Origin of the sequence: Comamonas sp. MYb69, assembly GCF_037479315.1 — a bacterium.
In the GTDB taxonomy this organism is placed as follows: Bacteria; Pseudomonadota; Gammaproteobacteria; order Burkholderiales; family Burkholderiaceae_C; genus Comamonas.
Map to the genome: position 1 here is coordinate 1 of NZ_JBBGZG010000015.1, position 57,462 is coordinate 57,462.

Here is a 57,462-nt window from a genome sequence, read left to right on the forward strand (position 1 = left end):
GCCCGCCCCGGTTCCGCCGCCTCCGCCCCCCGCGCCCGCCCCGGCCGTGACCACGCCCAAGCCCGTGGCGGCCGTGCAGGATGACGACGACCGCGAGTCCGAGATTGCCCTGCGCAAGAAAAAGGAGCAGGAAGCCAAGCAGCGCGAGCAAAAGGAGCGTGAGCTGGCCCAGCGCAAGGAAGCCGAGCGCAAGAAGCAAGCCGAGCAGGACAAGAAGGACCGCCTGGAAGAGGAGCGCCAGGAACGCCTGCAAAAGGAAAAGGACGCCCGCGAAAAGGCCGAGAAGGCGGAGAAGGACCGCAAGGAAGCCGACCGCAAGAAGCAGGCCGAGCAGGACAAGAAGGACCGCCTGCAAAAGGAAAAGGACGCCCGGGAAAAAGCCGAGAAGGACAAGGCCGAGCGCGAGAAGGCCGAGAAAGCCAAGGCAGAAGCCGACGCCAAGGCCAAGGCCGCTGCAGATGCGAAAGCCAAAGCAGCAGCGGACGCCAAGGCCAAGGCCGCCGCAGATGCGAAAGCCAAGGCAGCAGCAGATGCCAAGGCCGCCGAAGCCCAGCGCCAGGCCAATATCGCCCGCATGGCAGGTATGGCAGGCGCAGCAGGTGCGGCCGGCAGCAGCCAGGGTGGCACGCCATCGGGCAGCGCCTCTGGCCAAGGTGGCCCATCGGCCGGCTATGGCGGCAAGGTCGCTGCCAAGGTGCGCCCCAACATCACCTTCCCTGATGACATCCAGGGCAACCCGCGTGCCGAGCTGGAAGTGCGCGCTGCCCCCGATGGCACCATCGTGGGCGTGCGCGTCACCAAGTCCAGCGGCAACAAGGCCTGGGACGATGCCGTCGTCCGTGCAATGCACAAGACCGAAACCTTGCCGCGCGATACCGATGGCCGGGTGCCGTCGAGCCTGGCGATTGGCTTCCGCCCCAAGGACTGACGACCTGTTCGTCTTCCCCAAAAAAATGCCCTCGGCCACCTGGCCGAGGGCATTTGTCTTTCCAAGGGCAGTGTACTGTTACTGCTGTTGCGGACGCCGGCCTCAGCTCACCATATAGCCGCCATCAACCGGCAGCACCACGCCCGTCATAAAGCTGGCAGCCGGCGTGCAGAGGAACACGGCCGCCTGCGCCACATCCTGCGGTGTGCCCCAGCGCCCCAGCGGCGTGCGTGCCAGGATAGGGCCCGAGCGGGCCGGGTCATCCTGCAGCGCCTGGGTCAGCGGCGTCGCAATCCAGCCCGGGGCAATCGCGTTCACCCGGATGTCATCGGCCGCATAGGCAATGGCAAGCGACTTGGTCAGCTGGCCAATGCCACCCTTGCTGGCCGCATAGCCGGGCACCAGGCCACCACCAAAGAAGGTCAGCATCGATGCGGTGTTGACAATGCAGCCGCGCCGGGCGCGCAGCTTGTCGCGCGTGGCCGTGCAGACCCGCATGGTGCCCGTCAGGTTCACCTCCAGCACGCGCTGGAAGACCTCCACATCGTGCTCCAGCCCGCGCTTGATGATGCCCGCGCAGTTGAAGACGATGTCGAGCTCGTCCAGATCGGCAAGCGCCCCATCCAGATCCGCCTGGCGCGTCACATCGGCCTGGCGCACCTCCACCCCGGCGTCCAGCGTGCCATCGCCCTCGCCCAGGCCCAGCGCAATCACGCGCGCGCCCAGCGCCGCCAAATGGTTGGCAATCACGGCGCCAATGCCTTGGGTGGCACCGGCGACCAGGGCGGTCTTGCCTGTCAACAGGTCTTTCTGGTAGGTCGTAGTCATCACTCGCATCTCTCGCATTGCTTGCTTATCACCCGCTTGGGGCTCAGTTCTTCATGTCCAGCAGTTTGATCAGGTCGGCGAAATAGGTCGCATCCTTCATCATCTGGTTGCGGAAACCCTGGTCGTCGGCATAGACAAAGCCCAGGTTCTGTTTGGCCAGCACTTCCTGGAAGGCCGGCTCATCGACGGTCTTCTTGGCGGCGGCCTTGAGGTAGTTCAGCACATCGGTGGGCAGCTTCTTGGGGCCGGCAATGCCGCGCCAGGTGCCAATGCTCAGGTCGATGCCCTTTTCCTTCAGGGTGGGCACCTTGTCGAAGTTCTTCACGCGCTGGTCCGCCATCACGGTCAGCATCTTGAGCTTGCCCGCCTGCAGCTGCTGGGCCACTTCGGCCGGGCTCACCGCCACCGCATCGACGTGGCCGCCCATCAGCGCCAGCACGGCTGGGCCCGCACCCTGGAACGGAATATGGTTGAACTGGATGCCCGTCTTGTCGCCCAGCGCCGTGGCGGCAAAGTGCCAGATCGAGCCATTGCCGGCATTGCCCACGCCCATCTTGCCGGGGTCCTTCTTGGAGGCAGCGAGGAACTCTTCGATCGTGTTCCAGGGCGCATCAGCGCGCACCGTGATCGCGGCCGGGTCGGCGTTGAACTGGATGATGGGCTGCACATCGTCGTACGAGAACTTGGCCAGGCCCATGGGCTTGAGGGTCACCAGTTCCACCGTCACCACGGCCAGCTTGTAGCCGTCAGGCTTGGCATTGATCATGTCCGTCCAGCCAATGGCGCCGCTGGCACCGGGCTTGTTGATCACCACCACGCTTTGCGGAATGTGCTTGCGCGCCGCCTCACCAAAGGCACGGGCCACGCCGTCGGTGCCGCCACCGGGCTGGAAGGGCACGATCAGCTCGATCTGGCGTGCCGGAAAGTCCGCCGCCACCGCCCAGCCGCTCATGCCCATCAGCACAGCGCTGGCACCGGCGGCGACAAAGCCCATGGCGCCGCGGCGCGTTTTATTCATGTTCATACCGTCTCCTGCTTTTTACTTTGTCGTGCAGTTTCAATAGGTCGCACGTCCACCGGATACATCAAACACCGCCCCAGTGCTGAACGAGCAGGCATCAGACGCCAGCCACAGCACCTGGGCCGCAATCTCCTCGGGCTCGCCCAGGCGCCCCATCGGGCTCTTGGCAATCATCGTGGCCACATGCGCGGGGGCCATCTGCTCCAGAATCGGTGTGCGCACCGCCGCCGGCGCCACCGCATTGACCAGCACGCCGCTGCCGGCCAGCTCCTTGCCCAGCGACTTGGTCAGCGCCAGCACCCCGGCCTTGGCCGCGCTGTAGGCCGACGCATTGGGCGTTCCCTCCTTGCCTGCGAGCGAGGCGATGTTCACCACCCGGCCATAGCCCTGGGCACGCAGCACCGGCACCACCGCCTTGCAGACGTGGTAGACACCGACCAGGTTGATATCGATCACCCGTTTCCAGACGGCATCGTCAAAGGCATCGAGCGCCATCGTGGGCCCGGTGATACCGGCGCTGTTGATCAGCATGTCAACCCGGCCCAGGCGGGCCAAGGTATGCGCCAGCGCCGCCTGGATGCTGGCCGGCTCGGTCACATCGACCGGGCAGAACAGCGCATCACCTGCATCTGCGGCAGAAGGCGGCTGCAGATCCCAGACCGCCACCTGGGCACCGGCTTGCTGCAAGGCCTGCACCAGGCTGGCACCAATGCCGCTTGCGCCGCCCGTCACCACGGCCACCCGGCCGCCCAATTGGTAGCTGCAATCGGCCATATCAGCGGATGAACTGGTTGGTGTAATCGGCACCCAGGCCCACGGCCTCGAAGTGCTTGCGGCACATGTCGATCTTGGTGAACACGTCCTCAAAGCCCATGCCCTTGCCCCAGGGGTCGGTGTAGTACATGACACCGTTGACCTGGAAGTAGGTGATCATTTCCTCGCAGTCTTCGGGCACATACAAGGTGTGGGTCTCGCCTGGGGGCTCAAACACATAGCTGCCTTCCTTGGCCCACCAGTCGTGCTCCAGGTATTTCCAGCGCCCCTTGAGCACAAAGCCATGCACCGCCTGCGGGTGGCGGTGGCGGCTGAGCACGCCGGACTTGCGCACCTTGAGCAGGTTCATCCAGTAACCCTGGCTGGCATTGAGGCAAAGGGGGCGAAACCAGACGTTCTCGGCCTGCGGCACCCACAGCCGCTCATCGGTGGGGATGGCGCTTTCCACCACGATCTCGGGCAGCGCATCGGGCGGGTTCGGATACTGGTAAGGCATCAACGGAGTCTGGTCAGGGCTATCTACAGGCATTTATCCACCATATGGACTAAAGTTCACAATATGGATAATTGTAGAGAACGCCGAAAGACCCGCAGCCCAGACAAACCCCAAGCCTTGGGCGGCACAGACATATTGGCGACAGGGACCGGGCTGCGGCAGCGGCCCAACGGGCACAAAAAAACCCGGCTGCTGGCCGGGTTTCAGTGTGCGGATGCGCGTGGATGTCCGCGATCAGGAATCCACCCAATTGACCATGCCGCTAAAGGCCGTCACCAGCACGATGATGCCGAACACAATGCGGTACCAGGCAAAGGGCACAAAGCTGTTGGAGGCGATGTAGCGCAGCAGCCAGCGCACGCAGAGCCAGGCGCTGATGAACGAGAAGATGAGCCCCGTCGCAAACATGGGCAGGTCCGCCATCGACAGCAGTGCCCGCTCCTTGTAGAGGCTGTAGACGCCAGCGCCGATCAAGGTGGGGATCGCGAGGAAGAACGAAAAATCGGTGGCCGCCTGGCGCGACAGGCCCATCAGCATGCCGCCGATGATGGTCGAGCCGCTGCGGCTGGTGCCCGGAATCATCGCCAGGCACTGCACCAGGCCGACCTTGAGTGCATCGAGCGGCGTCATCTCATCGACCGTCTGCACCCGCACATGGGCGGACTGGCGCTTTTCCGCCCAGAGGATGACAAAGCCGCCCAGGATAAAGGTGGTGGCCACGACGATGGGCGTGAACAAATGCGCCTTGATGTACTTGCCAAACAACAGGCCCAGCACCACGGCGGGCAAAAAGCCGATAAAGACATTGAGCGCAAAGCGCTGTGCCTGGCGGCTCGATGGCAGGGCCACGACGGTGGTACGGATCTTTTGCCAGTACACCAGGATCACCGCAAAGATGGCGCCAGTCTGGATCGCGATGTCGAACACCTTGGCCTTGGCATCGTCAAAGCCCAGCAGGCTGCCGGCCAAAATCAAATGCCCTGTCGAGGAGATCGGCAAGAACTCCGTCAGCCCCTCCACCACGCCCATGATGGCGGCTTTGATCAACAGCAAGGTGTCCACAACAGTCTTTCAAAAAATCGGTCTGCCCGATTATCCAGCGGCCCAACACGCGCCACGGGTCTGGCCCGCCAGCGCGCACGAAAATTTACACAATGCAGCGCCCTCGCCTGCGCAGCCGCTATGGCGCCGGCAGCGCCACCACCTGCACGGCGCCCCCGGCATCCACCAAAGGCTCGTAATGCGCCAGCACGGCGTAGCGCCCCTGCGCGGCCAGGTGCGGCGCCAGGGTTTGCAAGCCCTCGCGCAAAAAAGCCAGCGCCGGCTTGTCCAGCCCCGAGGTGGGCTCATCGAGCAGCACCAGCCGGGCGCCACTGGCCAGGCCCAGCGCAATGACCAGCTTGCGCAGGCTGCCGGTCGACAGCGCCAGCAAAGGTTTGGCGCTGTGCGCGGTCAGATCCAAGCCCGCCTGCCACTGCACAAACAGGGCCTCGTCCCAGCCCGGGCAGTCGCGGCGCATCTGGGCGATCCAGTCTGCGACCACCGTGGTGCCTGGCGGCATCGTGGCGGGCAGGCGTGGCTCGTGCCAGAACACGCTCCCTGCGCTCTTGAGCGCCTGCGGCGTCTGGCCATCGATAAGCAGGCTGCCCCCGCAGGCCTGCAGCTGCCCGGCCAGCAATTGCAGGGCCGTGGTCTTGCCTGCGCTCAGGCCATCGACCAGTTGCACCAGGCCAGGCGCGGCCTGCCATTGCCAGCCGGCCAGCAGCGGGGCCGCTTGCGGGTAGGAGAAATCCAGCGCATTCCATTCCAGGCTCATAGGGGTATCCGGCTTGCTTGCTTAACTCCTAAAAACATAGCATAAAATCGCGCAATATCGATGAAAACCCCGCACATGCTCGACTATTTGGACTTTGACACCAGCGATGACGGCGAAGGCCTTACCAGCCTCGATGCGATGGCCTATGCCAAGGCCGCCCAGTGGCCAGCGCTGGCAGCCGAAGTCACGCAGCTGCTGGCCTGGTGCAGCGATACCTTTGGCGCCCCCGGCCCGCTGGAAGATGGCCACCGCTGGGATCTGGATTTGCAGCTGCAAAGCGACGCCGGTGACGCGCTGGCCTTGCACTGGGACGCACGGCAGCGCCAGCTATTGGCGCCCCAGGCAGCGCAGCAGACCGCGCTGCAGCTGAGCCTGACCCTCAGCGGCCCCGACCCCTTGGCCCAGCAGCTGACCGAGCAGTTTCTGGGCGATAGCGACTGAGCTTTCGCCCTCTAAGCAGCCAGCATCAGGTCCAGGTTCTGCACCGCCGCGCCCGATGCGCCTTTGCCCAGGTTGTCAAAAATAGCCGCCAGCAGCACCTGGCCCTGCGCCTCGTTGTGGAAGACGCTCAGCTGCATGGCATTCGTGCCGTTGAGCAGCTGCGGATCCAGGTGTGTAAGCGCTCTGGCCTCGTCCAGCGACAAAACCTGCACATCGGGCGCCTGCGCATAGTGGCGTGCCAGGCAGGCCTGCAACGCAGCGGCATCCACACCGGGCGGCAGCATGCGCAATGCCAGCGGCACCGTCAGCACAATGCCCTGGCGATAGGCACCATAGGCCGGCACAAACAGCGGGCGCGCGTCCAGACCTGCGTGCAACTGCATCTCCGGCGCATGCTTGTGCGCCAGCTCCAGGCCGTAGATCTGGAAGGCTGGCGGCTTGGCACCCCCCACGCCCTCATGCGCCTCGACCCCTGCGCGTCCGCGCCCGGAGTAGCCCGATACCGCATGCACGCTGAGCGGGTAGCTGGCAGGCAGCAGCCCGGCCTGCACCAGGGGCAGCAGCAAGCCGATGGCCCCCGTCGGGTAGCAGCCGGGGTTGCTGACCCGGCGGGCCTTGGCAATGCGCTCGGCCTGCGCTGCCGACATCTCCGCAAAGCCATAGACCCAATCGGCCTGCGTGCGGTGCGCAGAACTGGCATCGATCACCCGCACCGCAGGATTGACGATGGCCTGCACCGCCTCGCGCGCTGCGGCGTCGGGCAGGCAGAGGATGGCGATATCGCAGGCATTGATGGCTTCGGCCCGGCGCTGGGCGTCCTTGCGCTCAGCAGCTGGCAGGGTCACGACGCGGATATCGCTGCGCCCGCGCAGCCGCTCATGGATTTGCAAACCGGTGGTGCCCTGGTCGCCGTCGATAAAAACAAGAGGAGTGCGCATATGCAGATGACTTCCGAGAATGCGGGCGCTGGCCCATGGATGAAGCCGCTATGTTCCTCCGGGCCCTAAAATAATGAAAGTTGAATTTCACAAACCAGACATTCAGCTTTTCTGAATTTGGAGCCGCGATGCGAGAAATCAGCCTGGACCGTTTACGCACCCTGGTGGCGATTGCCGACCAGGGCTCGTTCATCCGCGCGGCGCACAGCCTGCACCTGGCAGCGCCCACGGTCAGCCTGCATATTTCCGAGCTGGAGGAGCGCATTGGCGCGCCGCTGCTGTCGCGCAAGCGCGGCCATGTCCGGCCCTCTGCGATTGGGGAGGTGCTGGTCGCACGCGCCCGCCGCCTGCTGGACGAGGCCGAGCTGGCCTTGAGCGACATCCAGCGCCAGGTGCAAGGGCTGGAAGGGCGTGTGCGGCTGGGCGCATCGACCGGGGTGATCGCGCATCTGTTGCCCCAGGCATTGGCGGTGCTGCGCGATCAGCATCCGGGCATCGACGTTCAGATCAGCGTCCAGACCTCGGAGGAGACGCTGGCGCGCCTGGTGGATAGCCGCTTGGACATCGGTGTCACCGCCCTGCCCCAGCCCGCCGTCGCAGGCCTGGTGATCAAGCCCTGGCGCCGCGATCCCGTGATGGCCTTTGTGCCTGCCGACTGGACCTGCCCGGCCCGCCTCACACCGCAGTGGCTCGCCGGGCAGCCGCTCATCCTCAACGATGCCAGCACACGCCTGTCACGCCAGACCAGCGAGTGGTTTGCCGCGGGCGGTCACCACCCGGTGCCGCGCATTGCGCTGAACTACAACGATGCCATCAAGAGCCTGGTGGCCGCAGGCTATGGCGCCACCTTGCTGCCGCACGAAGCCACCGCACCACCGCCAGATGCCCGCATCGCCATGCGCCCGCTGCGCCCTGCGCTGTGGCGCCGGCTAGGCATTGCCCACCGCGCCGGCTATGTGGAGCCGTCTACCCAGCATGTGCTGGATGTGCTGTGGGGCCTGCGCCTGGTGTGAGTGCCGCTACCGCAGGCCCATCGCCCTGCTGCTGGCCTCTAAAACAGCCACCAGCCGCACAAGGCTGCGCCCACCACCACCCATAGCGCGGAGAGCCGGGCAAACACCAAGAGGCCGAATGCGGCCAGCGCCAGGCCAAAATCCAGCCGTGAATGGATGGCGCTGGTCCACACCGGGTCATACAGCGCAGCCAGCAGCACGCCGACCAGCGAGGCATTGATGCCCGCCATCACCCGCTGCACGCCGGCCCCCTGGCGCAGCGATTCCCAGTGCGGCAGCGCAGCGGCCACCAGCAACAGGCCGGGCAGAAACACCGCCAGCAACAAGGCCAGGCCGGCCCACCAGCCGCCCCATGGCGCGGGCATGGCCGCGCCCAGGTAGGCGGCAAACGTGAACAGCGGGCCCGGCACGGCTTGGGCGGCGCCGTAGCCTGCCAGCAGCATGTCGTTGGACACCAGCCCGCCCGGCACCAAGCTGGCCTGCAACAACGGCAGCACCACATGGCCGCCGCCAAACACCAGCGCACCGGCCTGGTAGACCTGGCTGGCCATCGCCAGCAAGCTGCCCCCATACGCGGCTATCAGCCAGGGGCTCAGCCCCAGCAACACGGCGTAGACCAGCAGCAAGCAGCTTCCCATGCGCTTGCTGACGCCATAGTGCTGGTGCTGTGCCGCAGGCAGCGGACCCAGCTTCAGCGCCCAGCGGCCCAGTACCGCACCCAGCACGATGGCTGCCAGCTGCCCATAGGTGGAAGGCACGGCCAGCACCAGCAAGGCGGCGGCGATGGCCCATGCCCCACGCAACCGGTCCGGGCACAACGCCCGCGCCATGCCCCATACGGCCTGCGCCACCACCGCGACGGCCACGACCTTGAGGCCATGCACGGCGCCCGATGCGGCCAGCCCTGCCCATTGCGACAGGCCCAGCGCCAACAGCATCAGCGCCAGGGCCGATGGCAAGGTAAAACCCAGCCAGGCTGCCAAGGCCCCCCACCAGCCCGCCCGGCCCAGGCCCAAGGCCATGCCCACCTGGCTGCTGGCCGGGCCGGGCAGAAACTGGCACAGTGCCACCAGATCCGCGTAGGCGCGCTCATCGATCCAGCGCCGGCGCAGCACAAACTCGGTATGAAAATAGCCCAGATGCGCGACTGGCCCGCCAAACGAGGTCAGGCCCAGCTTTAAAAAAGCGGCCAGCACTTCCAGCGCAGAGCCCTTGGCGGGGGCGGCATCTGCTTGCGGTGAAGGGCAAGGCTCTGGGCGGGGGTGGGCGTTCATAGGGAGGCACAGTCGCGGTGGTTGGCCAGCAGCATAAGCGGGCTCGCTGGCATTGCCAAGACCGCCATGGATCAACCTGCTTGCGCAGGCCTTGGCAGCAAGCGCATGCGGCCCGCATTCATCAGCCCCATGCCGGCAATCGCCGCAGCACCACCCACCAGCAAGGAAGCCGTCAGCGGCTCGGCCAGCCACAGGCTGGACAGCAGCATGCCAAACAAGGGCACGAGCGACATATAGGCAGCCGCAGCACCGGCGCCCAGCTCCTGCACGCCCCGCAAGTACCAGGCATAGGCCAGTGCAGTAGCACCCAGCGCGAGCGCCATCAGGCTGTACCAGGCATGGGCCGGCGCATGCACCAGGCCGGCCCAGGCGGCCGGACCCTCGACCAGCAGGCTGGCTGCCAGCAGCAACAGTGCACCAAGGCTGGCGGTCGCGGCCGTCGTGGTAAGGGGATCGATGCGGGCCAGCACCAGCCGTCCCAGCAAGGTGTAGCCCACCCAACAGGCCGCGCAGCCCAGCAGCAACCACACTCCGCCCCCCGCAGCGCCGCCCAGGCCCCAGGCCCAGTGACCGCCGCTCAGCGCATACAGCGATCCGCCCACGGCCAGCGCAAGGCCCAGGCAGATGGGCAGGTTCATGCGCTCGCGAAACAGCAGCACCGCAAACAGCATGGTCAGCACCGGGTTGAGCGCCACCACCATCGCCGCCTGGCCTGCGGGCACGGTTTGGAGCGCCAGCAAAAAGAACAGCGAGTAGCCCAGCACGCCCAGGGCCGATGCGGCCGCCAGGCCCAGCCACTGGCGCCCCGCCAGGCTGCGCAAACGCCCCATGCGCCCGGTGCGCGCAAGCCACAGCAGCAGCACGGCACTGGCCAGCAAAAAGCGCAGGCTGGCCGCTGCCAGCGGTGGCATGGCTTGCGCCACAACGCGGCCCCAGGGCCAGGACGCGCCCCAGAGCGCTGCCATGCCAATAAGACCCAGATGGGTGGAGTATTTTGCGGAGTTCATGCGCTGCTACTATCCGCTAATCACTATCAATGGTCGAATGAGCAAATGCTCATAGCCATCCCAGCTTATCCGCGCCATGACCTTCACCCAGCTCGAAGTTTTTGCCACCCTGGCCAAGGTGGGCAGTTTTTCCCGTGCGGCGGCGGTGCTTGGCATCTCGCAAAGCGGCGTCAGCCATGCGATCAAGCAGCTGGAAACTGCCCTGGGCGTGGGCCTGTTCAGCCGCAACGGGGCAGCGGTCAGCTTGACCGAGGTGGGCAGCCGCCTGCTGGTGCGCGCCCAGGACATGCTGCAGCAGCAAGAAGCGCTGCGGCAGGAAGCCCAAGCCGCGCGCGGCATTGCAAGCGGGCGCCTGCAGATCGCCTCGTTTGGCACAACCTCCTCGCTGCGCCTGCTGCCCCAGCTGCTGGCCGCATTTCGCCAGGCCCATCCACTGGTCGAGGTGCATATCGAAGAAGCGGTGGACAGCGTGGTGCTGCAGTGGCTGCTGGAGCGCCGCGTGGAGCTGGGCTTTGTCGTCTTGCCCGACGAGCGCTTTGACACCGTGCCGCTGATCGAGGACGAGCTGGTGGCCGTGCTGCCCGCAGCCCATCCACTGGCCCAGAAGACCAGCATCAGCGCGCTGGATTTTCATGGCCAGCCATTTATTCGCACCTCGGCGGGCTCCGGCCCCCGGGTGGACGCGTTTTTGGCGGAGAAAGGCGCCGTGCCCAACACCTTGTACCGGTTTGAGCAGCTCAGCTCGATGATGGGCTTTGTCGCCCAAGGCGATGCACTGACGATTGCCGCGCGCCTGGCACTGCCCGCGCCCCCAGCCGGCGTCACCTACCGCCCGCTCATGCCGCGCAACCACCGGCACATCGCGCTGGCGGGACTGCGCTTTGACCGCTTATCGCCCGCAGCGGCAGCCTTCGTCGAGACCGCGCGAAAAGCCCGCAGGCGCCTGGTGCTGGAATAAATCGCCTGGATGCCAGAAGCTGGCCGGATTTATTCTCCGCTCAGCGCAATCACCACGGCCGAGGGCTCCACCGTTACCTGCACCGCAGAGCGGGCACGCAGCGAGGATGCCTCGCGGCTAAAGCCCACCAGCTGCACGCCGGACTGCAGGCGCACGGCCAGCTCCTGCACCGTGCCGCCGCGCGTGGCCCGTGTGACCGCACCCTGCCAGCCGTTGCTGCCCGGCGCCAGCGCGGCAGCGGCCGATGCCGCTTGCACCGTGACAGCGGTGGCCTTGCACATGGCGAGCACCGGCAGGCCCTGGCGCAGGCCCAAGAGCTGCGCGCTCTCATCGGTGATATGGGAATGCAATACAAACTGCGCGCCAGCATCGGCCCCCTGCAATTGCACCTGCACCAAGGGGCCGCTGCGGCTGAGTTGGGCCACGACACAGGGCCATTGGTTGCGCATGCTGGTCATCACCTGCAATCGCGCCAGGGTGGTGGCCACTGAGATGCCTGCTTGCCCGGCACTGCGTGCCTGGGGGTCTGCAGCCGTTGGCAGCTGGCGCGCATGCTCGAGCTGCACATGCAATTGCTCGCGCGCATGGCCCATGGCGTCGGCCGCCTCCAATAGCAGCAGTGCATCGGCCGTGAGCTGCGCGCCCCCGCCGCCCTTGCCGCCCACGCTGCGCTGCACCAGCTCCACCCCTGCCAGGTTGGACAAGGTATCCAGGGCCTGCCAGGCCGCCTTGTAGCTGATGCCCACACGGCGCGCGGCCTCGGAGATGGAGCCGCAATCCTGGATATGGCGCAGCACATCCATGCGGCGGTCAGAGCGCTTCTCGGCGAGCGCGGCAGCGAGCGATGCTTGGGGGATCATGGCGCGAATCTTCGCATGGTTTAGCGCCTCGGTACCCATAGCGTGCCTTCAGAAAAGCACTGCCCAGAATATCGCGCCAACATGGTGGCCTTTGACCCCCATCATTTGTTGCCTCTCGACAATCTCGTTACACTCGCGCTATTCATTAACAGAATAGCGATTTGATAACTGCCATGACCCAACGCCGCTTCGCCCCCCTCGCCCTGACCCTGTTTGCAGCCTTCGCTGCCAGTGCCCATGCGGGCGAAGTCTCGGTGGCCGTGGCCGCCAACTTCACCGCGCCGATGCAAAAGATTGCCGCCGAGTTCGAAAAGGACAGCGGCCACAAGGCCGTGCTGTCCTTTGGTGCCACCGGCAAGTTCTATGCCCAGATCAACAACGGCGCGCCCTTTGGCATTTTGCTGGCCGCCGATGACACGACGCCGGCCAAGCTGGCCCAGGAAGGCAAGGGCGTGGCCGCCAGCCGCTTCACCTACGCCATCGGCCAGCTGGTGCTGTGGAGCAAGCAAGCGGGCTATGTGGACGACAAGGGCGCCGTGCTCAAGACCGGTGATTACCGCCACATCGCCATCGCCAACCCCAAGCTGGCCCCCTACGGCCTGGCCGCGATGGAAACGCTGAAGAACCTGGGCCTGACCGACCAGGTGACCCCGAAGATCGTGCAAGGCGAGAACATCGGCCAGACCTACCAGTTTGCAGCCAGCGGCAATGCCCAGCTGGGCTTTGTGGCGCTGTCGCAGGTGATGGAAGACGGCAAGCTGCGCGAAGGCTCTGCCTGGATTGTTCCATCGGCCATGCATGAGCCCATCCGCCAGGACGCCATTGTGCTCGACAGCGCCAAGGACAATGCCGCCGCCACCGCCTTGATGGACTACCTCAAGGGAGACAAGGCGCGTGCCATCATCAGGTCCTACGGCTACGCGTTCTAAGGCGCGGCGGGCCACCGATCTGGCGGGTCTGATCCCGCCGGTCTCTGCTCGGCCATTGACATCAGCGCGTTGGTCCGGCCAAACACTGCCCTTGCCGGGCAGGCGCTGCGCGTGCACCATGTGCGCAGCCGCCGCTTCCTTTTTCCCACCTTGCCACGACCCCGCCTGCCGTGAGTACCTCCATTCTCAGCCCCGACGATTGGGCCGCCATCTGGCTGACGCTTGAGCTCGCCAGCGTCACGACTGCCCTGCTGCTGGTGCTGGCCACGCCGCTGGCCTGGTGGCTGGCGCATACGCCATCACGCTGGCGCGGCCCCATCGGCGCGGTGGTGACCCTGCCGCTGGTGCTGCCGCCCACCGTGATCGGCTTTTACCTGCTGGTCACGATGGGGCCCAATGGCCCGATGGGCCACCTCACCAACGCACTGGGCCTGGGCTATCTGCCCTTTACCTTTGCCGGGCTGGTGGTGGGCTCGCTGGTCTATTCGCTGCCCTTTGCGGTGCAGCCGCTGCAGCGGGCCTTTGAAGGCCTGGGCCGCCGCCCGCTGGAAGTAGCGGCCACCCTGGGCGCCAGCCGTATCGACAGCTTCTTCAGCGTGGCGCTGCCGCTGGCGCGCCCGGGCTTTATCACCGCTGCGGTGCTGACCTTCGCCCACACGGTGGGCGAGTTCGGCATCGTGCTGATGCTGGGCGGCAATATCCCCAGCAAGACCCGCGTGGTCTCGGTGCAGATCTACGACCATGTCGAAGCCATGGAGTATGCCCAGGCGCACTGGCTGGCCGGCGGCATGGTGGTGTTTGCCTTTGTGGTGCTGGTGGCCTTGCAGTGGCTGCAGCCCCGCGACAAGAACAATGCGAGTCCCCTATGACGCAAGCCCAGAACGCCCACGACGGCATTCACGCGCGCCTGCAGCTTGAGCGCGCGTCGTTCCAGCTGCAAGTCGATCTGCAGATGCCCGGCCAGGGCGTCACCGCGCTGTTTGGCCCCTCGGGCTGCGGCAAGACCAGCTGCCTGCGCTCCATTGCCGGGCTGGAGCGCGCCCTGGGCCAGGTTACGGTCAATGGCGAGCGCTGGCAGGACGATGACAGCGGCCACTGGCTGCCCACGCACCAAAGGGCGCTGGGTTATGTGTTTCAGGAAGCGAGCCTGTTCCCGCACCTGAGCGCCCATGACAACATCCGCTACGGCCTGCGCCGCACCCCGGCGGCGCGCCAGCGCGTGCAGATCGAGCGCCTGGTCGAACTGCTGGGCATTGGCCCGCTGCTGCCGCGCAAGCCCGCGACCTTGTCGGGCGGCGAACGCCAGCGCGTGGCCATTGCCCGTGCACTGGCCACCAGCCCACGCGTGCTGCTGATGGATGAGCCGCTGGCCGCGCTGGATGCCGAGCGCAAGGCCGAGGTGCTGCCCTACCTGGACCAGCTCAGCGATCAGCTCAAGCTGCCGATCCTGTACGTCGGCCACTCGATCGACGAAGTGGGCCGTCTGGCCGACCAGGTGGTGCTGCTGCAAACCGGCCGTGTCGTGGCCCAGGGGCCGGTGGCCGACATGCTGACCGCGCTGAATGCCCCGCTGGCCCAGGCCCTGCCCGATGCCCAGCAAGCCAGCCTGCTCGAAGGCCAGGTCTGCGGCCACGACCTGCAAGACCACCTGTGGTCACTGCAAATCGGCACCCACCCACAGCTGCAGCTGCATTGGACCCAGGCCGATGCGCATTACCGGCAAGGCGAGCGGGTGCGCCTGCGGGTGCTGGCGCGCGATGTCAGCCTCTCGCTGATGCCCCAGACGGGCAGCTCCATCCTCAACAGCCTGCCAGCGGTGGTGACTGCCCTGCAGGCCAGCAGCCCGGGCCAGGTGCTGGTGCAGCTGCGCCTGGCGCCAGGCACTGGAGATGACATGCCCCATCTGCTGGCCCTGGTGTCTGCCCGCTCGGCGCGCCTTTTGCAGCTGGCGCCCGGCCTGCGGGTGCATGCGCAGCTCAAGGGCGTCGCCGTGCTGCGCTGACGGCCCTGGCCCACTTGGGGTGCCTGGGGCCTGGCCCCAGCAACAAAAAAGCCCGGACGCATCCGGGCTTTGTCGTGTCTGGTGGGGCCGATTAAGGGGCCAGCACCACTTCCACGCGGCGGGCTTGGGCATTGTTGCCAGCGTTCTCCACCGCTTCAGGCTTCTTCAGCTCCAGCTTGTCTTCGGTCACGCCCAGGGCCAGCAGCGCATCGCGCACGGCAAAGGCGCGTTGCTTGGCCAGCTCGGCGTTCTTGTCGGCGTCGCCGGTGGCATCGGTGTAACCCGAGATCACGGCACGTTGGCCGGCCTTGACGCCAGCGATCACGTCGACCAGCGCTTCGTTGGCACCCTGGGCCAGCTCGGCCTTGGCGGTGGCAAAGTAGAACTTGACCACGCCGTTTTCGATCACCACGGCAGCGGCGTCGTCTGCCACCACGGCAGCGCCGCCAGCAGCAGCGCCAGTGGCGGAAGCGCCAGCAGCATTGCCAGCCTCAGCCGCAGCGGCTGCACGGGCGGCGGCCACGGCCGGGTCCGTACCACCCAGCACGGCGCCACCCTTGGTGCCGGTCTGCGCGGTCAACACGCCCGCTTGGCCAGACTTAGCGCCATGCAGGCCCTTGTAGGCGCCAAACCAGATCACGCCCAACACCACCAGGGTGATCAGGGCAAATACCAGGCCCAAGGCAAAGCGCTCATCACCGTCATTATTTTGCGAAGAACTCACAGTCAGACTCCAGGCACCCGTGGTGCATTAAAAAAGAAATTGTTGTGGCTGCATGCCGTGGCCGCGCAGGCCCTGCACACCCCCATGGCAGATACGCGCGAGATTGTACCTTGCAGCACTGGCGCCGCGCAGCGAACCGCCCCCCATTCGTGCAGCCAAACCGGCCCGCAAAGCGGCCACCAACCAGGTAGTAACCCGGTATCCGGCGCTCGAAAATAGATAGCAGGTAATCGCGCCACCATGCCCTTTAACTAGTGATTACCCTTGAGTTGGCGGCTTTCTCTGAAATATTTTTTCATCCTTGCGCCTGTTCGCAACATCGGCAAGCTAATTTGTATGGGGAAGCGCGTAGTTATTCGTAAAATCAGTGCTTTTCGAAAATGTGCATTTGCTTACCAGCAATGAGCACGTGTGACAGGACTAGCCAACCATTGGAGACACCATGCAGGCTTTACTCGCCCTATCCAGGGCTATCGACAGGCTCAATGCCTTCGTCGGCAAATACTCAATCTGGCTCATCTTTGCCGCCACCTTCATCAGCGCCGCCAACGCCATCGTCCGCAAGGCCTTCGACGCCAGCTCCAACGCCTTCCTGGAAGTGCAGTGGTACCTGTTCGCCTGGTCCTTCTTGCTGGCCGCCGGCTACACCTTGCTGCACCGTGAGCATGTGCGCATCGACGTCATCAACTCGCGCCTGTCCAAGACCAAGCAGGTCTGGATCGACATCATCGGCTTTGCGCTGTTCCTCACTCCGCTGTGCGTCACGATTCTGTGGCTGAGCATGCCGGTGGTGATCCAGATGTACCAGTCTGGCGAAATGTCGGGCAATCCGGGCGGCCTGATCCGCTGGCCGGTATGGGCCGCCATCCCCGTGGGCATCACCTTGCTGATGCTCCAGGGCCTGTCCGAGCTGGTCAAGCGCATCGCGTTCTTGACGGGCGACGGCCCTGACCCGATGGGCAAGCTCAGCGACAAGAGCGCTGAGGAAGAGCTGGCCGAAGCACTGCGTGCCGAAGCTGAAATCAAGCAGGCCCAGGCGGCTGCAGCAGTCCAGGCTGCTGCGCGCCAGCCTTGAAGGTAGCACGAGGATCTCACCATGGAATTTATCGCTACCAACTACGCCCCGATCATGTTCGCGGGCCTGATCGTCTTTCTGCTGCTTGGTTTTCCCGTGGCGTTCAGCCTGGGCGCTGCCGGCCTGATGTTCGGCTTTATCGGCATTGAGCTCAATGTGTTTCCCTCGTCGGTGATGGCCTGGTTGCCCCAGCGCCTGATCGGCATCATGGCCAATGACACCTTGCTGGCCGTGCCCTTCTTCACCTTGATGGGCTTGATACTGGAGCGCAGCGGCATGGCCGAGGACTTGCTCGACACGGTGGGCCAGGTCTTTGGCCCGATCCGTGGCGGTCTGGCGCTCGCCGTGATCTTTGTCGGCGCGCTGCTGGCCGCTACCACCGGTGTGGTGGCCGCATCGGTCATCTCCATGGGCCTGATCTCGCTGCCCATCATGCTGCGCTACGGCTATGACCGGCGCCTGGCATCGGGCGTGATTGCCGCATCGGGCACCCTGGCCCAGATCATTCCGCCATCGCTGGTGCTGATCCTGATGGCCGACCAGCTGGGCAAGAGCGTGGGCGATATGTACAAGGGCGCCTTCATCCCCGGCTTCATGCTGATGGGACTGTATGTGCTGTGGGTCGCCTTCCTGGCCATCTTCAAGCCCAAGCTGGTGCCAGCGCTGCCCGTTGAAGCCCGTATCTACCGCGAAGCCAATGGCAATGCCGGCTACACCTCGCTGATCGTGGTAATGGGCCTGTCGACGATTGTCGCGATCTTCCTGGCCAACCACATGGCCGACATCCACACCTGGTGGGAAGGCAAGCTGGTCACCGATGTGGCCACCGACGAGAAGATTGTCACGGCCATGTGCGGCGGCACCTTCATTGCCTTTGTCATCGCCTCGATCAACCGCGTCTTCAAGCTGGGGCTGCTGTCCAAGCTGGCCGAGCGCGTGACCTTTGTGCTGATCCCGCCGCTGCTGCTGATCTTCCTGGTGCTGGGCACCATCTTCCTGGGCATTGCCACCCCCACCGAAGGCGGCGCCATGGGTGCCATGGCCGCGCTCGTCATGGGCTTTGCCCGCAAACGCCTGAACATGAACCTGCTCAAGCAGGCGCTGGGCTCGACCACCAAGCTCGCCAGCTTTGTGATGTTCATCATGATTGGCGCGACCACCTTCAGCCTGGTGTTCCAGGCCGCAGACGGCCCCAAGTGGGTGGAGCACCTGCTGACCAGCCTGCCAGGCGGCCAGACCGGCTTCCTGATCGTGGTCAACATCATGATCTTCTTCCTGGCCTTCTTCCTGGATTACTTCGAGCTGTCGTTCATCGTCGTGCCGCTGCTGGGCCCTGTCGCTGACAAGATGGGCATCGACCTGATCTGGTTCGGTGTGCTGCTGGCAGTCAACATGCAGACCTCGTTCATGCACCCGCCGTTCGGTTTTGCGCTGTTCTTCCTGCGGTCCGTGGCGCCTGACAAGCAGTATGTGGACCGGGTCACGCACAAGGTCATCGAGCCGGTAACCACGATGCAGATCTACAAGGGTGCCGTGCCGTTTGTGCTGATCCAGCTGGTGATGGTCAGTGTGCTGATCGCCTTCCCGGGCATCGTTACGGGAGCTTTGGAAAAACCGGCGGTCGTCGACATGCAAAAGGTCAATGAGCAGATGATGAACCAACTGGGCAACGCAGACGGGGGCTACGGGGACAACCCCTTTGCCACCCCCGATGCGCCCGCAGATGCAGGCGCAGCGCCGGGTACCGATGCAGGCGCAATGCCCGCTCCTGCCGCAGAAGGCTATGGCTCGGACGACCCGGCCAAGGCCTTGCAGGACTCGCTGGGCACTGCCCCTGCAGAAAGCAAATAAGGGGCGCCCAAGCGCTTCCCACCCAAACCCTGGCTTGCCAGGGTTTTTTTATGGCTGCCCGCCGCTGGGCGCCACAACGCCCAGTGCGCCGGTAGCCCGGCGAACCGGCAGCACGGCACTCCGGCTGCATCCCGCCATGAATGAGAGCGAAGTACCCAAGCCGCATGCCGATGCACGCACGCAGCCTGTATGGACGCAAAAAAGCCGCAGCAAGCTGCGGCTCCTGGTTTGTGCGGCCAAGCCCCAATGGCCTGGCGCATCTTCCCAATCAGGGCAGTTTGACCTGGGCCATGTACTGGTTGAAAGGGTACTCGGAGAAGCGGTTCCACAGGATCTGGTCCTTCTGGAAGGCGCGCATGTCCTGGTGAATCTTCTTGAACTCGGGCGACTTGGCCTCGTGCTCGGCAAAGGTTTCCATCGAGGCCTTGAAGCCGGCGTCCATCAGTTCCTTGGAGAAAGGCTTGAGCTGGGTCTTGTTGGCCACCAAGTTCTTCAGCGCGATGGGGTTGAGCACCTGGTACTTGGCGGTCATGTCGGCTGCGGCCACACGGGTGGCGGCGTCCAGGATGGCCTTGTTCTCGGGCGACAGCGCGTTGTACTTCTTGATGTTGATGAAGAACTCCAGATCGGCCGAGCCTTCCCACCAACCGGGGTAGTAGTAGAACGGAGCGACCTTGTTGAAGCCCAGCTTTTCATCGTCGTAGGGACCAACGAATTCCACCGCGTCCAGCGTGCCCTTTTCCAGCGCCTGGTACACGTCGCCCGCTGGCATGTTCTGCGCGACCACGCCCAGCTTGGCCATGGCCTCACCGAACACACCGCCGCCCATGCGCATCTTGAGGCCCTTCAAGTCGGCCACGGTCTTGATTTCCTTGCGGTACCAGCCGCCCATCTGGGTGGTGGTGTTACCGGCCGATGCGGTCTTGAAGTTGTACTTCTCAAAGAAGGCATCGAGCAGCTTGCGGCCGTTGCCATGGTCCTTCCAACCTGCCATCTGCAGGGTGGTCAGGCCAAAGGGCACCGCGCAGCTGAATGCGAAGATCGGGTCCTTGCCGGTGAAGTAGTAGGCCGCGGTCTGGGCCATGTCGATGGTGTCGCCCTGCAGCGCATCGACCACGCCGAAAGCGGGCATCAGCTCGCCAGCGGGGTGGACCGAGATTTCAAACTTGCCGCCGGACATGGCCTTGACGGCCGCAGACAGCTTTTCAGCGCTGCCGAAGATGGTGTCAAGCGACTTGGGGAAGCTCGAGGCCAGGCGCCAGCGCACTGCAGCCTGTGCATGCACGGCCGGTGCCACTCCTGCGGCCAGAACGCCAGCGATACCGGCATTTTTGATAAGCGAACGACGATCCATTCGTGTCTCCAATTATTTGTTGAAAGTAAAGGTAGCTATCCTGCCATAGGCGCGAGCCGCTTTTAGCTTTGCAAATTGTAGAAATGGTTGCAGAAGTGACTTCAGCGGGTTTTCCCCAGAGTTTTGCAAAGGATTCTGTCCGCATTGCGCCACAGGCGGCGCAGGCCACAAAAAAGCCCGGTACGCAATGACCGGGCTTGTCGGGAGAACCAGGCGCGTGCCCGGCGGCCGATCAGGCTGCTGCGCTCTGGCCGGGCGCCGCCTCTTGCAGCGCAAAACGCTCGCGGATGCTGCGCTCGATGCCGCTGGCATCCAGGCCCTGCATGGCCATCAGTTTGACCGGGTCACCATGCTCGATAAAGGCATCGGGCAGGCCCAGCTGCAGCACCGGCACATCGATGTGCAGCTGCTGCAGCGCTTCGAGCACCGCGCTGCCCGCGCCACCCATCAGGCAGCCGTCTTCGACAGTGACCAGCGCCTCATGGCTTTGCGCCACTTGCTCGAGCAGCGCGGTATCGAGCGGCTTGGCCCAGCGCATGTTCACCACCGTGGCATTGAGCGCCTCACCGGCCTGCAAGGCCGGGTAGAGCAGGCTGCCAAAGGCCAGGATGGCGATGCGCGGGCGGCCCGCCACCGCAGGCTGCGCCTGGCGGCGGATCTCGCCCTTGCCAAAGGGCAGGCCTTCCAGCGATTCGAGTGGCGCGACACCGGCACCGGCACCACGCGGGTAGCGCACGGTCACCGGGTGGTTCTGCGCAAAGGCGGTGCTCAGCAGCTGTCGGCATTCGCGCTCATCGGCCGGGCAGGCCACGCTCATGTTCGGAATGGCACGGGTAAAGGCGATGTCGTAGTTACCGGCATGGGTGGCGCCATCGGCACCGACCAGGCCGGCGCGGTCGAGCGCAAACACCACGGGCAGGTTTTGCAGCGCCACATCGTGGATCAGCTGGTCATAGCCGCGCTGCAGGAAGGTGGAATAGATGGCGACCACGGGCTTGAGCCCTTCGCAGGCCAGGCCAGCGGCGAAGGTCACGCTGTGCTGCTCGGCAATGCCGACATCGAAGTAGCGTTTGGGAAAGCGCTTTTCAAACTCGACCATGCCCGAGCCTTCGCGCATCGCCGGGGTGATCGCGACCAGGCGCTCGTCCTGGGCGGCCATGTCACACAGCCAGTGGCCAAACACCTGGGTGAAGGTGGGCTTGGGTGGCGTGGCGGGCTTGACCAGGCCAATGGCCGGGTCGAACTTGCCCGGGCCATGGTAGGCAACGGGATCGGCCTCGGCCAGCTTGTAGCCCTGGCCTTTTTTGGTGACCACGTGCAAAAACTGCGGGCCCTTGAGCTGGCGGATGTTTTCCAGGGTGGGGATCAGCGAATCGAGGTCATGGCCATCGATGGGGCCGATGTAGTTGAAGCCGAAGTTCTCGAACAGGGTGGCGGGCACTACCATGCCCTTGGCCTGCTGCTCCAGGCGCTTGGCCAGCTCCAGGAGCGGTGGCACCTGCTTGAGCATGCTCTTGCCCACGCCCCGCGCCTTGGCGTAGAACTGGCCGCTCATCAGCTGCGCCAGGTAGCGGTTGAGCGCGCCCACCGGCGGGCTGATGCTCATGTCGTTGTCGTTCAGGATCACCAGCAGATTGGCGTCGCTCACCCCGGCGTTGTTCAGCGCTTCGAAGGCCATGCCGGCCGTCATGGCGCCATCGCCAATGATGGCCACGGCCTGGCGGTCGCTGCCCTGCAGCTTGAAAGCCTCGGCCATGCCCAGCGCCGCCGAGATGCTGGTCGATGAGTGGGCGGTGCCAAAGGCGTCGTATTCGCTCTCGCTGCGCAGCGGGAAGCCCGAGATCCCGCCCCACTGGCGCAGGCCCTGCATGCGGTCGCGCCGGCCCGTCAGAATCTTGTGCGGGTAGGTCTGATGGCCCACGTCCCAGACAAAGCGGTCATGCGGCGTTTCATAGACGGCGTGCAGCGCAATGGTCAGCTCCACCGTGCCCAGGTTGGAGCTGAGGTGCCCGCCGGTCTTGGACACGCTCTCGAGCACGAACTCCCGCAGCTCACGCGCCAGGGTCTTGAGCTCGGCGCGCGACATCTTGCGCAGATCCGCCGGGTCGTTGACGGTGGCTAGCAGGGGAAAGGTCTTCGTGGACATACTATGGTTTGGTCACTTGCTACGCATACCTCGGAAGCATCCGCGCAGTTCTTTTTACTGGAAAGGCAAGGGGCTATGTTAGCGCCTTGAGGCTGGTTAAGCCGCCACAAGGCGCATTTGGCCTACTCAATGGCTGCGGCGCACCACCATGTCGGCCAGGGCAGCGAGCGCAGCGGTCTGCGGCAAACCGCTGCCCGCCAGCGCCTGCTGGGCCTCGGCCAGCAGCTCATGGGCATAGTCGCGCGCGGGCTGCAGGCCCATCAGCGATACATAGGTGGGCTTGTCGTTGTCGGCGTCCTTGCCGGCGGTCTTGCCCAGGGTGGCAGAGTCGGCCACCACATCGAGCACATCATCGATCACCTGGAAGGCCAGCCCCAGGGCGGCGCCGTACTGCTGCAGCGCTGCCAGCGCTGCGCCCTGGATGCCGGCGCAGGTGGCGCCCATCTCGACGCTGGCCTGCAGCAGCGCGCCGGTCTTGAGCTTGTGCATCTGCTGGAGCTGCTCACGCGTGAGCTGCTTGCCGACACTGGCCAGGTCGATCGCCTGGCCACCGGCCATGCCGTTGTAGCCCGCTGCCCATGCCAATTGGCGGCACAGGCGCGCCTGCACCGCATCCGAGATGGCACTGCCCTCGGGCACCAGGATCTCGAACGCCAGCGCCTGCAGCGCGTCGCCCGCGAGCAAGGCCTGGGCCTGGCCAAACTGCACATGGACCGTGGGTTTGCCACGGCGCAGCACATCGTTGTCCATGCAGGGCATATCGTCATGCACCAGCGAATAGGCGTGGATCAGCTCCACCGCGCAGCCGGCGCGCAAAGCAGCCTCTGCCTGGGCGGCATCCAGCTTGCCCACGGCCTGGGCAGCGGCCAGCACGAGCAGCGGGCGCAGGCGCTTGCCGCCATCGAGCACGGCGTAGCGCATGGGCTCGCCCAGGTTGGCGGGGGCATCGGCGGCAATCCACAGCGTGAGGGCGTCTTCGACGCGGGCGAGTTCCTGGCTGCACCAAAGGGCAAAATTATCGTGCGCTGAAGTCATGGTTAGCACTTATTCCTCGCTGGTCCAGGGCTTGAGCTGGCCCTCATCCAGTACTTTGATCTGGTCCTGCACCGCCTCGAGCTTGCCCCGGCAAAATGCCAGCAGCACGGCGCCGCGCTGGTAAGCGGCCAGCATGTCGCCCAAAGGCAGCTGACCCGACTCGATGCGTGTAACCAGGCCTTCGAGCTCCTGCAGCGCGCTTTCGTAGTTATCGGGTTCGGGCAGGTCCGGCGTGGCAGACGTCTTGGAGGCGGTGGCCTTGGGCATGGGCAAAGGGGGCAGACAGCGTGCCCAGGTGCATGGATGTAAAGGCTCGATTTTAGGCGCAGGACAAGCGGCTGCGGACGCAGCGACCGCCGCGCACCGCCCAGCCCACTGCTGGCCCGGGCCAATTCCCACAAAAGATCCCGGCGATCTATCGTGAAATATGAGGCTGCAGCTATCAATTTGATAATATTGGCCCCCTGTCGATGCCATGGTGGATCGGTGACAAGCTGTGTCACCTTCAGCCAATTCACGCATGGACAGAACGGGAATAACCCCACTGGGTATAATCCCATTTTTCGCGAAACCGGCCATCCTTTGTTGTTGCTGCCGGTTTTATTTTTTTCTCCGCGTGCGCACGCGCACCCTCCCTGTGGGGAGTCTTTAGGTCAGGTCACCCATGTCTGATTTAAGTCTTCAACTGCAGCAGGCCGCAAGCCAACTTCCAGTTTCAAGCTACTTTGATCAAGCGCTTTTCGAGCGCGAGATGCAAACCATCTTCCAGCACGGTCCCAAATATGTGGGCCACCAGCTGGCGATTCCCGAGATTGGCGACTACTACGCCCTTCCCCATGAGAAGGAGGGGCGGGCCCTGGTGCGCAATGCCGCAGGCCAGGCCGAGCTGATCTCCAACGTCTGCCGCCACCGCCAGGCGGTGATGCTCAAGGGCCGGGGCTCGCTCAACCACCAGCAAAAAGGCAGCGCCGGCGGCAATATCGTCTGCCCGCTGCACCGCTGGACCTACAGCCCCAGCGGCGAGCTGCTGGGCGCGCCGCACTTTGCCCAGGACCCCTGTCTCAACCTGAACAACTACAAGTTGCAGGAGTGGAACGGCCTCCTCTTTGAGGACAACGGCCGCAACATCCAGGCCGATCTGGCCAATATGGGTCCGGCCGCTGCCTTGAGCTTTGATGGCTTTGTGCTCAACCATGTCGAGATGCATGAGTGCAACTACAACTGGAAGACCTTTATCGAGGTCTACCTGGAGGACTACCACGTCGGCCCCTTCCACCCCGGACTGGGCAATTTCGTCACCTGCGACGATCTGAAGTGGGAGTTCGCCAAGGAGTACTCGGTGCAGACGGTCGGCGTGGCGCCCACCTTTGCCAAGCCAGGCTCGGACATCTACAAGACCTGGCACGAGGTGCTGCTGAACTTCCGAGGCGGCAAGATGCCCGAGCATGGCGCCATCTGGCTGACCTACTACCCCCATATCATGGTGGAGTGGTACCCGCATGTGCTGACGGTCTCGACCCTGCACCCCATGGGACCGGACAAGACCATGAACGTGGTGGAGTTCTACTACCCCGAGGAAATCAGCGCCTTCGAGCCCGAGTTTGTGCAGGCCCAGCGCGCCGCCTATATGGAGACGGCCATCGAGGACGACGAGATCGCCGAGCGCATGGATGCCGGCCGCAAGGCCTTGTATGAGCGCGGCGACAACGAAGTGGGCCCCTACCAGAGTCCAATGGAAGACGGCATGCAGCACTTCCACGAGTGGTATCGGGGTATGATGCAGGCCGCTGTTCCAGACAAGTGATCTGCCACAGCCAGGCACTCCCAACTATTTAGACCCTCAGATAGCTGCTAGCGCACTGCGATAGCAGCTTTTTTCATTAAAGATCTCCCATGCAAGCCCTTTGGATGGTGGCCGCTGCGTTCATGTTTGCACTCATGGGCGTGTGCATCAAGTTCGCCTCTGTGTATTTCAATGCGGCCGAGATCGTGTTCTACCGCGGCCTCATCAGCATGGCGCTGATCTGGTGGCTCACCCGGCGCCAGAATATCTCCCTGACCACCCGCTACCCCAAGATGCATGCCTGGCGCAGCTGCATCGGCGTCACCTCGATGGGCATGTGGTTCTATGCGATCGGCAAGCTGCCGCTGGCCACCGCGATGACCTTGAACTACATGAGCAGCCTCTGGGTGGCAGCCTTTGTCGTGGGCAGTGCGCTGCTTACCTGGCGCCCCAAGGGCGAAGGCGACCAGCCGGCGCTGAACATTCCGCTGGTGCTGACGGTGATCAGCGGCTTTTGCGGCGTCATTCTGATGCTGCGCCCCAATATCGAGGCCGACCAGATGTTCGCCGGCCTGGTGGGCCTGATGTCCGGCCTGATCTCGGCCTTTGCCTATATGCAGGTGGTGGCCTTGTCGCGCATGGGCGAGCCCGAGCAGCGCGTGGTCTTCTACTTTGCCGTGGGCTCGGCCATTGCTGGCGGCCTGGCGACCTTGTTTGTCGGCACCTCCAGCTTCCCCGGCTGGCCGGCGCTGTGGCTGATCCCCGTCGGCATTCTGGCCGCTGGTGCCCAGCTGGCGATGACGCGTGCCTACGGCTCGGCCACCACGCGCCGCGCCACCCTGGTCGTCGCCAATCTGCAGTACTCGGGCATTGTGTTTGCGGGCCTCTTTAGCATCGTCGTCTTTGGCGACCAGATTCCGGCGATTGGCTGGATGGGCATGGCCTTGATCGTGGGCAGCGGCATCGTCGCCACGGTGCTGCGCAAGCGCTGACCCGGGCCTGCCGCTACTGGCGGGGTTAGGCGGCACCCGTTGCCTGCAGCGGGCGCGGCGCTGCCACATAATGTTTGCAAGATTTTTCTTGGAGCACCTGCCATGGCCACCACACCCCTCACCGCTGCCTATACCACCCTGATCACCGTTGCCCAATTGCAGGCGCTGCAGCAGTCCAGCCCCCAGCAGGTGATGGTGTTTGACTGCAGCTTTGACCTGAACCAGCCGGCCGCCGGTGCCGAGCAGTTCGCGCAGAGCCATATCGCAGGCGCCGTCTACGCCAACCTCGACAAGGACCTGAGCGCCCCGCACGGCGCCCTCAGCCACGGCCAGACGATTGCCGCCACCGACCTGGGCGAGCCGGCCTCGGGCGGCCGCCATCCACTGCCCAGCCGCGAGCGCTTTGCGGTGTGGCTGTCGCAAGTGGGCTTTCGCAATGACATGCAGGCCGTCGTCTATGACCGCAATGGTGTGAACTATGCCGGCCGCCTGTGGTGGATGCTCAAGTGGGCCGGCCATGATGCCGTCGCCGTGCTCGACGGCGGCTTGCAGGCCTGGCAGGCCGCAGGCGGCGCGGTGGAGGCGGGCGAAGCAGTCAGCCATTTCCAAAGCAACTTCGAGCTGCGCCCTGCGCTGCGCACGCTCAAGACCGCCGCCCAGGTACAGCAAGCCCTGGGTACGCCGCAAACCATCATCGACGCGCGTGCACCCGCGCGTTACCGTGGTGAGGTCGAACCGCTGGACCCGGTGGCCGGCCATATCCCTGGCGCGCTCAACCGGCCCTTTACGACCAATATCGCTGCGGATGGCCGCTTCAAGCCCGCCGCCGAGCTGCGCGCCGAGTTTGATGCGCTGCTGGCCGGGCACGACCCGCAGACGGTGGTGCACCAGTGCGGTAGCGGCGTCAGCGCCCTGCCCAATCTGATCGCGATGGAAATCGCCGGCTATGCGCCCACGGCGCTGTTTGCCGGTAGCTGGAGCGAGTGGTGCAGCGACCCATCGCGCCCCGTCGAACGAGGCTGATGGGCCACTGCTAAATGCCGGGTCAGACCGCCCTCCAGCTGGCGGTAAGTTCCGGTTGGTGCCGCCTTACTGGCTGCCCCAGACGTAGTAGGCCACGCCTTCGAACAGGAACTGCGGATAGGTCGCCACGACAAAGTCACGCTCGGACGGGTTGGTGGTATAGAAGTGCGCGCCAGTGAGCGTATTGTAGAAACGGTACATCGGCACCGAGCCGTCGCCTTGGGCCTGGCGTGCATACCATGCAGTGCCTTCCACGCTGAACTGCGGGTAGTTCGCAATCACGAAGGCGCGCTCGTCGGCATTGATCGTGTAGAAGTGCGAGCCCGAGTTGTTGTTGTAGAAGCGGTAGACGGCATTGGGCGCTGCAGCCGTTTGCGTGGACGCATAAAAGCCAATATTTTCATATTGGTAGTTCGGGTTGCCCTGGATCACCGCATCGCGCTCCTGCGCGCTGGCCGTGAAGAAATGCGTGCCGTTTTGCGTGTTGTAGAAGCGGTAGACCGGCATGCGGCCCGCGACCGGGGTTTGCGTGCCGCCCGCATCCACCAGCCATTTGCGCAGGGCCGGCATCACGCTGTTCAAGCTGGGGTAGAAGCTGTAGGCGCCGGCGCCGCCCGCACGGCAGCTGACCTCTGAGCCGGCGGTCAACACGCCTGTCACTGCGCCATTGCTGAACAGCGGCGAGCCGCTGCTACCCTGCTGGGTGAGCCCCATGGACCATGCGACATAGTAGTACTTGCCGGTGCTCGGAGCAGACATGCAGGAAACATTCTCCCCATTGATCGTGCATTCAGCGCGGGCGGACATGACGCCCATGCTGATTTTCTGCAAACCGCCATCCGGGTGGTGTATGCCGACGACCGGTGTGTTGTCCGGCACGATACCGCTGTTCCAGCCCAGGAACATGGCACCTGGGGGCGGCGTATCGTTGAGCTGGAGCAGGGTCACATCCGGGTTGGCATTGGTGTACAGCAGCCGCGAGCCATTGCGCAGGTTGACGCTGCTGGGCGACAGACTGTTGCTAGAGCAGCGGGTGGATGTATAGAACCAGTCGGTCTCCAGCGCAGAAGCGTTGGTCTGGGTGGAGATGCAGTGCGCAGCCGTCAAAAAGTAGGGGGTGCCAGAGCCCTGGGCATCATTGAGCAGGCTGCCCGTACACAGGCCATAGTAGTAGCGACCATCGGGCAGGCGCTCGGTCACATATGCCATGCGGGCCACACCCTTGCGTTCGGCTTGCAGCTGCGTAAAACAATTGACATCCAAATGGCAATCCACTGGGTTGCCAACAGGCATGGCCTTGGCGTCCTCTTGCGCCGCGTCCGATTCCTCCGTGCCCAGCGGCAGCGACAGGTTCTCATAGATATGCATCACTTGCGGCAGCGACACCTTGAGCTGGTCGGGCGCTGTGCCCGGTGGCAGCTCGATCTCCAAGGTCACCTGCTCGCCGGAGCTGCTGGGCGTCCACCAGGTGCGGCCCGCTTCGCTGTTGTCGCCAGCATCCAAGTTCGCCTGCAGAATCTGCATGACGCGCTGGCCCGCGATCTCAAACACCGCAGCGGGCTGGTGATCGGTATAGAGGCGCAACATAGCGCTACCGGGCAACTGGTCGACCAGCAAGCCCAAGCGCAAACCTTCGGCGCCACCGGAGCGTACGCTCAATGCCGCCACGGCACCACCCTTGGCCGATGCTTTCCATTGCAACAACTGCGCAGTCTGTGCCGGCGAAGCGGCTTGCTGCACTGCGCGTGATGCGCCAATGATCTGTACGGGCATCGCTGGGGCCGATTTCAGGCCGACCCATTCGCCCAGGTCAATCGCTACCGGCTGTACGGCCAAGCCCACGGCCATGCTCTTGGTAGGCACAAACTCCTGGGGCACTCCGACCGGCTGCTCCTTGGCGGGAACTTCGAAAACCTGGTCGGTTGCAGCCGCTCCCGCGACGCCCGCCATTACCCCCCAGGTGACCAGACTGACCAACCCTATTTTTGCCATCCATCGCATGCGTGCTACCCCTCCAAATCTGTCAACACAAAACCAGGCATTCTAAGATTAATTTTATAAATCGAAGATGGAAATTCTGTGTCAATCTTTGCAATCAACGCATCTGTGGGGATCACGCATCAATGCCCTGCCGACTTCGAAAACAGATTGATCACCAGCACCCCGGCAATAATCAGCCCCATGCCTGCCATGGCGCCGGCATCGAGCTTTTGCCCATGCAGGGCCCAGGCGATCAGCGAGATCGCCACGATCCCCACACCCGACCAGATGGCATAGGCAATGCCGGTGGGTATGGTTTTCAAGGTCTGCGCCAGCAGGTAGAACGACAGCACATAGCCCAGGCCGCAAATCAGGCTGGGCACCAGCCGGGTAAAGCCCTCGGACGACTTCATCGCCGTGGTGGCCATCACTTCCAGCGCAATCGCGCCGCCCAGGTAGACATAGGCATTCATCACCATTCCTTCTTTCCTTCTTTGATTTGCAGCTGTGCGTCAAAGCTCCACAGCTGCAGGTATTGGCATCCAACGCAGATAACCCACCTGCCCCGCAAAAATAACAAAGGCCCCGGCTTGGCGCCAGGGCCTTATCACTTGGGCGGGCCCTTGCCAAAGGCAGCGAGCCCAGCCCACATCCGGAACACCTCAACCGGTATTGCGCAGCGCCGCCGCAATGCCGTTGATGGAGATATGGATACCGGTCTTGACCCGCTCATTGTCCTCGCCATTGCGCCAGCGGCGGATCAGCTCCACCTGCAGATGGTGCAGGGGATCGATATAGGGGAAGCGGTGGCGGATCGAGCGCTCCAGCGCCGGGTTGTTGGCCAGGCGATTGGCCTCTCCGGTGATCAGCGCCAGCGCCTCGGCCGTGCTTTTCCATTCGGCCTCGATCGCCTGGAACACGCGCTTGCGCAAGCGGGTGTCTGCCACCAGCTCGCTGTAGCGCAGCGCCAGCGCCATATCGCTCTTGGCCAGCACCATGTCCATATTGGACAGCAGGGTGCGGAAAAATGGCCACTGGCGGTACATCTTCTGCAGCAAGGCCCATTGCAGCTTGGCGGTCTTGCCCTCCTGGCTGACAAAGGCCTGCACGGCCGAACCAAAGCCATACCAGCCCGGCAGGGTCAGGCGGCACTGGCCCCAGCTAAAGCCCCAGGGAATGGCACGCAAATCCTCGATGCGCTGGCTGGCCTTGCGCGATGCGGGGCGCGAGCCGATGTTGAGCTCGGCAATCTCGCGGATCGGGGTGGAGCTGAAGAAATAGCTCTCAAAGCCCTTGGTGCCGTAGACCAGGTCGCGGTATGCGGCCATGCTGGCAGCCGACAGGTCAGCGGCCGCCTCCAAAAACGCCTGGCTGGCGGGCTTGGTGGGCTGCAGCAATGTGGCTTCCAAGGTGGCGGCCACCAGCGTTTCCAGATTGCGCCGGCCGATCTCGGGGTTGGCGTACTTGGAGGCAATCACCTCGCCCTGCTCGGTCAGGCGGATCTGGCCGCGCACGGTGCCTGGTGGCTGGGCCAAAATTGCTTGGTAGCTCGGGCCGCCGCCCCGCCCCACGGTGCCGCCCCGGCCATGGAACAGGCGCAGTTGCACGGGGTTGGGCTGGCTCAGCTCGTCAAACAACGCGACGAGCGCCAGCTCGGCCTGGTACAGCTCCCAGTTGCTGGTGAAGATGCCGCCATCCTTGTTGCTGTCGCTGTAGCCCAGCATGATGTCCTGCTCGGCGCCGCTGCGCTGGATCAGCGCCGCAATATGGGGCAGCGCATAGTACTCGCGCATGATGGTCGCCGCATGGCGCAGGTCATCGATGGTCTCGAACAGCGGGCTCACGATCAAGGTTGCGCGCGACTGACCGTCGTTGATGCGGCCGCTGAGCAAGCCCACTTCCTTTTGCAGCAGCAGCACTTCGAGCAGGTCGCTGACCGATTCGGTGTGGCTGATGATGTAGTGGCGGATCGCGTCCTGGCCATAGAGCTGCACCGACAGGCGCGCGCGCTCGAAAATCGCCATCTCGCTTTGGCAGCGCTCGCTGTAGCTGGCGCCCACCACGCGCAAGGGGCGCGCATCGCTCAGCAATTGCAGCAACAGCTCGCGCTTGGCCGCCTCGCTCAGCTGGCTGTAATCGGCCTGCAGGCCGGCCGTGGCCAGCAGCTCGCTGATCACAGCCTCATGCTGGTCCGAGCTTTGGCGCAGATCGACGGTGGCCAGGTGAAAGCCAAACACCTGCACGGCGCGGATCAGCGGTGACAGGCGCTGCTCGACCAGCGCGCGGCCATGGTTGTCGCGCAGCGAGTCTTCAATAACGCGCAGATCGGCCAGAAACTCGTCACTGGTGGCATAGGGGTTCTGCGGCGCCACCGCATGGCGGGCCGCTTCACCACCGCTCAGGTTCTTCAAGGTCGCGGCTAGGCGCGCATACACGCCAATCAGCGCGCGGCGGTAGGGCTCGTCCTCGCGGTGCTGGCTGGTATCGGGCGAGCGCGCCGCCAGCGCCTGCAAGGCGGCGGTATTGCCGGCCAGGCGCTGGGACATCGACAGCTCGCCGCCCAGGTAGTGCACCTCGGTCAGGTAGTGGCGCAGCACCAGGTCGGACTGGCGGCGCAGTGCTTCCTGCAGGCTCTTGGCGGTGACATTGGGGTTGCCGTCGCGGTCACCGCCAATCCACTGGCCCATGCGCAAGAAGGTGGCCAGGTCGCGCTCGCCCAGTTCGCGCTCGAGCGCAGCGTAGAGCTTGGGGATCTCGGTCAGGAACGTCGCCTGGTAGTAGCTCAGCGCGTTGTCAATCTCGTCCTCGACCGTCAGCTTGGAGTAGCGCAGCAGGCGCGTCTGCCACAGCTGGGTGACCTGGGCACTCAGCTGCAGCTCGTTGTCGGCCAGCTGGCGCGGGGTCAGCGTGTCCTTGCTGCTGTTGAAGAGCTGGGCACGCTGGGCGATATCGTCGCGCGCCACCAGCAAGGCGGCAATCGCACGCTCGGCATCCAGAATGCTCTTGCGCTGTACCTCGGTCGGGTGGGCGGTGAGCACCGGCGAGATCAGGCTGTGCGCCAGCGTCTGCGAGACCGCCTTGACGGGGATACCGGCCCAGCGCAGCCGCGCCAGCGCGACCTCGATGCTGCCCTCCTGGGTATTGCCTGCTCGCTCATGGATCTCGCGGCGGCGGATATGGTGGCGGTCTTCGGCCAGGTTGGCCAGGTGCGAGAAGTAGGTGAAGGCACGGATCACGCTGACCGTCTGGTCGCCCGACAGGCCCTTGAGCAGCGACTTGAGCGATTTCTCTGCGTCCTGGTCGTCATTGCGGCGGTAGGCCACCGACAGCTGGCGCACCTGCTCGATCAGATCGAACGCGGCCTGGCCCTCCTGCTCGCGAATCACATCGCCCAGAATCCGGCCCAGAAGCCGGATGTCATCCATCAAAGGCTGGTCCTTGTCCGCGCGGCGCGTGACGGCCTGGGGAGCGGCAGGGCTGCTCGCCTTGGGTTTGCGCGCCGGGGTCTTGGCGACTGCAGGGGTGTCTTTTTTGCTGGCAGTGGTCATGGGCGAAGAAGCATAGGGCTGAAAGATCCACGCCGCCCAAAGTCGCACTGCGCCAAAGAGCGGCGCTGCACATGCTAGCATCAGCCGCCTGTTGTGAACCGCTTGTTGACCACGTAAGGTGTCCGGCCGCCGAGAAAGAGGAGACCGGGCCTGGCGTGGTCCCCCATCCCATGAGCTCCTTGTCCCTGACCATCGCCACGCGCGAAAGCCAGCTTGCCCTGTGGCAGGCTGAACATGTGCAACATATCCTGCAGCGCCTGGGCCACCAGGTCAGCCTGCTGGGGATGACCACCTTGGGCGACCAGATTCTGGACCGCACGCTGTCCAAGGTGGGCGGCAAGGGCCTGTTTGTCAAAGAGCTGGAAACGGCGCTGGAGACCGGCCGCGCCGACCTGGCCGTGCACTCGCTCAAGGATGTGCCGATGGAGCTGCCACCGGGTTTTGCGCTGGCAGCCGTGCTCGAACGCGAGGACCCGCGCGATGCCTGGGTCTCCAACCACTACGCCAGCCTGCAGGACCTGCCCCAGGGCGCGGTGGTCGGCACCTCCAGCCTGCGCCGCCAGGTGCTGCTGCGTGCGCTGCGCCCTAACCTCGATATCCAGCCACTGCGCGGCAATGTCAACACCCGTTTGCGCAAGCTCGACGAAGGCCAGTACGACGGCATTGTGCTGGCCGCTGCCGGCCTCAAGCGCCTGGCACTGGATGCGCGCATCCGCCATGCTTTCGACACCGACACCATGCTGCCCGCTGCCGGCCAGGGCGCGCTAGGCATTGAGGTGCGCAGCGACCGCCAGGACCTGTTGGAGCTGTTTGCCGGCCTGGCCGATCCGCGCACCTGGCAGACCGTGACGGCCGAGCGCGCCGTCAGCCGCTGCATGGGCGGCAGCTGCTCGATGCCGCTGGCCGCGCACGGTGAATGGCAGGACGACCAGCTCTGGCTGCGCGCCGCCTGGGGCGACGAAGCCAACCCAAACGCGCCCCTGGTGTCTGCGCAGGCCCGCGCGGCCGTCACCGACCTGGCCAGCGCCGATGCACTGGGCCAGCAGGTGGCAGCGCTGCTGCAGCAAGCGGGCGCGCAGGTGCGCCGCTGAGCACCCGGCCGCCGTCCGCCATGGCCCTGCCCCATCACCGCACCATCATCACCCGCCCGCAGCCCGAGGCGGACGACTGGGTCGCCCAGCTGCGCCAGCGCGGGCTGCGGGCCGATGCGCTGCCGCTGATCGATATTGTTCCAGCCGACAGCCCCGCCCACCAGGCGGCGCGGCTGCAGGCGCGCCAGCATTGGCAGCGCTATGGCGCGCTGATGCTGGTCAGCACCAATGCGGCGCGCTTTTTTCTGGACCCGGCCCTGGTGCAGGCGCTGGCCCAACAGCAGCGCAGTGCGCCCCATACCCGGCTGTGGTGCCCGGGCCCAGGCACGGCACGCGCAGCCCAAGCGCTGGGCGTGCCCATCGATTTGATCGACCAACCTGCCACCGATGCCCCGCAGTTCGACTCCGAATCGCTGTGGACCGAGGTCGGCGCCCAGGCTGCAGCGATGGCGGCATCGGGCCAGCGCGTGCTGGTGGTGCGCGGCGCCAGCGCCGGCAGCGCGATCGACCAGTTGGTGTCCGGCTCAGGCCGTGAATGGCTGGCGCGCCAGTTGCAAGCGGCCGGCGTGGGCGTGGATTTTGTCGGTGTCTACGAGCGCCGTGCACCCGCCTGGACGCCAGCGCAACTGGCGTTGGCAGCGCAGGCGCTGACCGATGGCAGCATCTGGCTGTTCAGCAGCTCCGAGGCGGTGATGCATTTAAGCAACAGATTCAGTGCCGCCGCATTGGCGCCTGCCCAGGCGCTCAGCACCCATGCACGCATCGCGCAGGCGACCCGCGCGGCAGGATTTGTCCACATTCAGCAGTGCCGGCCTTCGCTGGAAGACGTGGTGGCGTCGTTAGAATCTGCCCTATGACGCTGCCCGAGCACGCACCGAACCCCACGTCCCCCCACCCGGCCACCGCCTCCCACCAGGCCCACCCTGCGGGCAGCCGCATGCCGCAAGCCTGGGTCTGGACGTCGCTGGCGCTGGGCATTGCCGCCACCATTGCGATCATCAGCGCGGCCATGCTTTGGCAGCGGCTCAACAACATCCAGCAGCAGCTGGCGCTGCAAAGCGCCGACTCGCGCGGCCAGGCCGTGGAAGCGCGCACCCTCGCCCGCCAGGCCGAAGATGTCTCGCGCGACACCGCCTCGCGCATGTCGGTGATGGAGGCCCGCGTGGGTGAAGTCGCGCTGCAACGCGGCCAGCTCGAAGAGCTGGTGCAAAGCCTCTCGCGCAACCGCGATGACACCATGGTCGGCGATATCGAAAGCGCCGTGCGCTTTGCGATGCAGCAAAGCCAGCTGAGCGGCAGCCCCGACCCGCTGGTCAGCGCCCTCAAGATTGCACAGCAGCGCGTGACCGTCTCGGCCCAGCCGCGCCTGGCGCCGCTGCAACGCGCCATTGCCCGCGATCTGGACCGCATCGCCGCGAGCAAATCGCTGGACACCGCCGGCCTGCTGGCCCGCATGGATGACCTGCTGCGCCAGATCGATGATCTGCCGCTGCAAAACGATGTGCTCGACAAGAACGCCCGCCGCACGGCGCCCGCCCGCAACCGGGGCAACCAGTCCGCCGCACCGGCCGCAGCGAGCGCCCCTGCCGAGGCCGCAACGGACGACAGTGCCAGCCCCAGCTGGTGGCTGTCGGCGCTGTCCACCGCCTGGGGCGTGGTGCATGAGGAGGCCCGCAGCCTCGTGCGCGTGCGCCGCATCGACTACCCCGATGCGGTGCTGCTCTCGCCCACGCAGGCCTTTTTTGTGCGCGAGAACCTCAAGCTGCGCATCCTGAACGCCCGCATGGCCTTGCTGGGCCGCCAGATGAATGCCTCGCGCAATGACCTGGCTGCTGCGGCTGACGCCGTGCACAAGTATTTCGATATCTCCTCGCGCCGAGGCCAGCGGGCCGCCCAGCAGCTCAACCAGCTGCAGCAGGCCATGCAGGATGTGGAAGTGCCACGCGCCAATGACACCCTGGCCGCATTGGCCACGGCGGCGGCAGGACGTTAAGCGATGAGAGCCGCACTTTGGTTGATCGGTCTGTTTGCCGTGGCCGTGGCCGCCGCGCTGTTTGCCGGCAGCAACCAGGGCAGCGTGACCCTGCACTGGCCGCCCTACCGCATCGATTTCTCGCTGAACATGGTGGTCGTGCTGCTGCTGCTGGCCTTTGTGCTGGTCTACGGCGCGCTGCGCGGCGTCAGCGCCATGTTCGAGCTGCCGCGCCAGGCCAAGCGCTGGCGCATCCAGCAAAAAGAGCGCGCCATGCATGGCGCAGCGCTGGATGCCGTGACCCAGCTGCAAGCAGGCCGCTTTGTGCGCGCCCGCAAGGCAGCGCTGTCGGCACTGGCCCAGGAGCAGGCCTTGCAGGACAGCGGCGCCGCCATCCCCAACGGCCTGCAGCTGCGCGTGCTGGGCCATGTGCTGGCCGCCGAGAGCTCGCATGCGCTGCAGGACCAGGCCCAGCGCGACCAGCACTGGGAGCTGGCGATGCAGGAAGCGGCCACGCCCCAGGCCAAGAACCTGCCCGAACTGGCTGAAGGCACCCAGCTGCGCGCGGCCCAGTGGGCGCTCGATGACCACAATGCCCACAGCGCGATCGAGCAACTCGCGCGCCTGCCCCAGGGTGCGGCGCGCCGCACCCTGGCGCTGCGCCTCAAGCTCAAGGCCGCGCGCCAGCTGCGCCAGGCCTTGACCGCGCTGGATACCGCCCGCCTGCTGGCCAAGCACCGTGCGTTTTCGGCCGCTGCGGCGCAGAGCATCATCAAGGGCCTGGCGACCGAGCTGATCAACGACGCCCACGACCCCGAGCAGCTGATGCAGGCCTGGCGCAACCTGGATGCGGCCGAGCGCAACCTGCCCGAAGTGGGCATCCATGCGGCGCGGCGCCTGCAGCAGCTGGGCGGCAACCCGCAGCAGATGCGCGAGTGGCTGCTGCCCGCCTGGGAGCGCTACACCACCAGCAACAACGGCCTGCCCAGCCTGCAGGCCGAACGGCTGGTGCGTGTGCTCGAAGACAGCATGGGCGCGCTCGACGCCAGCTGGCTGGCCCGCATCGAGGCGGCCCAGCAGCGCCGCCCCCATGACCCCTACCTGCAGTACCTGGCCGGCTGCGCCTGCCTGCAGCGCCAGCTCTGGGGCAAGGCCCAGCAGTGGCTGCAGCAGGCTGCCCCTTCGCTGCAAGAGGAATCGCTGCGCCGCCGCGCCTGGCAGCACCTGGCCCGGCAGGCCGAGTACCAGGGCGATGCTGCTGCGGCCGCCCAGGCCTGGAAGCAGGCAGCCCTCGCCGGCGAGCAAGCCTGAGGCAGGCCCGGTCAGGCCCCGTTGCGCCCCGTATGGGGCGCCGCTGCCCCAGCACGGTATACAAGGCGATACAAAGTCCCGGCCCCCCGCTGTTGTATGCGTACCAGTGCGCAGCGCGGGTTTGCGCCTGCTCGGCATATGCTTATGTGCATTGGTTCTGGAACTCGCCACCAGGCTATCGATCAATTCAATTAATTTGAACTTCGCCATCAATCAGGCTGAACTTCTACCGGTTGATCCGCTCCTACACTCGCTTCAAACAATACCGCTGGGCCTACCGCTGCAGCGTTTTTTATGGCTACCACGACGAATAACACCCGCTACACCGGCACGGCGATCGCACTGCACTGGATTTTGGCCCTGGCCCTGATTGGCATCTTTGCCTTCGGCCTGTACATGACCAGCCTGCCCTTCTCCCCCACCCGCCTCAAGTACTTCAACTGGCACAAATGGGCCGGTATGACGATCTTGATTTTGTCGGCCGTGCGCATCCTGTGGCGCTTCACCCACCGCCCGCCGGCGCTGCCCGAGGCCACCGCCCGCGCGATGCCCGCCTGGCAGCATGTGGCCCACCACGGCGTGCACCACCTGATGTATGCACTGTTCTTCGCGGTGCCGCTCGTGGGCTGGATCTACAGCTCGGCAGCGGGCTTTCCCATCGTGCTGTTTGGCGTGATCCCGCTGCCCGATCTGGTGAGCAAGAGCCCCGAGCTGGCGGAAGCCCTCAAGCCCTGGCATGCCTACCTCGCCTACACCTTGGCTGCGCTGGTGGTCATGCATGTGGCCGCACTGCTCAAGCACCAGCTGATCGACCGCGATGGCCTGCTCTCGCGCATGCTGCCCGGCCGCGCCTCTTGATTCGTACTGTTTTGCACCGTTTTTTTACTGGAGTCTGATCTGATGTCCAAGCTCTCCCCCTTCGCCCTGTTCGCTGCCGCCCTGACCGCAGCTGCCTTTGCCGCCCCCGTGATGGCCCAGCAAGCACTGGTGCCCGCGCAAAGCGCCGTCAACTTCGAAGCCAAGCAGATGGGCGTGCCAATCAAGGGCCACTTCCAGAAGTTCGATGCCAAGATCGCCTTCGACACCGCCAAGCCCGAAGCCAGCAAGATCCATTTCTCGGTCGATACCGGCAGCGCCACGATGGGCGTCAAGGAAACCGATGCCGAGCTGCCCAAGGCAGAATGGTTCAACGTCGCCAAGTTCCCACAAGCCACGTTTGACTCCACCGCCGTCAAGGCGCTGGGCGGCGGCAAGTACCAGGTCGATGGCACCTTGACGATCAAGGGCAACGTTCAGAAGGTCAGCCTGCCTGTCACCCTGACCCAGTCGGGCACGACCACCACCGCAGCGGGCACCCTGCCCTTGAAGCGCCTGACCTATGCCATCGGTGATGGCGACTGGAAGGACACCTCGATGGTGGCCGACGAAGTGCAGGTGCAGTTCAAGCTGGCCCTGACCGGTGTGGGCAAGATTTAAGCCACGTTTTTCCCTGTTCTCAGCTCTTTAACCCCTTTTTTTAGGAGATTCCTGATGCGCACTTCCCTGTTGGCTCTGGCCGCTGCTTCCCTGTTCGCCGGTGCCGTGCACGCGGCTCCAGCCACCTACGCGATCGACCCGACGCACACCTTTGCGACCTTCGAGATCGACCACAACGGCGCCAGCACCAACCGTGCACGCTTTGACAAAAAAGAAGGCACCCTGACCCTGGACCGCGCTGGCAAGACCGGCTCGGTGGACATCAGCATCGACACCGCATCGGTCAACTCCGGCACGCCCGCTTTTGACAAGCACCTGCAAAGCAAGGACATCTTCAACGTGGCCGAGCACCCCAAGGCCCGTTTCCAGTCCACCAAGTTCGTGTTTGACGGCGACAAGCTCGCCTCCGTCGAAGGCAACATGACCTTGCTGGGCAAGACCCAGCCCGTGACCTTCAAGGCCAGCAAGTTCAGCTGCTACCCCAACAAGATGCTGCAGGACCGCGAAGTCTGCGGTGGCGATTTCGAAACCACCTTTGACCGCACCGCCTTCGGCCTGGACTACGGTGTGAACTATGGCGCTGCCAAGAATGTGCGCCTGGTCGTGCAGATCGAAGCTGTGAAGCAGTAACCCAGCCGATACCCACGCTGAAATCCTCCGCACAGGAGTGCAGACTGCCAGTGGCCGATTGACGGCCCCTGGCAGTTTTTTTATGGCCAGTGCAAAGGGCTTGTGCTGCTGCCAACGGCAGCACAAGCCCACGCGGGCCGGTCATGGCCGCAGGCGGGCTAAAATCAGCCTATTCTTTCCAAGCTATCCAACGGCATCTCGATCTGTGGTGCCGTTTTCCATTGATCACACCATGAGCGACACCAACAGCCAACCGATCTCCCAACCAGGTCTCGATAGCCTGTCCAAGTCTTTTGAGCCTGCGGCCATCGAGGCCCATTGGGGCCCGGAATGGGAAAAGCGCGGCTACGGCAACGCCGGTTATCGCGGCACCGGTGCGCCCAATGCGGAATCGGTTGCGGCGCAGCACAACTTCTCCATCCAGCTGCCGCCCCCCAATGTGACCGGCACCTTGCACATGGGCCATGCGTTCAACCAGACGATCATGGACTCGCTCACCCGCTACCACCGCATGAAGGGCTACAACACGGCCTGGATTCCGGGCACCGACCACGCTGGCATCGCCACCCAGATCGTCGTGGAGCGCCAGCTGCAAGCCGCCGGCCAAAGCCGCTATGACCTGGGCCGCGAGAACTTTGTCGCCAAGGTCTGGGAGTGGAAGGAGCAATCGGGCAACACCATCACCACGCAGATGCGCCGCATGGGCGATACGGTGGACTGGAGCCGCGAGTACTTCACGATGGACGACAAGCTCTCCAAGGTGGTGACCGAGACCTTCGTCAAGCTCTACCAGCAAGGCCTGATCTACCGTGGCAAGCGCCTGGTCAACTGGGACCCGGTGCTGCAATCGGCCGTGTCCGACCTGGAAGTGGAAAACCAGGAAAAGGACGGGTCGCTGTGGCACATTGCCTACCCGCTGACCAGCGGCGAAGGCCAGCTGGTGGTGGCCACCACCCGCCCCGAGACCATGCTGGGCGACGTCGCCGTGATGGTCCACCCCGAGGACACGCGCTACCAACACCTGATTGGCCAGACCGTGACCCTGCCGCTGGTGGGCCGCCAGATCCCGATCATTGCCGACGACTATGTGGACCGCGAGTTCGGCACCGGCGTGGTCAAGGTCACGCCCGCGCATGACCAGAACGACTACCAGGTGGGCCAGCGCCACAAGCTGCCGATGATTGTGGTGCTGACCCTGGAAGCCAAGATCAACGACGAGGCGCCCGAGAAATACCGCGGCATGGACCGCTTTGTGGCGCGCAAGGCCATCGTGGCCGACCTCGAAGCCCAGGGCCTGCTGGTCGAGACCAAGAAGCACAAGCTGATGGTGCCCATCTGCGACCGTACCGGCCAGGTGATCGAGCCCATGCTGACCGACCAGTGGTTCATCGCAATGAGCAAGGTCAGCGACCAGGATCCTACCGGCAAGAGCATTGCACAAAAGGCCATCGACGCCGTGGCCTCGGGCCAGGTGCAGTTTGTGCCTGAGAACTGGGTCAACACCTACAACCAGTGGATGAACAACATCCAGGACTGGTGCATTTCGCGCCAGCTGTGGTGGGGCCACCAGATTCCGGCCTGGTACGACGAAGAAGGCAACATCTATGTCGCCAAGAACGAGGCCGAAGCCCAGGCACAGGCGCCGGGCAAGGTACTGCGCCGCGACGCCGATGTGCTCGACACCTGGTACTCCTCGGCGATGGTGCCCTTCAGCACCATGGGCTGGCCCGAGCAAGGCGACGCCGCCGATGACGACTTCAACCTCTACCTGCCCTCGTCGGTGCTGGTGACCGGCTACGACATCATCTTCTTCTGGGTCGCCCGGATGATCATGATGACCACGCACTTCACCGGGCGCGTGCCGTTCAAGCATGTCTACATCCACGGCCTGGTGCGCGATGCGCAGGGCAAGAAGATGTCCAAGTCCGAAGGCAATGTGCTCGACCCCGTCGACCTGATCGATGGCATTGCACTGGAGCCGCTGCTGGACAAGCGCACCGTGGGCCTGCGCAAACCGGAGACCGCGCCCCAGGTGCGCAAGAACACGCAAAAGGAATTCCCCGAAGGCATTCCCGCCTATGGCGCCGATGCGCTGCGCTTTACCTTTGCAGCGCTCGCGTCGCTGGGCCGCTCGATCAACTTTGACAGCAAGCGCTGCGAAGGCTACCGCAATTTCTGCAACAAGCTGTGGAACGCTTCGCGCTTTGTGCTGATGAACTGCGAAGGCCATGACTGCGGCCTGCTCGAGCACAGCAAGGACCAGTGCGCCACGGGCGACTACCTGCAGTTCAGCCAGCCCGACCGCTGGATCGTCTCGCAGCTGCAAAAGGTCGAGGCCGAGGTGGCCAAGGGCTTTGCCGAGTTCCGCCTGGACAACGTCGCCAACACCCTCTACGACTTTGTCTGGAACGAGTTCTGCGACTGGTACCTGGAAATCGCCAAGGTGCAGATCCAGACCGGCAACCCAGCCCAGCAGCGCGGCACCCGCCGCACGCTGATCCGCACCTTGGAGACCATCCTGCGCCTGGCCCACCCGATCATCCCGTTCGTGACCGAAGCGCTGTGGCAGAAGATGGCGCCTGTGGCCGGCCGCGAAGGCGCATCGATTGCGATTGCCGCCTATCCGCAAGCCCAGCCCGAGAAGATCGACAACGAGGCCATCGCCTATGTGGAGCGCATCAAGCAGATGGTGGACGCCTGCCGTGCGCTGCGCGGTGAGATGGCCGTCTCGCCCGCCCAGCGCCTGCCGCTGCTGACGGTGGCCGGCTCTGCCGATGGCGCCGCCTTCCTGCGCGCCAACGCCGATGTGCTCAAGAACCTGGCCAAGCTGAGCGAGGTCAAGGTGTTCGACGACGAAACCACCTGGGCGGCCGAGGCCCAGCATGCACCCGTGTCGGTGGTGGGCGATGCGCGCCTGGCGCTGTTTGTCGAAGTGGATGTGGAGGCCGAGAAGCTGCGCCTGGGCAAGGAGATCAAGCGCCTCGAAGGCGAGATCACCAAGGCCAACGCCAAGCTGTCCAACGAGGCCTTCTGCGCCAAGGCCCCCGCTGCGGTGCTGGACCAGGAGAAAAAGCGCATGGCGGACTTTGGCGCCTCGCTGAGCAAGCTGCAAGAGCAGCTCCAGCGCCTGGGCTGAATCGGCCGGGGCGGTGCAAAAATCAGCACATAATGCCCCTTGGCCCTGCACACAAAGGCGCAGCTTGCTGCGCCTTTGTCACATCCAAGTCCTAGAACCCGAGTATTTATGACTACACCGACCCGTGTCCGCAAAGCCGTTTTCCCAGTCGCTGGCCTGGGCACCCGCTTTTTGCCTGCCACCAAGGCATCGCCCAAGGAAATGCTGCCCGTCGTGGACAAGCCCCTGATCCAGTACGCGGTGGAAGAGGCCTACGAGGCCGGTATCCGGGACATGATCTTTGTTACCGGCCGCAGCAAGCGCGCCATCGAAGACCACTTCGACACCGCCTATGAGCTGGAAAACGAGCTGGAAAACGCCGGCAAGCAAGCCATGCTGGACCTGGTGCGCAGCGTCAGCCCCGATGACATGAACTGCCTGTTTGTGCGCCAGCCCCGCTCGCTGGGCCTGGGCCATGCGGTGCTCTGCGCCGAGCCGCTGGTAGGCAACGAGCCTTTTGCCGTGCTGCTGGCCGACGACCTGATGACCGGCGCGCCAGGCGGCCCGGGCGTGATGGCGCAGATGACGGCCGCCTTCTCCAAGCAAGGCCGCTCACTGCTGGCCGTGCAGGAGGTGCCGCTGGAACACACCAAGCGCTATGGCATCGTCAAGGGCGAGCCCGCAGGCGGCCCGCTGATGCGCATTGACGAGATCGTTGAAAAGCCCGCCCCGGAAAAAGCCCCCTCCCGCATGGGTGTGGCCGGCCGCTATGTACTCACCCCCGGCATCTTTGACGAGATCCGCAACCAGCCCAAGGGCGTGGGCGGCGAGATCCAGCTGACCGATGCGATCGAGCGCCTGATGCACAGCGAGACGGTGTACGCCTACCAGTACAGCGGCAAGCGCTATGACTGCGGCAGCAAGGAAGGCTTTTTGCAGGCCACGGTGGAGCTGGCGCTGCAGCACCCCGATGTGGGCGATGATTTCCGCGCCTTTTTGAAGAACCTGCAGATCTGAATCTGCGCTGAAACTCCCACAAAACAAAGGCCTGCAGATGCAGGCCTTTGGTGTTTTAGCAGCGTGGGGAGCGCCTAGCGGCGGCGCAGAATATGGATGAACTCCTCACCCACCGTCTGCTGCTCCACCAGCTCATTGCCGGTCTGCTTGGCAAAGGCCTGAAAATCCCGGATCGAGCCGGTATCGGTCGCCACCACCTTGAGCAGTTGCCCGCTCTGCATGGTGGCCAAGGCCTTCTTGGCCTTCAAAATCGGCAGCGGGCAGTTCAGCCCCCGCGTATCCACTTCCTGGTCAATATCCATCGTGTTCATTCGTTGTTGATGCCAAGCAGGGTCTAGCCCAGGCGGGGCGCCACCACAAAGCGGGCATCCTCTTGCCAATAATTCACCGGCCATTTGGCCGGATCGGGCTCAGGGTTCTGGTTGGGGCGGAAGGCGCCAAAGCGCACCGGCTCGCCCTTGCTCTTGACCCACTCGGCCATCGCATAGCCGGTGCCGGAGGGCCAGCACAGCACATCCTGCGCCGTCTTCCACTGGTATTCCACCAGCTCGGGCGACAGGCGCACGTCATCGGGCTGGCCCGCCACGCGCACATGGTAGGCGATCAACACCTGGTTCATGCGCAAAAACTCCCAGCAGCCAATCAGGCGCAGGGCCTGGGTCTGCAGGCCGGTCTCTTCCAGCACCTCGCGGGCAATGCCGGCCTCGGGCGATTCGCCAGCCTCCATGAAGCCAGTGATCAGGCCAAACATGCCCGGCTGCCACAGCGCATTGCGCGCCAGCAGCACCTGGCCCTGGTCGTTCTCGACGACAGCGGCCAGCACGGGCGTGGGGTTGCCCCAGTGCGTCCAGCCGCAGGCGGGGCAGCGCAGTCGGCTGACATCGCCGCTGTCCTCGGCCATCACCTTCCATTGCAGCGCCGTGGCGCAGTTCACGCAAAATTTCGTTTCGTATTGCATAGGGCTTTCATGCCGGCAACCGAGCGCTCATCGCTCGGCGCGCGTGCTCAGGCGGGAAACACGCCGGTGGACAGATAGCGGTCCCCCCGGTCGCAGACGACAAACACAATGGTAGCGTTGCGTTCGCGGCGCGCAATTTCCTGAGCGACATGGCAGGCGCCTGCCGCAGAAATACCGGCAAAGATGCCTTCGTCACGGGCGAGGCTGCGGGCCATGTCCTCGGCATCGTTCTGGGTTACATAGACCATCTCGTCGACCGCGCTCGGATCATAGATCTTGGGCAGGTACTCTTCGGGCCACTTGCGGATGCCGGGGATGCGCGAGCCCTCGGTCGGCTGGGCGCCGATGATGCGCACGGCCGGGTTCTTTTCCTTCAAGTAGCGCGAGACGCCGGTGATGGTGCCGGTCGTGCCCATCGCACTGACAAAGTGGGTGATCTGGCCGCCGGTCTGCTCCCAGATCTCAGGGCCGGTGGTCTCGTAATGCGCGCGCGGATTGTCCGGGTTGGCAAACTGGTCCAGCACAATGCCCTTGCCCTCGGCGACCATCTTGTCGGCCAGATCGCGGGCATATTCCATGCCGCCGCTCTTGGGCGTCAGGATCAGCTGCGCGCCATAGGCCTTCATCGTCTGCGCGCGCTCGATGGACAGGTCCTCGGGCATGATCAGCACCATGCGGTAGCCCTTGATGGCCGCGGCCATCGCCAACGCAATACCGGTGTTGCCCGAGGTCGCCTCGATCAAGGTATCACCGGGCTTGATCTCGCCGCGCTCCTGCGCGCGCTGGATCATCGACACCGCCGGCCGGTCCTTGACCGAGCCGGCCGGGTTGTTGCCCTCGAGCTTGCCCAGCACCACATTGCCATGGGCTTCGTTGTAGTCGGCACCGATGCGCTGCAGGGCCACCAGGGGGGTCTTGCCAATCGCATCCTCAATCGTTGGGTATTTTTTGGAGCTCATTATTTGTGCCATAATTGCGAGCTGCGATACAGACACAGCCCGGGTGGTGAAATTGGTAGACGCAGGGGACTCAAAATCCCCCGCCGCAAGGCGTGCCGGTTCGATTCCGGCCCCGGGCACCACATTCAAAGCCGTTAAGTTTAAACAACTTAGCGGCTTTTTCTTTGTCTGGCGTGGGGTGCTGCATGTCTAGGCGTTCGCGGTTAAAACCGATTGCGTTTGTTTAAAAACGATAGCAGCCGACATTCTAACCAGAGGGCAAGCCCCTTGTTGGGTTGGTGTTGGGGGTGCTTGGCATGCATCTGATTGAAGCATCGATGCATATCGCATACGCCTCCAGGCTTTCGCCATCACCACCCGCCAAATTGCGGCTGTCACCATCAGAGCACCCTGCAGCCATAAAAATTGCGGTGTGCATACGTTGGCATTGACCAGCTAGCCACTCCAGCACGAGCGAGAAAAAAGGCTGCATTGCCAAATGCGCCCACTCTGCACCACCAACGCAGCAAAAAGCCCTCACAAGGAGGGCTGGAACCAAACGATATGGCGCGGGAGGCGGCTTATTTCTCAACCCTCATGCGCTGATCCCTCTTGCGTCGCCAGGCCAGCAAACCCAAGGACGCCGTCAGGGCCGACAGCGCGCCCGCACCCAGGCCAGGCACGGCCTGTGCCACCGGGGGCGCAGCGGTGTAGCTGGGGCTCACGCTGGCGGAGCATCCGGTGCTGGCCGCGCACTCCCCACCGATGCCAGGGTTGACCGTAGCCGTGTTGTCCAGAGAAGCCAGGCCGGTTACGGTGCCCTTCAACGTAAACACCAGGCTGGAGTTGCCTGGCAAATCAAAGCTAGTGCCTGGCGCTGCTGGCACAGGGCAGACCGCAGCACCAGCGGCGGCAGCACAGCTCCACACCGGATTCGAGATACCAGCAGGCAGCGGATCCGCCAACATCAAGCCTGTCGCATTGGCAGTCCATTCGTTCGTAACCGTGATGGCGTACTGCACCGTCTGCCCCGGCTGGTAGCTTGCTTGATCCGCTGTTTTGGTGATGCTGATGGGAGAAGTCGACGAGGCGGTATAGGGCGGAGTGACCGTCGCTGAGCAGCCCGTCGTGGCAGAACACACGCCACCGGTGCCAGGGCTGATCGTTGCGGTGTTGTCCAGACTGGCACGGCCCGTGACCGTGCCTGACAAGCTGAACACCAGGCTGGATTGCGCAGGCAAGTCAAACACCACATTGGAGGTGACAGGGCTAGGACACATTGCCGTGCCCGCGCCTGCCGAGCAGGTCCACACCGGGTTGGCCACACCGGCAGGCACTGCATCTGCCAAGCTCAGGCCAGCAGCAGCTACCAAGCCTTGGCTTGTTACCGTTACGCTGTAGTTGATGGTTTCGCCCGGCACATAGCTGGCCTTGTCTGCCGTCTTGGTCACACTGATCGGTGATACTGAACAGACCGACTCCCCGGCAGTGCGGGCACGCGCCAGAAAGCCTGCGGCCCATCCGGTATCTGCCGTCGTAAATACGAGGGTATTGAGGCCAGCGACCCAGCCACTGTTCAGCGTGGTGTAAACCCCGCCGCCAAACCCGCCCCCTGAAAACGGAGCAACCGCAACGCCATTGACATAGGCCGCCTTGACCACGTCATCGCCCATGTATTCCATCTCGATGCGCAGGGCAGACGGCGGCACTTCGGGCGACAGGTTGAACTGGACCCGGTAGTGGTTGTTGAATGGCGTCGAACTAGGATTGGGACGCGGCCACCAGTTGCCCGGCGACGACTGATTGTTTGCTCCACCCACGCCCGTGAAGCCGGGACTGAGCCACTGTGCATCACCAAAAATAGCCCAGCTTCCGTCTACCGTCCCCGTCGTCCGGCCCTGCACCCAATTGGCGCCGTTAGGCGGGGGCGTTTGTGGCGAATTGGTGAGCTCCTGAAACTGGCTCCAAATGGGATCCTGCTGGAAAGTACCCAGCTTCGCTCCATTCAGAGCGCCGGTGTTGAGTTCGGAGACAAGGCTGGAGCACGATAGCGTCGGCACCGTCGTTTGCGCAAAAGAAGACAGCGCGCAGGCCGCAGCCGCAAAGGCCAAAAGTTGCTTTTTCATTGCCGTGGGTGAGATAGAAGAATGGGATTCGGGGGATTTCGCAACGGGACAGAACAACCACCACATCGCAGGCACTTGGACCAGCCATGAAAGAAACACATTGTCACACTTGTAGTCAAAAAGTGTTATATAAAGTTTCTTTTACGATTGAATATTTCTAAGCTATTTGCTTATAAGGGTGCCTGCTCCCCCTCAGGAAGGCGGGGACGCGGACGGTCGCTCAAAGTGTTCAAGCCGTTGCCGCACAACGAACGACCGTTGTGCCTCCGAGAGGGGATGCCTATTTGGTCGCAAGACGCTTGCATCCAGCGCCGCTGATGACCAGCGCATGTCCATTGTCGAACCCCACGAAGCCAGATAGCCAAGATGGCATTGACCGACCGCGCAAACCATCTGCAGAGGCGGAAAACCAGATGGAGCCCCATGGCAGTTGACCATGCGATTATTGGAATCGTCCCCCACAATCATCCAATACCATGGCGATTATTCATCCCCACCCGATTTACCACGCCCGCCCATTTGCTCGTCATAAAACTGGCCCAGGCCCAGGCTGCCCACATCGCGGCGCAAATGGATATCGTAGATAAAAATCTTGTTGAATACCCGGTCCAGCCGCACATACTGGTAGGTCGCCACCGTGGTTTCATTGACCACCAGCTTGATGGGATCCGTTCGGTACACGCCAAAATGGCTGGTGGGCTTGAGTTTTATCTTCGAAAACGGCTCTGACGACAAATACACGTAGACAGGGGTGTACATTGAGTAAATATTGTCTTTGCGAATTAGGGGCAGCAAATACCATTACCACCCATTACCTGCGCCACCATCAAAAATTCCGCACTGGGTTCTCCCCCAGCGCGGACGATAAATGATGAAACGGCTACAGCGATTAACTCTGCGCTAACACTTAGCTATAATTGATAGCTATATGATATTCGATTAAATCTATTTGCGGTTAACAACAACTATCAGTTTGCAGTTGTTTGCCATTCGTGTGAAATCTGTTTTAAGGGGGATGCAGCAGCAGCCGCAGACCACTTGGTTGAAGCACCAGCCCCGATGGCGCAGGGGCAGCTGTGCCAGTTGCGCTTCTACAGCGCAATATTTGCCATATTTTTATACAGTCCTATGCTTGGCGGCCTTCAGCACCATATAGCCACAACGCATTCATTACACTAGATAGTTAGCTTAAAAATTCATAGCAATTTCAGGCAACGGGTAGCAATTTGAGCCACAATACGGCAGTTGTCCTGCTGTGCTGGCTGAAGGTCGGCATGCCCCGGTTGTCGTAGTTCATGGCCTGCCCTCCTCCCCGTTCCGCCAAGCGCCCCGCCAAAAAGAAGAAAGCATCCAAGTCCGCCCCCGGCCTGCTGCGCGGTTTTTTGCGCGGCATGGTGGGCAAAGGGGCGATTGCCGCCTACAGCGCGGTCGCGGCCATCGCGTCGGCCGCCTATGTACCGCAACTCGACCATATCCGCCAATGGGCTGTCAGCCATAGCACCCAGTGGCTGCAGCAGCTTCCACCGGTGCAAACGGTGCAGCATTGGGTGGAAGAGGTCCAGTCCACCGCTGCAGACTGGCAAAGCCGCTTTATAGAAATTGCCCGGCAAAGCCGGGGCGCTGCGTCAGATGCCGGGCACGCCAACGCGCCTTCCTCAGCCGCCACCACCCCGCCCCCCTCCAGCCAGGCGGGCAGCGACAGGGGCAGCCAGGGCTTTGCCGACTGTGCCGAGCAGCTGCCCGCCAGCGCGCCGCTCAGTGCTGCCAGTGTGGGGCGCAACTGGATGCCCGTCACCCTGTGCTCGACCGGGTTTGCGGTGCTGTATTCGGGGCTGTCCAAAACGCCGATCGTCACGGTGGAGCGCTTGAGCCGCCAGCGGCTGCAAGGCGCGGCGGGCTTGCAGCGCACCGACCACTTTTATGCCGATGCACGCCTGCGCGCGGCCTACAAGGCCGAGCTGTCCGATTACCAGGCCAGCGGCTATGACCGAGGCCATATGGCGCCAGCAGCGGACCAAAGCACCGCCACCGGCATGGCGCAGTCCTTTGCGCTGTCCAACATGGTGCCGCAGGACCCGACGCACAACCGCCAGGTCTGGTCTAAGCTCGAAGCGGATGTGCGCAAGTACGCCAAGCGCGCCAGCGGCAATGTCTTTGTCTATACCGGGCCCTTGTTTGAGGGCCAGACCCCCACCATTGGCCGCAACCAGGTCTGGGTGCCCAGCCATTTGTACAAGCTGGTGTTTGATGAGCAGCAGCAACGCGCCTGGGCCTGGGTGCTGCCCAACCGGGGCGATGCGCAGCTGGGCGCGCCGATGAGCTATGCGCAATTTGTGCAGCGGACGGGGCGCAATTTTCTGCCCCATCTGCACTGAACCCTTTGGCTGAGCTTTAAGCGCCCGGCTTCATCCAATCGGCATGCCAGCCGCCCCCCAGCTCCTGGATGAGTTGGGCCGCTGCCAGCTGCTGGTTCAGCTGCAGCTGGATCAAGGACCGGCGCGCCGACAGCGCAGTCGCCTGGGCGGTGACCACATCGGTATAGGGAACCTGTCCTTCCTTGTAGCGGTTGAGCATCTGCTGCTCGACCTTCTCGGCCGAATCCAGGCTTTGCTGCAGCAGCGGCTTTTGGGCATTGAGCGCCGCCACATTGCTCAGCACATCCTCGACCGCCTGGAACGCCGCCAGCACCGACTGGCGGTAGCTGGCCGTGCGGGCCGCATGCGCGGCGCGGGCCGAATCGACCTGCGCGGTGGTGGCGCCGGCGTTGAAGATGCTCTGGCTCAGCGATGCCCCCAGCGACCACAGCAGGCCCGAGGCGCTGAACAGGTTGCCCAGGTTGGATCCCGAACGGTTGAGCGAGCCGCTCAGGCTCAGGCTCGGGTAATAAGCCGCCTGAGCCACGCCGATCTGGGCATTGGCCGCAGCCACTGCACGCTCGGCAGCGGCAATATCGGGCCGGCGCTCCAGCAGGGTCGAGGGCACCACGCCCGGAATCTCGGGCACGGTCACGTTCCAGGCGGCAGGAGGCAGGTCAAACTGCGCCGGCGCCTGGCCCGTCAGCACGGCAATCGCATGCTCATAGGTCTGGCGCGACTGGCGCAGGGATTCCACACTGGCCTGGGTCGTCGTCAAGGTGGTCTGCGCCTGCAGCACCGCGGTGCGCGCCTCCACCCCCACGTCGTAGCGGTTCTGAGCAATCAGCAGGCTGCGCTGGTAACCCTCGATCGATTGCAGCAGGATCTGCATCTCGGCATCGGCCTCGCGCAGGCGGAAATAGTTCTGCACCAGGCTGCCCACGGCCGACAGGCGCGCAGCGGCCAGATCGGCTTCACTCGCCTGGGCACTGCTTTGGGCAGCGCTCACCGATTCGCGCAGACGGCCCCACAGGTCCGCATCCCAGGCGGCGCTGATGCCCAGCGAGGCACTGCCATTGCTGCTGGACTGGCTGCCGCCCTGGCGCGTCTGGCCCAGGCTGCCACTGACGGTCGGCAGCAAGCCGGCCTGCTCCACGCGCAGCGCCGCCTGGGCTTGCTGCACGGCGGCTGCGGCCGCGGCAATGTTCTGGTTGTGCACCTGCACCTGCGCGGCGAGCTGGTTGAGCGGCTCGTCTGCGAACAGCGTCCACCAGTCGCCCCGGTCCACCGCATCGTTGGGCTGGGCGCTTTGCCATAGCGCGCCCGCTTCCTTGAAGCTGGCAGGTGCTGGGGTGGCGGGCACCTGGTAGACGGGGGCCACCGAGCAGGCGCTCAACAGCCCGGCGCAGCACAGCGCCAGCGCTAGGCTGCGCAACAGGGGGAGGCGAGAAGGCTTGGAAAGATCAAGAGAAGGCGTCATGGCGTATCAGTGTTCCAGAGTGGGCATGCCGTCGCTCGAGGCACGGCCCAGGTCACGCTCGTTGGGTGCGCGGCGGCGCAGCTTGTCCATCAGCACATAGACCACGGGGGTGGTGACCAGGGTCAGCAATTGGCTGGCCAGCAGGCCGCCAATGATGGCGATGCCCAGCGGTTGGCGCAGCTCCGAGCCCTGGCCAAAGCCAATGGCCAGCGGCAAGGCACCCAGCGCAGCAGCCAAGGTGGTCATCAGGATGGGGCGAAAGCGCAGCAGGCAGGCTTCGCGCACCGCGTCGATCGCGGACAGCCCCCGCGATCGCTCGGCCTCCAGCGCAAAGTCGATGATCAAGATGGCGTTTTTCTTCACGATGCCAATGAGCAAGAACACCCCGATGAGCGCAATCACCGTGAACTGCATGTCAAACAGCATCAGCGCAATCACCGCGCCCACCCCCGCCGATGGCAGGGTGGACAATACGGTGATCGGGTGCACCAGGCTTTCATAGAGCATGCCCAGCACAATGTAGATCACGACAATCGCGGCCAGGATCAGGTAGAGCTGCTGGTTCTGCGACTTCTGAAAGCTCAGCGCCGTGCCCTGGAAGCTGCCGCGCACATTGATCGGCATGGCGATATCGGCCTCGGCCTGGGCAATCACCTGCTGGGCCTCGCTCAGCGCCACGCCTGCGTCCAGGTTGAACGATATCGTTGTCGACAGCTCACCGTCCTGGTGGTTCACACTGGTGGGCGCGGGGCGCTCTAGCACCTTGGCAAAGCTCGACAGCGGCACCATGGTGGCCACGCTGGTGCTGATCACGCTGCCGGTCGATGCACTGCGCAGGGCCGGGTTGGCCGCGGTGCCCTCGGTGCCGCTCAGATTCGATGGCACATAGATATCCTGCAACGCCGGGGGCCCGCGCGTGTACTCCGGTGCCCACTCCATGATCACCGAGTACTGGTTCAGATCGCTGTAGATGGTGGCCACCGAGCGCTGACCAAAGGCGTTGTAGAGCGCATTGTTGATGGACTTGGCATTCACCCCCAGGCGTGCTGCGGCCTGTTTGTCCACCTCCACATAGACTTCCACACCGCTGTCGGACTGGTCGGTGTCCACATCCTGCAGCAAGGGCTCTTGCTTGAGCCGCTCGGCCAGGCGCGTGGCCCATTTCTTCATGTCGGCGGTGTTGTCGCTCTTGAGGGTGTACTGGTAGGTCGAGTTCGACGAGCGCCCGCCCATGCGCAAATCCTGCACCGGGTTCAGAAACACGCGCAGACCGGTGATCTGCGACAGCTGCGGCCGCAGGCGCGCCACCACCTGCAGGCTGGTCACATCACGCTCGCTGACCGGCTTGAGGTTGATGAACACAAAGCCGCCGCCCGAGCGGCTGCCACCGGCAAAACCCACCACCGTGTCGATGGCCGGATCCTGCTGGATGATGGCCAGCGCCTCCTTGAGCTTGCCGGCCATCGCGGTCGACGAGATGCTCTGGTCCGCACGCAGGCCGCCAGCGAGCTGGCCGTTGTCCTGCTGCGGGAAAAAGCCCTTTTGCACATGCAGGAACAGATAGCCATTCATGCCGATGACGATCACCAGGATCAGCATCACCACGGCCTTGGCATGCAAGGCCCAATCCAGGCAGCGCTCATAAACGCGCAGCATCGCGTTGTAGCTGTTCTCCAGCGCGCGGGCAAAGCGGCCGCGCGGCGCCGTCTCGATGGCATCCTCATTGCGCAGAAACCAGGCGCACATCATCGGCGTCGTGGTCAGCGAGATGACCAGCGAGATCATCACCGCGACCGACAAGGTCACGGCGAATTCCTTGAACAAGCGGCCGATCTGCCCCTCCATGAACAGCAGCGGAATGAACACCGCCACCAGGGACAGGCTGATCGACAGCACGGTAAAGCCCACTTCGCGCGCGCCCTGCAGCGCGGCGGCCATCTTGTCCATGCCCTGCTCGATATGGCGGCTGGTGTTCTCCAGCACCACAATCGCGTCATCCACGACAAAACCGGTGGCCACCGTCAGCGCCATCAGGCTGAGGTTGTTGAGGCTATAGCCCAGCAGGTACATGACGCCAAAGGTGCCCAGCAGCGAAACGACGGTGGCCACGGCCGGAATCACCGTGGCGCGCGCCTTGCGGATAAAGGCGCCCACCACCAGCACCACCAGGATCACCGACACCATCAAGGTGGTCTCGATCTCGCGCAGCGACGAGCGGATCGAGTTGGTGCTGTCGCTGGCCACCTGGATCTTCACATCCTTGGGCAGCTGGGCCTGCAGCTCGGGCAGGAGCTTGCGCACGTTGTCCACGGTATTGATGATGTTGGCGCCGGGCTGGCGCGTGATCAGCACCAGGATGGCGGGCTGGCCGTTGAACAGGCCCATCGTGTAGACATTGGCTGGCCCGTCGATGACCCGCGCCACATCGCCCAGCCGGACGGCCGCATTGTCGCGCCAGCCGACCACCAGGCCCTGGTACCAGCTGGCCTTGCGCTCGGGCGCGGGGGTGTAGATCTGCAGGCGGTTACCACCACTCTCGATGGCGCCCTTGGGCCGGTTGGCATTGGCCGCCTGGATGGCGGCGCGCACATCTTCGGTCGCAATGCCGTAGTGGCTCAGCGCCTGGGGCAGCAGCTCGACCCGCACCGCCGGCAAGGAGCCGCCGCCGATTTCCACATCACCCACACCATCGACCTGCGAGATGCGCTGGCTCACCACGTTGGAGACCTCGTCATACAGCTCACCGGGCGTGCGCGTGGGCGAGGTCATCGCCAAGATGATGATCGGCGAATCCGAGGGGTTCATCTTGCGGTAGGTGGGGTTGCTGCGCAGGTCAGACGGCAGATCGGTGCGCGCGGCATTGATGGCCGCCTGCACCTCGCGCGCGGCGCCATTGATGTCGCGGTTGAGGTCAAACTGCAAGGTCACATTGGCCGAGCCGGTCGAGCTGCGCGAGGTCATCTCGTTGACCCCGGCAATCACACCCAGGTGGCGCTCCAGCGGCGTGGCCACGCTCGAGGCCATGTTCTCCGGGCTCGCACCCGAGAGGCTGGCCGTGACCGAGATCACCGGGTAGTCCACCTGCGGCAGCGGTGCCACCGGCAGCGCAAAGAACGCGGCAATACCCGCCAGTGCCATGCCGATGGTCAGCAGGACCGTTGCGACCGGGCGTTTGACAAAGGGCTGGGACAGGTTCATGCCTGCACCTCGGCATGGCTGCCATCGGCATTGCCGGCTTGGCGGCGGCCAAAGCGGGCACCCAGGCGGTCAAACACCAGGTAGATCACCGGCGTGGTGAACAGGGTCAGCAACTGGCTGAGCATCAGCCCGCCAAAAATGGCCAGGCCCAGCGGGCGGCGCAGCTCGGCGCCCTCGCCCCAGCCAAACATCAGCGGCAGCGCGGCAAACAAGGCGGCCAGGGTCGTCATCAAGATGGGCCGAAAGCGCAGCAAGGCCGCCTGGTGGATGGCCTCTTGCGGGCCCATGCCCTGGTTGCGCTCGGCATCGATCGCAAAGTCAATCATCATGATCGCGTTCTTCTTGACGATGCCAATCAGCAAGATGATGCCGATGATGCCGATCACACCCAGGTCGTTGCCGCTGATCATCAGCGCCAGCAAGGCGCCCACGCCAGCAGACGGCAAGGTGGACAAAATGGTCATCGGGTGCACATAGCTCTCGTACAGCACGCCCAGCACGATGTAGACGCAGATGAGCGCTGCCAGAATCAAGACCAGCTGGCTGGTGAGCGAGTTCTGGTAGGCGGCCGCAGCGCCGAGGAACTCCATGGTCAGCGACGCGGGCATGCCAATATCCTTGGCCGCCTGCTTGATGGCATCGACCGCATGGCCCAGCGACACGCCGGGCGCGGTGTCAAAGCCCAGGGTGGCGGCCGGGTACTGCGACACGCGCGTCACCTGCAGCGGTGCCATCTGCTCCTCGATCTTGGCAATCGCCGACAGCGGCGTCGCGCCCGTGCTGCTGGCATTGATCGCCAGGTTGCCCAAGGTCTGCACGCTGTTGAGCTGCTCCTGCTGCGCCTCCAGAATCACGCGGTACTGGTTGGTCTCGGTAAAGATGGTCGAGACAATGCGCTGGCCAAAGGCACTGTAGAGGCTGTCATCAATGCTGCTGGCGCTGATGCCCAGGCGCGATGCGGTATCGCGGTCCACATTCACATAAGCCGACAGGCCCTTGCGCCCGGCGTCGCTGGTGGAATTGCGCACCTGAGCCACATTCTGCAACTGGCTGACGAGCTTTTGCGTCCAGTCATTGACCTGGTCGGTGTTCACGCCGCCAATCGAGAGGCGGTATTCGGTGGGACCGGTTTGCGAGTCGATGGTCAGGTCCTGCGAGGGCTGCAGAAAAATGCGCACCCCTGCCACCTGGCTCACCCGCTCGCGCAGGCGCTGCATCACCTCGTCCTGCGCATCATGCGGCCGGGTCAGATTGATCGACAGGCTGCCGGTGTTGAGCATGGTGTTGTTGGCGGCATCCACGCCCACCACCGAGCTGACCGAGGCCACATCCTTGTCCTGCAGAATGGCGCTCACCGCCTGCTGCTGCAGGTTGCTCATGCGGGCAAAGGACACTTCTTGCGCCGCCTCGATCTGCGCTTGGAGCTGGCCGGTGTCCTGCGTCGGGAACAGGCCCTTGGGGATGGCCAGGTAGAGCAGGCCCGTCAGCACCACGGTGGCCACGGCCACGACCAGGGTCAGCGCCTGGTGGCGAAACACCCAGTGCAGGCCCCGGTCGTAGTGGTGGATCACTTTGTCAAAACCGCGCTGCACCGAGCTGGCCCAGCCGCGCGTGTGCGCGCTGGTGTCCTCTTGTTTGAGCCAGCGCGCTGACATCATCGGCACCAGGGTGAGCGACACCACTGCCGAGATCAGGATGGTGATGGCCAAGGTCACCGCAAACTCGCGGAACAGGCGCCCGACGATATCGCCCATGAAGAGCAGCGGAATCAGCACCGCAATCAGCGACACCGTCAGCGAGATGATGGTGAAGCCGATCTGCGCCGCGCCCTTCAAGGCAGCGGCCATCGGCGTCTCGCCCTCTTCGATGTAGCGCGCAATGTTCTCGATCATCACGATCGCATCGTCGACGACAAAGCCGGTGGCAATGGTGAGCGCCATCAGGCTCAGGTTGTTCAGGCTGTAGCCCAGCAGGTACATGGCCCCGCAGCTGCCGATCAGCGAGATCGGCACGGCCAGGCTTGCAATGACAGTGGCACGCAGGCTGTGCAGGAAGAAGAAGATCACCAGCACCACCATCACCACGGCCAGCGCCAGCTCCATCTGCACATGCTCGACCGAGGCGCGGATGCCGGTGGTGCGGTCGGTCAGCACCTTGACCTCGACCGAGGCCGGCAGGGACGCGGTGAGCTCGGGCAAGCGCTGCTTGATCGCATCCACTGTCGCAATCACATTGGCGCCGGGCTGGCGCTGCACGTTCAAGATGATGGCCGGCGTCTCATCGACCCAGGCAGCGAGCCGGTCGTTCTCGGCGCTCGCCACCACACGGGCCACATCCTTCATCAGCACCGGGGCGCCGTCCTTCCAGGACACCACCAGGTTCATGTAGTCGGCAGCAGTCAGCAGCTGGTCATTGCTGTTGATCGAGTAGGAGCGCTTGGGGCCATCAAAACTGCCCTTGGCGGTGTTGGAGTTGGCATTGCTGATGGCAGTGCGCAGGCTGCTCAAGGTGATGCCATTGGCCGCCAGCGCCTGGGTGTTGGCCTGGATGCGCATCGCAGGCTTTTGCCCGCCTTCCAGGCTGACCAGTCCCACGCCGGTGACTTGGCTGATCTTCTGCGCCAGGCGGGTGTTGACGATGTTCTGCACCTCGGTGAGCGGCAGCTCCTTGGAGGTGATGGCCAGGCTCATCACCGGCGTGTCGGCCGGGTTGACCTTGGCATAGATCGGGGGTGCGGGCAGATCGGCCGGCAGCAATGCACTGCTGGCGTTGATCGCCGCCTGCACCTCTTGCTCGGCCACATCCAGCGACAAGCCCAGCTGGAACTGCAAGGTCACAATCGACACGCCCGCTGCGCTGGTCGATGCCATGCGGTCCAGGCCGGACATCTGGCCGAGCTGGCGCTCGAGCGGCGCGCTCACCGTGCGGCTCATCACCTCGGGGCTGGCCCCCGGGTACAAGGTCTGCACCTGGATCGTCGGGTAATCCACCTCGGGCAGC

48 protein-coding genes and 1 tRNA gene (1 of these 49 only partly in view) are annotated in these 57,462 nt (G+C 64.3%); 23 read left to right on the forward strand and 26 right to left on the reverse strand.

The window, feature by feature from the left end; all coding sequences use genetic code 11:
* On the forward strand, window positions 1–928 hold a 928-nt coding region (gene tolA, locus WH303_RS18905), incomplete at its 5' end, for a cell envelope integrity protein TolA (RefSeq protein WP_339520375.1).
* Between the two features lie 102 nt (window positions 929–1,030).
* On the opposite strand, the gene WH303_RS18910 is transcribed toward tolA, so the two are convergent.
* The 6 genes from WH303_RS18910 to WH303_RS18935 all read right to left on the reverse strand — a co-directional run bounded on the left by WH303_RS18910 (window position 1,031) and on the right by WH303_RS18935 (window position 5,863).
* A complete protein-coding gene (locus WH303_RS18910; RefSeq protein WP_339520377.1) occupies window positions 1,031–1,756 on the reverse strand; it encodes an SDR family NAD(P)-dependent oxidoreductase in 726 nt (241 codons plus the stop codon).
* Window positions 1,757–1,799: 43 nt separating this feature from the next.
* Window positions 1,800–2,780, reverse strand: coding sequence for a Bug family tripartite tricarboxylate transporter substrate binding protein (locus WH303_RS18915; protein ID WP_312986765.1), 981 nt, complete (start codon window positions 2,778–2,780; stop codon window positions 1,800–1,802).
* Between the two features lie 33 nt (window positions 2,781–2,813).
* On the reverse strand, window positions 2,814–3,551 hold the full coding sequence (locus WH303_RS18920) for an SDR family NAD(P)-dependent oxidoreductase (RefSeq protein ID WP_339520380.1): 738 nt from the start codon (window positions 3,549–3,551) through the stop codon (window positions 2,814–2,816).
* A gap of 1 nt (window position 3,552) precedes the next feature.
* Complete coding sequence (locus WH303_RS18925) at window positions 3,553–4,080, reverse strand: 2,4'-dihydroxyacetophenone dioxygenase family protein (protein WP_021026020.1); 528 nt, start codon at window positions 4,078–4,080, stop codon at window positions 3,553–3,555.
* A 201-nt stretch (window positions 4,081–4,281) separates the two neighbouring features.
* Complete coding sequence (locus WH303_RS18930; protein WP_339520382.1) at window positions 4,282–5,109, reverse strand: undecaprenyl-diphosphate phosphatase; 828 nt, start codon at window positions 5,107–5,109, stop codon at window positions 4,282–4,284.
* 118 nt (window positions 5,110–5,227) lie between these two features.
* Window positions 5,228–5,863, reverse strand: coding sequence for an ABC transporter ATP-binding protein (locus WH303_RS18935; RefSeq protein WP_339520384.1), 636 nt, complete (start codon window positions 5,861–5,863; stop codon window positions 5,228–5,230).
* Window positions 5,864–5,923: 60 nt separating this feature from the next.
* Between WH303_RS18935 and WH303_RS18940 the strand changes: the two genes are divergently transcribed.
* Complete coding sequence (locus WH303_RS18940; RefSeq protein ID WP_021026017.1) at window positions 5,924–6,304, forward strand: hypothetical protein; 381 nt, start codon at window positions 5,924–5,926, stop codon at window positions 6,302–6,304.
* Between the two features lie 11 nt (window positions 6,305–6,315).
* Here the strand turns inward: WH303_RS18940 and argC are convergent, their stop codons facing one another.
* Window positions 6,316–7,242 carry an N-acetyl-gamma-glutamyl-phosphate reductase gene (gene argC, locus WH303_RS18945; protein WP_339520387.1) on the reverse strand — a complete coding sequence of 309 codons (927 nt, stop codon included), beginning with the start codon at window positions 7,240–7,242 and terminating at the stop codon, window positions 6,316–6,318.
* 128 nt (window positions 7,243–7,370) lie between these two features.
* Between argC and WH303_RS18950 the strand changes: the two genes are divergently transcribed.
* Entirely contained in the window at window positions 7,371–8,255 is an 885-nt protein-coding gene (locus WH303_RS18950) for a LysR family transcriptional regulator (RefSeq protein WP_339520389.1), read from the forward strand.
* A 38-nt stretch (window positions 8,256–8,293) separates the two neighbouring features.
* Here WH303_RS18950 and chrA read toward each other — a convergent pair whose 3' ends face one another.
* Window positions 8,294–9,529: a chromate efflux transporter gene (chrA, locus tag WH303_RS18955; protein ID WP_339520390.1), complete on the reverse strand. Its 1,236-nt coding sequence runs from the start codon at window positions 9,527–9,529 to the stop codon at window positions 8,294–8,296.
* A gap of 71 nt (window positions 9,530–9,600) precedes the next feature.
* Complete coding sequence (locus tag WH303_RS18960; RefSeq protein ID WP_339520391.1) at window positions 9,601–10,536, reverse strand: DMT family transporter; 936 nt, start codon at window positions 10,534–10,536, stop codon at window positions 9,601–9,603.
* Window positions 10,537–10,612: 76 nt separating this feature from the next.
* Here WH303_RS18960 and WH303_RS18965 point away from each other — a divergent pair, with 76 nt between their 5' ends.
* Window positions 10,613–11,494, forward strand: coding sequence for a LysR family transcriptional regulator (locus tag WH303_RS18965; RefSeq protein WP_339520392.1), 882 nt, complete (start codon window positions 10,613–10,615; stop codon window positions 11,492–11,494).
* 29 nt (window positions 11,495–11,523) lie between these two features.
* Here the strand turns inward: WH303_RS18965 and WH303_RS18970 are convergent, their stop codons facing one another.
* Window positions 11,524–12,354 carry a TOBE domain-containing protein gene (locus WH303_RS18970; RefSeq protein ID WP_339520394.1) on the reverse strand — a complete coding sequence of 277 codons (831 nt, stop codon included), beginning with the start codon at window positions 12,352–12,354 and terminating at the stop codon, window positions 11,524–11,526.
* Between the two features lie 173 nt (window positions 12,355–12,527).
* Here WH303_RS18970 and modA point away from each other — a divergent pair, with 173 nt between their 5' ends.
* The 3 genes from modA (at window position 12,528) to modC (ending at window position 15,285) form a co-directional block, all read left to right on the forward strand.
* Entirely contained in the window at window positions 12,528–13,283 is a 756-nt protein-coding gene (modA, locus tag WH303_RS18975) for a molybdate ABC transporter substrate-binding protein (RefSeq protein ID WP_339520396.1), read from the forward strand.
* A gap of 170 nt (window positions 13,284–13,453) precedes the next feature.
* Window positions 13,454–14,152 carry a molybdate ABC transporter permease subunit gene (modB, locus tag WH303_RS18980; protein WP_339520398.1) on the forward strand — a complete coding sequence of 233 codons (699 nt, stop codon included), beginning with the start codon at window positions 13,454–13,456 and terminating at the stop codon, window positions 14,150–14,152.
* Window positions 14,149–15,285, forward strand: a complete 1,137-nt coding sequence (gene modC, locus WH303_RS18985) for a molybdenum ABC transporter ATP-binding protein (protein WP_339520399.1) — start codon at window positions 14,149–14,151, stop codon at window positions 15,283–15,285. Before modB ends, modC begins: the two co-directional genes overlap by 4 nt.
* 91 nt (window positions 15,286–15,376) lie before the next feature.
* Here modC and WH303_RS18990 read toward each other — a convergent pair whose 3' ends face one another.
* On the reverse strand, window positions 15,377–16,009 hold the full coding sequence (locus WH303_RS18990; RefSeq protein ID WP_021026010.1) for an OmpA family protein: 633 nt from the start codon (window positions 16,007–16,009) through the stop codon (window positions 15,377–15,379).
* A gap of 442 nt (window positions 16,010–16,451) precedes the next feature.
* Between WH303_RS18990 and WH303_RS18995 the strand changes: the two genes are divergently transcribed.
* On the forward strand, window positions 16,452–17,084 hold the full coding sequence (locus WH303_RS18995) for a TRAP transporter small permease subunit (RefSeq protein WP_021026009.1): 633 nt from the start codon (window positions 16,452–16,454) through the stop codon (window positions 17,082–17,084).
* A gap of 21 nt (window positions 17,085–17,105) precedes the next feature.
* Window positions 17,106–18,935 carry a TRAP transporter large permease gene (locus WH303_RS19000; protein WP_339520400.1) on the forward strand — a complete coding sequence of 610 codons (1,830 nt, stop codon included), beginning with the start codon at window positions 17,106–17,108 and terminating at the stop codon, window positions 18,933–18,935.
* A gap of 268 nt (window positions 18,936–19,203) precedes the next feature.
* Here WH303_RS19000 and WH303_RS19005 read toward each other — a convergent pair whose 3' ends face one another.
* The 4 genes from WH303_RS19005 to WH303_RS19020 form a co-directional block, all read right to left on the reverse strand.
* Window positions 19,204–20,289 carry a TRAP transporter substrate-binding protein gene (locus WH303_RS19005; RefSeq protein ID WP_116925966.1) on the reverse strand — a complete coding sequence of 362 codons (1,086 nt, stop codon included), beginning with the start codon at window positions 20,287–20,289 and terminating at the stop codon, window positions 19,204–19,206.
* Window positions 20,290–20,521: 232 nt separating this feature from the next.
* Window positions 20,522–22,435 carry a 1-deoxy-D-xylulose-5-phosphate synthase gene (dxs, locus tag WH303_RS19010; RefSeq protein ID WP_021026006.1) on the reverse strand — a complete coding sequence of 638 codons (1,914 nt, stop codon included), beginning with the start codon at window positions 22,433–22,435 and terminating at the stop codon, window positions 20,522–20,524.
* 126 nt (window positions 22,436–22,561) lie between these two features.
* Window positions 22,562–23,470, reverse strand: a complete 909-nt coding sequence (locus WH303_RS19015) for a polyprenyl synthetase family protein (protein WP_339520403.1) — start codon at window positions 23,468–23,470, stop codon at window positions 22,562–22,564.
* Between the two features lie 9 nt (window positions 23,471–23,479).
* Window positions 23,480–23,737, reverse strand: coding sequence for an exodeoxyribonuclease VII small subunit (locus tag WH303_RS19020; protein ID WP_339520405.1), 258 nt, complete (start codon window positions 23,735–23,737; stop codon window positions 23,480–23,482).
* A gap of 397 nt (window positions 23,738–24,134) precedes the next feature.
* Here WH303_RS19020 and WH303_RS19025 point away from each other — a divergent pair, with 397 nt between their 5' ends.
* The 3 genes from WH303_RS19025 to WH303_RS19035 all read left to right on the forward strand — a co-directional run bounded on the left by WH303_RS19025 (window position 24,135) and on the right by WH303_RS19035 (window position 27,268).
* Window positions 24,135–25,274 carry an aromatic ring-hydroxylating oxygenase subunit alpha gene (locus tag WH303_RS19025; protein ID WP_021026003.1) on the forward strand — a complete coding sequence of 380 codons (1,140 nt, stop codon included), beginning with the start codon at window positions 24,135–24,137 and terminating at the stop codon, window positions 25,272–25,274.
* Between the two features lie 89 nt (window positions 25,275–25,363).
* Entirely contained in the window at window positions 25,364–26,245 is an 882-nt protein-coding gene (locus WH303_RS19030; protein ID WP_339520406.1) for a DMT family transporter, read from the forward strand.
* 102 nt (window positions 26,246–26,347) lie between these two features.
* Window positions 26,348–27,268, forward strand: a complete 921-nt coding sequence (locus WH303_RS19035; protein WP_339520407.1) for a sulfurtransferase — start codon at window positions 26,348–26,350, stop codon at window positions 27,266–27,268.
* 66 nt (window positions 27,269–27,334) lie between these two features.
* On the opposite strand, the gene WH303_RS19040 is transcribed toward WH303_RS19035, so the two are convergent.
* The 3 genes from WH303_RS19040 to ppc all read right to left on the reverse strand — a co-directional run bounded on the left by WH303_RS19040 (window position 27,335) and on the right by ppc (window position 32,796).
* Window positions 27,335–29,269, reverse strand: a complete 1,935-nt coding sequence (locus tag WH303_RS19040) for a trypsin-like peptidase domain-containing protein (protein WP_339520409.1) — start codon at window positions 29,267–29,269, stop codon at window positions 27,335–27,337.
* Between the two features lie 119 nt (window positions 29,270–29,388).
* Complete coding sequence (locus WH303_RS19045; protein WP_133248137.1) at window positions 29,389–29,721, reverse strand: SMR family transporter; 333 nt, start codon at window positions 29,719–29,721, stop codon at window positions 29,389–29,391.
* A 189-nt stretch (window positions 29,722–29,910) separates the two neighbouring features.
* Window positions 29,911–32,796 (reverse strand): phosphoenolpyruvate carboxylase, encoded by a 2,886-nt coding sequence (gene ppc / locus WH303_RS19050; protein ID WP_409515679.1) that lies wholly within the window; start codon window positions 32,794–32,796, stop codon window positions 29,911–29,913.
* Between the two features lie 170 nt (window positions 32,797–32,966).
* On the opposite strand from ppc, the gene hemC reads away from it, so the two are divergent.
* The 9 genes from hemC (at window position 32,967) to galU (ending at window position 43,408) form a co-directional block, all read left to right on the forward strand.
* Window positions 32,967–33,887: a hydroxymethylbilane synthase gene (gene hemC, locus WH303_RS19055; RefSeq protein WP_339520410.1), complete on the forward strand. Its 921-nt coding sequence runs from the start codon at window positions 32,967–32,969 to the stop codon at window positions 33,885–33,887.
* A gap of 20 nt (window positions 33,888–33,907) precedes the next feature.
* Complete coding sequence (locus tag WH303_RS19060) at window positions 33,908–34,744, forward strand: uroporphyrinogen-III synthase (RefSeq protein WP_339520412.1); 837 nt, start codon at window positions 33,908–33,910, stop codon at window positions 34,742–34,744.
* Window positions 34,741–35,880 carry a uroporphyrinogen-III C-methyltransferase gene (locus WH303_RS19065; RefSeq protein WP_339520414.1) on the forward strand — a complete coding sequence of 380 codons (1,140 nt, stop codon included), beginning with the start codon at window positions 34,741–34,743 and terminating at the stop codon, window positions 35,878–35,880. The genes WH303_RS19060 and WH303_RS19065 overlap by 4 nt, the downstream gene beginning before the upstream one ends.
* Before the next feature lie 3 nt (window positions 35,881–35,883).
* Window positions 35,884–37,170 carry a heme biosynthesis HemY N-terminal domain-containing protein gene (locus WH303_RS19070; protein WP_339520416.1) on the forward strand — a complete coding sequence of 429 codons (1,287 nt, stop codon included), beginning with the start codon at window positions 35,884–35,886 and terminating at the stop codon, window positions 37,168–37,170.
* 294 nt (window positions 37,171–37,464) lie between these two features.
* The gene (locus WH303_RS19075) at window positions 37,465–38,028 is read left to right on the forward strand and encodes a cytochrome b (protein WP_339520417.1); all 564 of its coding nucleotides are present in this window, start codon (window positions 37,465–37,467) and stop codon (window positions 38,026–38,028) included.
* 42 nt (window positions 38,029–38,070) lie between these two features.
* A complete protein-coding gene (locus tag WH303_RS19080; RefSeq protein WP_339520419.1) occupies window positions 38,071–38,646 on the forward strand; it encodes a YceI family protein in 576 nt (191 codons plus the stop codon).
* 54 nt (window positions 38,647–38,700) lie between these two features.
* Window positions 38,701–39,276 (forward strand): YceI family protein, encoded by a 576-nt coding sequence (locus WH303_RS19085; RefSeq protein ID WP_021027209.1) that lies wholly within the window; start codon window positions 38,701–38,703, stop codon window positions 39,274–39,276.
* Between the two features lie 232 nt (window positions 39,277–39,508).
* The gene (locus tag WH303_RS19090; RefSeq protein WP_339520420.1) at window positions 39,509–42,412 is read left to right on the forward strand and encodes a valine--tRNA ligase; all 2,904 of its coding nucleotides are present in this window, start codon (window positions 39,509–39,511) and stop codon (window positions 42,410–42,412) included.
* A 108-nt stretch (window positions 42,413–42,520) separates the two neighbouring features.
* Window positions 42,521–43,408, forward strand: a complete 888-nt coding sequence (gene galU / locus WH303_RS19095) for a UTP--glucose-1-phosphate uridylyltransferase GalU (protein ID WP_021025769.1) — start codon at window positions 42,521–42,523, stop codon at window positions 43,406–43,408.
* Between the two features lie 74 nt (window positions 43,409–43,482).
* On the opposite strand, the gene WH303_RS19100 is transcribed toward galU, so the two are convergent.
* The 3 genes from WH303_RS19100 to cysM are packed head-to-tail and all read right to left on the reverse strand — an operon-like array spanning window position 43,483 to window position 45,325.
* Entirely contained in the window at window positions 43,483–43,710 is a 228-nt protein-coding gene (locus tag WH303_RS19100) for a sulfurtransferase TusA family protein (RefSeq protein ID WP_027010629.1), read from the reverse strand.
* Window positions 43,711–43,742: 32 nt separating this feature from the next.
* Window positions 43,743–44,366 (reverse strand): NUDIX hydrolase, encoded by a 624-nt coding sequence (locus WH303_RS19105; RefSeq protein ID WP_312986942.1) that lies wholly within the window; start codon window positions 44,364–44,366, stop codon window positions 43,743–43,745.
* 47 nt (window positions 44,367–44,413) lie between these two features.
* Window positions 44,414–45,325 (reverse strand): cysteine synthase CysM, encoded by a 912-nt coding sequence (cysM, locus tag WH303_RS19110; RefSeq protein WP_260719907.1) that lies wholly within the window; start codon window positions 45,323–45,325, stop codon window positions 44,414–44,416.
* A gap of 37 nt (window positions 45,326–45,362) precedes the next feature.
* Between cysM and WH303_RS19115 the strand changes: the two genes are divergently transcribed.
* Window positions 45,363–45,447 (forward strand) — tRNA-Leu (locus tag WH303_RS19115).
* A gap of 438 nt (window positions 45,448–45,885) precedes the next feature.
* Here the strand turns inward: WH303_RS19115 and WH303_RS19120 are convergent.
* Window positions 45,886–47,430: a DUF11 domain-containing protein gene (locus WH303_RS19120; RefSeq protein ID WP_339520425.1), complete on the reverse strand. Its 1,545-nt coding sequence runs from the start codon at window positions 47,428–47,430 to the stop codon at window positions 45,886–45,888.
* 483 nt (window positions 47,431–47,913) lie between these two features.
* Window positions 47,914–48,189 carry a hypothetical protein gene (locus WH303_RS19125; protein WP_021025765.1) on the reverse strand — a complete coding sequence of 92 codons (276 nt, stop codon included), beginning with the start codon at window positions 48,187–48,189 and terminating at the stop codon, window positions 47,914–47,916.
* A gap of 536 nt (window positions 48,190–48,725) precedes the next feature.
* Between WH303_RS19125 and WH303_RS19130 the strand changes: the two genes are divergently transcribed.
* On the forward strand, window positions 48,726–49,805 hold the full coding sequence (locus WH303_RS19130) for a DNA/RNA non-specific endonuclease (protein WP_339520427.1): 1,080 nt from the start codon (window positions 48,726–48,728) through the stop codon (window positions 49,803–49,805).
* 16 nt (window positions 49,806–49,821) lie between these two features.
* On the opposite strand, the gene WH303_RS19135 is transcribed toward WH303_RS19130, so the two are convergent.
* The 3 genes in view from WH303_RS19135 to WH303_RS19145 are tightly spaced (at most 6 nt apart) and all read right to left on the reverse strand, a layout consistent with a single transcriptional unit that may run on beyond the window.
* Entirely contained in the window at window positions 49,822–51,264 is a 1,443-nt protein-coding gene (locus WH303_RS19135) for an efflux transporter outer membrane subunit (protein ID WP_339520429.1), read from the reverse strand.
* A gap of 6 nt (window positions 51,265–51,270) precedes the next feature.
* Window positions 51,271–54,462 carry an efflux RND transporter permease subunit gene (locus tag WH303_RS19140; protein WP_339520431.1) on the reverse strand — a complete coding sequence of 1,064 codons (3,192 nt, stop codon included), beginning with the start codon at window positions 54,460–54,462 and terminating at the stop codon, window positions 51,271–51,273.
* Window positions 54,459–57,462, reverse strand: the 3' portion of a protein-coding gene (locus WH303_RS19145; RefSeq protein WP_339520432.1) for an efflux RND transporter permease subunit. 107 nt of this gene lie beyond the right edge of the window; 3,004 of the gene's 3,111 nt are visible here — the last part of the coding sequence; its start codon lies off the right edge, out of view — the gene reads right to left on this strand; its stop codon occupies window positions 54,459–54,461. The genes WH303_RS19140 and WH303_RS19145 overlap by 4 nt, the downstream gene beginning before the upstream one ends.

Coding starts and splice junctions, on each gene's coding strand:
- WH303_RS19040 (WP_339520409.1), bottom strand. CDS start 29,269: ATGCGATGGATGGCAAAAATAGGGTTGGTCAGTCTGGTCACCTGGGGG.
- WH303_RS18965 (WP_339520392.1), top strand. CDS start 10,613: ATGACCTTCACCCAGCTCGAAGTTTTTGCCACCCTGGCCAAGGTGGGC.
- WH303_RS19005 (WP_116925966.1), bottom strand. CDS start 20,289: ATGGATCGTCGTTCGCTTATCAAAAATGCCGGTATCGCTGGCGTTCTG.
- WH303_RS18970 (WP_339520394.1), bottom strand. CDS start 12,354: ATGATCCCCCAAGCATCGCTCGCTGCCGCGCTCGCCGAGAAGCGCTCT.
- WH303_RS18960 (WP_339520391.1), bottom strand. CDS start 10,536: ATGAACTCCGCAAAATACTCCACCCATCTGGGTCTTATTGGCATGGCA.
- WH303_RS19120 (WP_339520425.1), bottom strand. CDS start 47,430: ATGAAAAAGCAACTTTTGGCCTTTGCGGCTGCGGCCTGCGCGCTGTCT.
- WH303_RS19080 (WP_339520419.1), top strand. CDS start 38,071: ATGTCCAAGCTCTCCCCCTTCGCCCTGTTCGCTGCCGCCCTGACCGCA.
- modC (WP_339520399.1), top strand. CDS start 14,149: ATGACGCAAGCCCAGAACGCCCACGACGGCATTCACGCGCGCCTGCAG.
- argC (WP_339520387.1), bottom strand. CDS start 7,242: ATGCGCACTCCTCTTGTTTTTATCGACGGCGACCAGGGCACCACCGGT.
- WH303_RS19085 (WP_021027209.1), top strand. CDS start 38,701: ATGCGCACTTCCCTGTTGGCTCTGGCCGCTGCTTCCCTGTTCGCCGGT.
- WH303_RS19060 (WP_339520412.1), top strand. CDS start 33,908: ATGGCCCTGCCCCATCACCGCACCATCATCACCCGCCCGCAGCCCGAG.
- WH303_RS19025 (WP_021026003.1), top strand. CDS start 24,135: ATGTCTGATTTAAGTCTTCAACTGCAGCAGGCCGCAAGCCAACTTCCA.
- WH303_RS18915 (WP_312986765.1), bottom strand. CDS start 2,780: ATGAACATGAATAAAACGCGCCGCGGCGCCATGGGCTTTGTCGCCGCC.
- galU (WP_021025769.1), top strand. CDS start 42,521: ATGACTACACCGACCCGTGTCCGCAAAGCCGTTTTCCCAGTCGCTGGC.
- WH303_RS19105 (WP_312986942.1), bottom strand. CDS start 44,366: ATGCAATACGAAACGAAATTTTGCGTGAACTGCGCCACGGCGCTGCAA.
- WH303_RS19035 (WP_339520407.1), top strand. CDS start 26,348: ATGGCCACCACACCCCTCACCGCTGCCTATACCACCCTGATCACCGTT.
- WH303_RS18950 (WP_339520389.1), top strand. CDS start 7,371: ATGCGAGAAATCAGCCTGGACCGTTTACGCACCCTGGTGGCGATTGCC.
- WH303_RS19000 (WP_339520400.1), top strand. CDS start 17,106: ATGGAATTTATCGCTACCAACTACGCCCCGATCATGTTCGCGGGCCTG.
- WH303_RS19020 (WP_339520405.1), bottom strand. CDS start 23,737: ATGCCCAAGGCCACCGCCTCCAAGACGTCTGCCACGCCGGACCTGCCC.
- WH303_RS19030 (WP_339520406.1), top strand. CDS start 25,364: ATGCAAGCCCTTTGGATGGTGGCCGCTGCGTTCATGTTTGCACTCATG.
- WH303_RS18940 (WP_021026017.1), top strand. CDS start 5,924: ATGAAAACCCCGCACATGCTCGACTATTTGGACTTTGACACCAGCGAT.
- WH303_RS19045 (WP_133248137.1), bottom strand. CDS start 29,721: ATGAATGCCTATGTCTACCTGGGCGGCGCGATTGCGCTGGAAGTGATG.
- chrA (WP_339520390.1), bottom strand. CDS start 9,529: ATGAACGCCCACCCCCGCCCAGAGCCTTGCCCTTCACCGCAAGCAGAT.
- WH303_RS19075 (WP_339520417.1), top strand. CDS start 37,465: ATGGCTACCACGACGAATAACACCCGCTACACCGGCACGGCGATCGCA.
- cysM (WP_260719907.1), bottom strand. CDS start 45,325: ATGAGCTCCAAAAAATACCCAACGATTGAGGATGCGATTGGCAAGACC.
- WH303_RS18935 (WP_339520384.1), bottom strand. CDS start 5,863: ATGAGCCTGGAATGGAATGCGCTGGATTTCTCCTACCCGCAAGCGGCC.
- WH303_RS19125 (WP_021025765.1), bottom strand. CDS start 48,189: ATGTACACCCCTGTCTACGTGTATTTGTCGTCAGAGCCGTTTTCGAAG.
- hemC (WP_339520410.1), top strand. CDS start 32,967: ATGAGCTCCTTGTCCCTGACCATCGCCACGCGCGAAAGCCAGCTTGCC.
- WH303_RS18925 (WP_021026020.1), bottom strand. CDS start 4,080: ATGCCTGTAGATAGCCCTGACCAGACTCCGTTGATGCCTTACCAGTAT.
- ppc (WP_409515679.1), bottom strand. CDS start 32,796: ATGACCACTGCCAGCAAAAAAGACACCCCTGCAGTCGCCAAGACCCCG.
- WH303_RS19140 (WP_339520431.1), bottom strand. CDS start 54,462: ATGAACCTGTCCCAGCCCTTTGTCAAACGCCCGGTCGCAACGGTCCTG.
- modA (WP_339520396.1), top strand. CDS start 12,528: ATGACCCAACGCCGCTTCGCCCCCCTCGCCCTGACCCTGTTTGCAGCC.
- WH303_RS19090 (WP_339520420.1), top strand. CDS start 39,509: ATGAGCGACACCAACAGCCAACCGATCTCCCAACCAGGTCTCGATAGC.
- WH303_RS19070 (WP_339520416.1), top strand. CDS start 35,884: ATGAGAGCCGCACTTTGGTTGATCGGTCTGTTTGCCGTGGCCGTGGCC.
- WH303_RS19100 (WP_027010629.1), bottom strand. CDS start 43,710: ATGGATATTGACCAGGAAGTGGATACGCGGGGGCTGAACTGCCCGCTG.
- dxs (WP_021026006.1), bottom strand. CDS start 22,435: ATGTCCACGAAGACCTTTCCCCTGCTAGCCACCGTCAACGACCCGGCG.
- WH303_RS19135 (WP_339520429.1), bottom strand. CDS start 51,264: ATGACGCCTTCTCTTGATCTTTCCAAGCCTTCTCGCCTCCCCCTGTTG.
- WH303_RS19130 (WP_339520427.1), top strand. CDS start 48,726: ATGGCCTGCCCTCCTCCCCGTTCCGCCAAGCGCCCCGCCAAAAAGAAG.
- WH303_RS18920 (WP_339520380.1), bottom strand. CDS start 3,551: ATGGCCGATTGCAGCTACCAATTGGGCGGCCGGGTGGCCGTGGTGACG.
- WH303_RS19015 (WP_339520403.1), bottom strand. CDS start 23,470: ATGACTTCAGCGCACGATAATTTTGCCCTTTGGTGCAGCCAGGAACTC.
- WH303_RS19065 (WP_339520414.1), top strand. CDS start 34,741: ATGACGCTGCCCGAGCACGCACCGAACCCCACGTCCCCCCACCCGGCC.
- WH303_RS18995 (WP_021026009.1), top strand. CDS start 16,452: ATGCAGGCTTTACTCGCCCTATCCAGGGCTATCGACAGGCTCAATGCC.
- WH303_RS18910 (WP_339520377.1), bottom strand. CDS start 1,756: ATGACTACGACCTACCAGAAAGACCTGTTGACAGGCAAGACCGCCCTG.